Source organism: Blastococcus sp. SYSU D00813, assembly GCF_054050735.1.
On record NZ_JBJGZX010000023.1, the window covers coordinates 1 to 55,459 of the forward strand.

A 55,459-nucleotide genomic window follows, 5' to 3' on the forward strand; every position below is an offset into this window, starting at 1 on the left:
CTGGAGTCGAAGGCTGCTGGTCCGTCACGTGATCCCCCCGAGTTGGTTGTGGCGGCAGTGGATCACAAGAACTCCTCGGTGGTGGTCAGCAGCGGGCGAGTGCTAGTCCTTTCGGTACGGCGTCGAAGAGAACGGTCACCGGCAGCACGAGGAACACGACCGGGACCATCATCGCGATCTCCTTGCGGCCGCCGGCCTCGAGCAGCCGGCGCTTGCCCGCCTCGCGGACGTCGGCCGCCTGCGCGCGGAGCACCTCGGCCAGCGGCGTGCCGCGCTCGATCGCCACGAGGAGGCCGTCGACGAACCGGGCGAGCGGGTCCAGGGACGTGCGGTCGGCCAGCTGCTGCAGGGCCTCGGTGAGCGGCACCCCGGCGCGGGCCCGGGCGAGCGCGCCACCGAGCTCGCGGGCCAGCTCGCCGCCCGACAGCCGCGAGACGCGGTCGATCGCCGCGGCCGGCCCCTCTCCCGCCGTCACTGCGAGCGCCAGGAGCTCGGCGACGACCGGGAACTCGGCCAGCAGCAGCTCCTCGCGCCGGTGGACCTGCCGGGTCAGCCACCAATCGCGGCCGAGCAGCCCGCCGACCAGGCCGGCCACGCACAGCAGCACCACCGAGAGCACGTTGAGCTCGCCGGAGGCCAGCGTGCCCAGCACCGCGACCGCCGCCGCCCCGAGGAGGCCGAGGCCGCCCCACACGACCTGCTCGACGCGGAAGTCCTCGACCGTGGTGTCGGACCCGAGCGCGTCCAGCCGGCGCCGGACGGCGGCGCGCCCGCCGAGCACCCGGTCGAGCACTCGGGCGCCGTCGGTGACCACGGGCCCGAACACCCGGCGGGCGGCGGAGAGGAGGCCGGGCTCGGTGACCGTGCCCAGCAGCCGGGACGGCGGCGGGCTGTCGTGGAGGTAGGGCGCGAGCCGGTCGACCAGCCGGACCGAGCGGAACGGGGGCGCGTACGTGACCACGAGCAGCAGGCCGGTCGCCGTGAGCAGCCCGAGGACCATCCCGAGGACGGGCCCGCTCACTGCAGCACCCGGACGTCCTGGGGCAGCCGCCCGATCCGCAGCATCAGCCGGTAGGCCAGCAGGCACACCGCGCCGCCGCCGACCAGCAGGACGGTGCCGGCCGCCGAGTCGTAGGCCGCCAGCGTCGTCGACTGGGTGGCCAGCAGGAGGAGCACCACCCACGGCGCCGCGACCGCCAGACGGGCGGCCTGCACCACCCAGCCCTGCCGGGTCTCCAGCTCCGCCCGGGCCCGGGCGTCCTCGCGCAGGAACGTGGCCAGGGTCCGCAGCACCCGCCCGAGGTCGCTGCCACCCACCTCGCGCGCGACGCGCAGGGTCTCGACGATGCGGTCGCCGACCGGGTCGGCGAGGTCGGTCTTGAGCCGGTCCAGGCAGTCGCCGAACCGCCCGCTGCTGCGGTACTCGGCGGCGAACCGCGCGAACGGCGGGCGCACCACCTCCGGGCCGCGGACCGCCAGGGCGCCCAGCGCCTCGGGCAGGGAGAGCCCGGCGCGGACGGCGGAGGCGAGGTTGTCGACCACCTCCGGCCACACCTCGCGCAGGTCGGCGCGCCGGCGCACCGCCAACCGGCGGACCTGCACCGCCGGCAGCGCGAACCCGAAGACGGCGAACGCCAGGCTGACCGTGACCGTGCCGGTGGTCAGCAGGACGACGACCAGCACCAGGAGCCCGAGGCCGATCTGCAGCGCCAGCAGCTGAGCGGCGTTGATGCCCGTGAGCCCGGCGGCGGCGAGCTGCTGCTGCCGGCGCCCGGGACGCCGCGGCGTGGACCGGCGCTGCGGCGCGCGCGGGCCGCTGCGCCAGACCAGCAGCAGGCCGACGCCGAGCAGGAGCCCCAGCAGCGCCCCCGTCACCGGTCCCACCGCCGGGTGTCGTCGAGCAGGGCGGCGAGGTCGATGCCGGCGGCGGCGAAGCGGTCGGCGTGCGGCGGGTGGCCCCCGGCCCGCACGAGCCGCCCGTCCCGGGAGGTGAAGACGTCGGCCAGCTCCACGACCCCGTCCTCGGTCCGGCCCGGAACCGCGACGACCTCGCGCACCCGCCGCTGCCCCGACGGGTCGGTGCCCACGTGCACGACCAGGTCCACGCTGGCGGCGACGGTGGGGACGACGAAGCCGCTGCCGATGTTCTGGCCCGCCAGCAGCGGCAGGGTGCACATCTTCACGATCGCCTCGCGGGCGCCGTTGGCGTGCAGCGTGCACATGCCCGGCAACCCGGAGTTCAGCGCGATCAGCAGGTCCAGGCACTCCTCCTGCCGCACCTCGCCGACCACGATCCGCGAGGGCCGCATGCGCAGCGCCTCCTTGACCAGCCGGCGCAGCGGGATCTCCCCCGCGCCCTCGAGGTTCGGCTGGCGGGTCTGCATCGCGACGACGTCGGGCAGCGGGACGCGCAGCTCGGAGACCTCCTCGCAGGTCACCACGCGCTCGCGCGCGGGGATGGCCGCCGTGAGGCAGTTCAGGAGGGTGGTCTTCCCGGCCTGGGTCCCGCCGCTGACCAGCACGTTGAGCCCGACGGCGACCGCGGCCTCGAGGAACCGGGCGGCGTGGGCGGTCAGCGTGCCGAGGGCGACCAGCTCGTCGAGCGAGTGCGCCTGCAGGACGAACTTGCGGATGTTCACGGCCATGTGCCGGCGCGTGATGTCCGGGATGACGACGTGCAGCCGGGAACCGTCGGGGAGCATCGCGTCGACGAACGGCGTGGACATGTCCAGCCGCCGGCCCGACGTGCGCAGCATCCGCTCGACCAGGTCGCCGAGCTCGCCGGCGCCCAGGATCGTCGTGGTCAGCTCGCTGCGGCCGCGCCGAGCGACGAACACCCGGCCCGGCTCGTTGACCCAGATCTCCTCCACCTCGGGGTCGTCGAGGTAGCGCTGCAGCGGACCGAAGCCGGCCACACGGTCCAGGACGTCGCGGACGACGGACTCGGGGTCGCCGATCGGGGGCAGCGCCGAGGTGAGCGACCGCTCGGAGTAGTCGGCGACGACGTCGCGCACGAGCGACCGCACCGGCACCGGGTCGACCAGCGGGTCCAACCCGCGGCGGCGGATGAGCTCACGCACCTCGCCGTCGACGACCTCCAGCGCGCTGGTCGCAGTCGGCACACGGACCCCCGTCGAGCACTCCCCGTTCCGGAACGCCGGGACTGTAGGCAGGCGAGCCGGTCCCGCGGGGGTGAGCTGGGCGGAGCTGTGGACAGCTCACGCTCACGCGCAGCGACGACCACCGGACCGGGTGACACCCGCACGGGGGCCGAGCGTGTGCGCGCAGGCCGCAGGACCGACCCCGGAACGCCGCGCCGGCGCACACGCTCTCCTCCCGACGAGGGAGGACATGCGGAACGGATCCGTCTACCGTCCTGCGCGTGACCTCGCTGCCCGGCCCCGCCGCCACCGCCCCCACGCAGGCGGACGCCACCCCGTCGCTCAGCACGTACGGCGGCCCGCCGGTGGACGTCGCCCTGCGTCCCCTCGACGGCGACGTGCTCGACGAGACCGCCTTCCGGCGCTTCATGGCCCGGCACGCCGCCGCCCAGGCGCTGAGCGCCCAGCGCACCGAGTTCTACCTGCGGTCGATGCGCCTGTACGTCGTGTGGTGGTTCTGGCTGACGGTCATCGGGGCGGTCATCGGCGGGATCTGGCTCGGCATCGCCCTGTCCGAGGCCGAGAGCTCCGGCTACCCGTACTGACCGCAGCAGGTCGCGGGCCGGTCAGCTGACCGCGGCCGGCTCGCGGGCCGGCGGCCCGGCGGGCACCGGGCCCTCCACGGTCAGGTGCGGCAGCGCCCGGTCCAGGCGCCGGGGCAGCCACCAGTTGGCCCGGCCGAGCAGCTCCATCGTCGCGGGCACCAGCACGAGCCGGACCACCGTCGCGTCGATCAGCACGGCCGCCGCCAGCCCGAAGCCGAACAGCTGCAGCTCCCGCTCCGAGCCGAGCACGAAGCTGCCGAAGACGCACACCATGATCGCCGCCGCGGCCGTGATCACCCGCGCCGTCCGGGCCAGGCCGGTCGCCACCGCCGAGGCGTTGTCGCCGGTCCGGTCGTACTCCTCCCGGATCCGCGAGAGCAGGAACACCTCGTAGTCCATCGACAGGCCGAACACGATCGCGATCAGCATCATCGGCACCCACGCCTCGACCGGCCCGACGCCCTCGATGCCCAGCAGGTCGGTCGCCCAGCCCCACTGGAACACCGCGACGAGCGCGCCGAACGCCGCCCCGATCGACAGCACGTTCACCACCACCGCCTTGAGCGCGACCAGCAGGCCGCGGAACACCACGGTCAGCAGCAGGAACGACAGCAGCAGCACCACGCCGAGGAACAGCGGCAGTCGCGAGGCCGTGTAGTCGGCGAAGTCGACCGCCGCCGGCTGCGCGCCGCCGATCGCCACCTCGGCGTCCGCCCCGGACACCGCAGCCGGCACGACGTCGTCGCGCAACCGGTGCACCAGGTCGGTGGTCGCCTCGTCGCGCGGCGCCGAGGCCGGCACGACCTGGAGGACGGCGGTGCGGCCGTCGTCCGCCACCGTCGGCGGGCTCACGGAGGCGACGCCCGGGTCGGCCGCGACCGCGTCGGCCACACCGGCAGCCACGGCCCCGGCGTCGTCCGCGCGGACCGCCACCACGAACGGGCCGTTCACCCCGGGGCCGAACCCCTCGGCCACCAGATCGTACGCCTCGCGCGCCGAGCTCCCCTCCGGCGCCGTGCCGGCGTCGCTGAAGCCCAGCCGCAGGTCCAGCACCGGGACGGCGAGCACGAGCAGCACGCCGAGCGCGGCGGTCACCCAGACGACGGGACGGCGCTGCACCGTCCGCGCCCACCGCTGCGCCCCCACCCCCGAGCCGTCGCTCCCCCGGCGCGCCCGCGAGCGCTGCAGCCGCGGACCCACGATCCCCAGGAGCGCCGGCAGCAGGGTGACCGCGCCGAGCATCGTCACCAGCACCGAGGCGGCGATGCCGACGGCCACCCCGGTGATCAGCTCCATGCCCATGAGCACCAGGCCCAGCGAGGCGATGACCACCGTGGTGCCGGCGAACAGCACCGACCGGCCCGCGGTGTGCTGGGCGAGCGCGACGGCCTCGACCACCGGCGTCCCGGCGCGCAGCGACTCCCGGAACCGGGTCACCACCAGCAGCGCGTAGTCGATGCCGACGCCGATCGCGATCATCCCGGCCGCGGCGCCGGCGAAGCTCGGCACGTCGATCACGTGCGCGGCCAGCTCGATCGCCGCGACGCCGCACAGCGCGCCCAGCACGCCGATGACCAGCGGCAGCAGCACCGCCACCAGCGAGCCGAACGCGACCAGCAGGACCACCGCGGCGGCGAGGACGCCGATCACCTCGGCCGGCGGCCCGCCCCCGCCCTCGGCCTCGCCTCCGCCGACCGCACCGACCACGACCTCCAGGCCGGGCACGTCGACGTCGCCACCCAGCGCGTGCAGCACCTCGGCGGCGTCGGCGACCTCGGCCTGGTCCACCTGCGGCAGGTCGACCTGCAGGTAGGCGACGTCGCCTCCCGGCGCGACCTGCCGCTCGCCGCCCGGGTCGAACGGGCTGGTCACCTGCGCCTCGGGCAGGTCGGCCGCGATCGCCCCGGCGAGGTCGCCGACGGCGGCGCGCACCTCGGGACGGTCCACGCCCTCGGCGGAGGAGAGGACCACCTGCACCTGCGTGCCCGAGCGCGCGCCGAACCCGGCCTCGGCCAGCAGGTCGGAGGCACGCCGGCTCTCGGAGTCCGGCAGCGAGAAGTCGTCGCTGGTGGGTCCGGCGAAGGCGCCGGCGAGGACCGACAGCAGGACCACGGCGGCCAGCCAGGCGCCGACGACGAGCCGGCGGGCACGGGCACAGGACCGGGCGAGGGACGCGAGCACGGCGCACTCCAGACAGGGGGGACGGCGACCGTGCCCACGCTGCCGAGGGCCTGCAGCCGGGGGATCCGCTGTGCCGATCGATCCCACTACGCACCTCGACGTACGCACCGACCGGTGCAGTACGTCGCCGCGCGGACGCCGGGGAGCGCGCCGACGCCCTAGCCTCCCCGCATGAGCTGGCGCCCCGGACGCGTCGACGTCGTGCTGGTGCTCGCATCCGTGCTGCCGGCGTGGGCCGCGCTCGCCGGTCACCTGGAGCCCGAGGCCCGGCCCACCGACGCCCTGGGTTTCGTCCTCGTCGCCGTGGTGGGCCTGCCCATGCTGGTCGCCCGGCGCGCGCCGGTGCCCGCGCTGTTCCTCAGCATCGCCCTGCTCTACGGCTTCTACTCGACCGGCTACTCCGCGGTCGGCCTGGCGCTGCCACTGGCGCCGGCGCTGTTCGTCGTCGCCCTCTCCGGGCGGCTCCGGCTGGGCGCGGTGACCGCCGGCACCGGCCTGGCGCTGTCGAGCACGTTCCGGCTGCTCAGCGACGGGCAAAACGAGACGGCCGGCCTGATCGCCTACGACGGCGCCCTGTCGCTCGCGCTCATGGCCGCCGTCCTTGCCCTCGGCGACGCGGTCCGGTCGCGGCGCGGCTGGCAGGCGGAGATGGCCGACCGGCTGCGCAGGGCGGACGAGGAGCGGGAGGCCGAGGCCCGCCGCCGCGTCGAGGAGGAGCGCCTGCGCATCGCCCGCGACGTCCACGACTCCCTCGGCCACGCCGTCGCGGTGGTGACCCTGCACGCGGCGGTCGCCGCGGAGGCGCTGGACGACGACGACCCGGCCGCCGCCCGCCGCGCCGTCGAGACCATCCGCGCGGTCAGCCGCGACGTCCTCGCCGACCTGCGCGACACCGTCGGGCTCCTGCGCACGGGCACCCCCGAGGGAGCCGCCCACACCCGCGGCCTGGCCGACGTCCCCGACCTGCTGGCCGCCACGGCGGCGGCCGGGGTGGACGTCCGGCTGGTCGAGGACGGCGACCCCCGCCCCCTGCCGGCCGCCGTCGAGGCCACCGCCCACCGCGTGGTGCAGGAGGCGCTGACCAACGTGCTGCGGCACGCGCAGGCCACCACGGTGACCGTCACCGTGACCCACGACCCCGAGGTCCTGACCGTCACGGTGACCGACGACGGGCGCGGCTCCGGGGCCCCCGGCGGCGAGGACGGCGACGGCGGCGGGCACGGCCTCGCGGGCATGCGGGAGCGGGTCGCGCTCCTCGGCGGCCGGCTGCTCGCCGGGGACCGGCCCGGTGGCGGGTTCGCCGTGAGCGTCCTGCTGCCCGTGCCCACCGGCCGGGTGCGGGCACCGGCGTGATCGGCGTCCTCGTCGTCGACGACCAGCCGCTCGTGCGGGCCGGCATCCGCGCGGTCCTCGAGCGCGCCGACGACCTGCGGGTCACCGGTGAGGCCGGCGACGGCCGGGCGGCCCTGGACCGGCTGCGCGCGGCCCCGGCCGACGTCGTCCTCATGGACCTGCGGATGCCGGTGCTCGACGGCATCGAGGCGACCCGCCGGATCGTCGCCGACCCGGCGCTGGGCGCCACCGCCGTCCTCGCCCTCACCACCTTCGACGACGACGAGCTGGTGTTCGGGGCGCTGCGTGCCGGCGCCAGCGGCTTCCTCCTCAAGGACGCCGAGCCCGACGCGCTGCGCCGCGCGGTGCGGGCTGCGGCGGCCGGCGAGGCCGTGCTCGACCCCGGGGTGACCCGCAGCGTGCTCGCCGCGGCGCTGCACGCCCCGCCGGCCCCCGACCGGATGTCGCTGCGGCACCTCACCGATCGGGAGCGGGAGGTGCTGGCGGCCGTCGGCCGGGGCCTGTCGAACGAGGAGATCGGGCGGGAGCTGCACATGAGCCCGGCGACCGCGCGCACCCACGTGGGCCGCGTGCTGACCAAGCTCGCGGCCCGCGACCGCGCACAGCTGGTGGCGATGGCCTGGCACCACGGACTCGTGTCCTCCGCGCCGCGAACGGGACCGCCGGGGAGCGACCGCGGCTAGCGTGAGCGCTCCGCACAGCCCGACGGGAGACCCGGTGACCGGCAAGAGCCTGACCAAGCTGATCGGCTTCCTCGCGTTCCTGGCGGTGGTCGCCGGCGCCACGGTCGCCGCCTGGGACTACGACACGACCTCCTCCAGCAGCAGGGGCCGGGGGCTGGAGACGATCTGGCACGGCCTGCTCGCCCTCGTCGGCCAGGAGGAGAACGCCACCGGGGACATGATCTGGATCGGCCGCGGCCTCGCGCTCGTCGGCGTCGCCCTGCTGGTGCTCTACGTGGTCCGCCGGGTGCGTGCGAGCCGCCCCGCGGGCGCCGACCGGCCGGCCGGGCAGCAGCCCGGCGAGCAGCACGCACCGGAGCACGCGACCCAGCAGTACGCGTCGGCACAGCACGCGCCCCAGCAGTACGTGCCCGAGCAGTACGCGCCCCAGCAGTACGCGCCCCAGCAGGCACCGCAGCAGCCTGGTGCCGAGCCGTACGCCGCTCCGCAGCCGCAGCCGCAGCCGCAGCCCCAGCAGGTCCAGTGGTCGACCGGTGGCCCGCAGCCCGCACCCCCGCCGGCGGCCTCGCTGTCCTGGGGTGCGGTGACCAGCGGGCCGACGCCCTTGCCGCCCGTCCCGCAGGAGCGCCCTCAGCAGGAGCAGGCCGGTGAGGAGCAGCCGACGCAGCAGGCGCCGCAGACGCGGCAGCCCGACCCGGCCGACATGACCCGCGAGGTGATCATCCCGCCGCTGCCGCCGGGCTGGGGCCGGGGATGAGCCCGGCCGGCGGTCAGGCCTCGGCGCGCGCGGAGGAGCTGCTGAGCAACAGCAGCGACGCGTCGGCGGGCTCCAGCGGCCGGGCGAACAGGTAGCCCTGCGCCAGGTCGCAGCGGCCGTCGACGAGCAGCCGGTGCTGCACCTCGGTCTCCACGCCCTCGGCCACGATCTCCAGGCCCAGCGTGCGGCCGAGCTCGATCATCGCCCGGACGATCGGCGGCAGGACGCCGTCCTCCCCGATCGTCGCCACGAACGACTGGTCGATCTTGAGCACGTCCACGGTGAACTGCCGCAGGTGCGCCAGCGACGAGTAGCCGGTGCCGAAGTCGTCCAGCGCCAGCCGGACGCCGAGCCCGCGCAGCGCCGCCAGGCACTCGCTGGCCCGCTGCGGGTCGCTGACCAGCGCCGTCTCGGTCACCTCGAGCACGAGGGCCGACGGCGACAAGCCGCTGACCGCCAGCGCCTCGGCGATGTGGCCGACCAGGTGCGGCGAGGTCAGCTGCACCGCCGACACGTTGACCGCCATCGTCAGGTCGCGGTCGTGCTCGGCCCGCCACGCCGCCGCGGCGGTGCACGCCTCGCGCAGCGCCCAGGCGCCGATCTCCTCGATCAGCCCGGAGGCCTCGGCGACCGGCACGAACCGGGATGGCGGGACGGGGCCCAGCGTCGGCGAGTCCCACCGCAGCAGCGCCTCGAACCCGCTCACGGAGCCGTCGGCCAGGTCGAGGACCGGCTGGTAGACCATCCGGAACTCGCCCGCGGCCAGCGCGCCGTGCAGCTCCTGTTCCAGCTCGCGGGCCGCCACTGCCGACTCCCGCATGGCGGGGTCGAAGACCACCGAGCGGCCGCGGCCGGCGAGCTTGGCCGCGTACATCGCGATGTCGGCGTCGCCCAGCAGGGAGTCGCCCGTGGCCCCGGGGCCGCCGACGGCGATGCCGACGCTCCCGGAGACCGTCACGCTCTGCCCGTCCAGGACCACGGGGGCGGCGAGCGCGGCGAGCACCCGCTCCGCCGTCGCCGCGGCCTCGTCGTGACCGCTGCCGCACTGCTCCACGAGGACGGCGAACTCGTCGCCGCCGAGCCGCGCCACGGTGTCGTCCACGCGGACGACCGAGCGCAGCCGCGCGGCGACCTCGCGCAGCAGCGCGTCGCCGGCCGGGTGGCCGAGGGTGTCGTTGACGCCCTTGAACCCGTCGAGGTCGATGAAGACCAGGCCGGGCTGCCCGTGCCCGCGGGCGCCGCGGCGCAGCGCCTGCTCCACGCGGTCGGTGAACAGGGCGCGGTTGGCCAGCCCGGTCAGCGCGTCGTGGAACGCCTGGTGGGCCAGGGCCTCCTCGGCCCGCTTGCGGTCGGTGATGTCGGTGACGTGCACGACGACGCCGCCGACGTCCGGGTCGTCGGTCAGGTCGACCAGACGGACGCCGATCCAGTACGCCCGGCCGGCGCGCTCGCAGGCCAGCTCCGCGTCGACGACGTCACCGGCGGCGTGCAGCGCGCGGCGGAAGACCACGTGCGCCTCGTTCGGGTCGGCCCCGAGGAGGCGGACCATGTCGCCCGCCTCGACCGCCTGCCCCGCGTCGAGGCTGAAGCCCGCCGGCAGGGTGGAGGGGTCGCTGAGGAGCTGACCGTCCCGGCTGACGACCACGACGGCGTCCGAGCTGTGGGCGGCCAGCGCGGCGCTGTACCGCTGCTGCGACTGCACCCGCGCCCGGGCGGCGGCCTCCCCGCGCACCAGCAGCGAGGCGCGCACGAAGACCAGCGTGGTCAGGGTGAGCGTGGTGGCCAGGAGCAGACCGGGGGTCTCCTGGGCGTCGCTGACGTCGAGCACGAACTCCATGACGGCGGGCACCAGGAGGGCGCCGAGGGAGACCGCGAGCCGGCTGAGCCCGCTGCGCACGTCGACGAGGGACTCCTCGGGGAGGGGCCGCCGGTGCTCCCGCGGCAGCGTCGCGAGGCCGAGCAGGACCGAGCCGAGCATCCACCCGGTGTCCAGCCACGAGTTCGCGAGTGCCGCGTCGGCGCCGAGCAGGTAGCCGACGTCGCACACCAGCCACGCCCCGACGCCCGCGGCGACCAGCAGACCCGCCAGCTCGCCCCGGGCCCGCCGGACCAGCAGCCGCATGACCAGCCCCAGCAGCGCCGCGTCGAGGGCGGGGTAGAGCGACCACACCAGCCGCGTCCCCACCGGCAGCTCGGCGTCGGAGACGATCGAGGCCAGGGACAGCTGCCACACCAGCGCCAGGCCGGCGACGAACACCACGAGCGTGTCGATCCAGCCCGCGACCGCCCCGTCCCGCGCGCGGTCCCGGCCGCCCGCCAGCCGCCACAGGCCGACGCCGAGCGCGACGTAGCTGCCGAGGTACCAGGCGTCGGACGGCGCGACGTCGGCACCGGTGCCGAGCTCGGTCTGCACCTGCCAGCTGACGTCGCCCAGGAAGTACAGGGTCAGGCCCAGCGCGACCAGGCGCACGGCCGGGCGCGCGGACTCCGGCTGACGCCCACTGCCCCACCAGGCCAGGACGACGGCGGCGAGCTCCACCGCGTAGTACAGGAGCATCCCTCCGACGCTGCCGTGCACGGCCAGGTGGACGGCGAGGAGCGCGACCCCAGCCACGCAGATCCCCGCTGTGCAGGCCCGCAGATCCCGGCGCACCCCAGCCTCCAGCCGTCGACGACACTGTCAGCTGGGGGATCGGCCGGCGGCATCCGGAACTGGATGAGCCGAAACCAGCTCTCCCCCGGAGGGGTGAGGCGCCCGGTCAGCGCAGGACGGCGTCCACCAGGTGCGGCCCCGGCTCGGCCAGCGCGGAGCGCAGCTGGTCGGCCAGCTCCTCCGCGGTCGTCGCCCGCGTGCCCGGCACGCCCATGCCCTGCGCCAGCGCGACGAAGTCCAGGCCGGGCCCGCCGAGGTCGAGCAGCTTGCCGGCGCGCTCCCCGCCGCCGGAGGCGCCGACCCGGGAGAGCTCGTGCTCGAGGATCGCGTAGGAGCCGTTGTCGCAGACCAGCACGGTGACGTCGAGCTGCTCGCGGGCCATCGTCCACAGCGCCGAGATCGTGTACATCGCGCTGCCGTCGGCCTGGATCGCGAGCACCGGCCGGTCCGGGGCGGCCACCGCCGCCCCGACGGCCATCGGCAGCCCGTCGCCGATCGCGCCGCCGGTGAGCGCCAGCCAGTCGTGCCGGGGCGCGCCGGAGGTCAGCTCGGCCAGGCCCACGCCGGAGGTCAGCGCCTCGTCCACCACGATCGCCCGCTCGGGCAGCAGCGCCCCGACGACCGCGGCCATGGTCCGCGGGGTCAGCTCCCCGGTCGGCAGCTCCGGGCGCGAGGCCTCCAGCAGCTCCGGCTGCACCTCCTCGGCCACCAGGTCGGCCAGCTCCCGCAGCGCCGCGACGCCGTCCTCCCCCGGCTCCGACAGCACGTGCACCGTGCAGTCCTCCGGCACCGGGGTGCCCGGGGTGTCGGGGTAGGCGAAGAAGTGCACCGGCGGCCGGGCACCGGCGACCACGAGGTGGGCGGTGCCGGCGAGCGAGGCCATGGCCATCTCCGGCGGGTAGGGCAGCCGCGGCAGGTCGGGCAGCCCGGCGCCGCGGACCGCCCGGGCGGGGAAGGTCTCGCTCATCAGCCGCGCGCCGGTGCCGGCCGCGACCTGCGCGGCGGCCCGCAGCCCGGCCTCCGACGCGACGACGTCCCCGCCGACGAAGAGCACCACGGGCGCGCCGGAGCGCAGCGCGGCGGCGACGGTCCCCAGCCGGTACGTCGTCGGCACGGGTGCGTACCGCGGCGCGGGCGGGTCGACGGGCTCGGCGCCCTCGGACCACGAGACGTCGGCCGGCAGCACCAGCGTGGCCACCTGCCCGCGCGCGGCCGCGGCCACCGCCTCGACGGCGTCGGCGGCCACGTCGGCCGGTGACAGCGACCGGCGCACCCAGCCGGAGACGCTGCCGGCGATCGCGTCGACGTCGGACTCCAGCGGCGCGTCGAGCCGCTTGTGCGAGCGCGCGTGGTCGCCGACGACGTTGACCAGCGGCGCTCCCCCGCGGCGGGCGTTGTGCAGGTTCGCCAGCCCGTTGCCCAGCCCGGGGCCCAGGTGCAGCAGGGTGGCGGCGGGCCGGCCGGCCATCCGCGCGTACCCGTCGGCGGCGCCGGTGGCGACCCCCTCGAACAGGGTCAGGACGCCGCGCATCTCCGGCACGTCGTCCAGCGCGGCGACGAAGTGCATCTCCGAGGTGCCGGGGTTGGCGAAGCAGACGTCCACCCCCGCGGCGACCAGGGTCCGGACCAGTGCCTGTGCTCCGTTCACGTCCGCGACCCTCGCACGCGGGCGTGGGGCCCGCTGGGCCAGACTGGCGGCGCCCGACCCCGACCGGACGAGGAGCCATGAGCACCCCGCAGCCCGCCGCCCCGCGCACCCGCCCGCACCCCGCCTTCAGCGCGCTGGTGGGGCTGACCTCGCTGGGTGTCCTGCTCCAGGGGCTGTGGGCCGGGCTGTTCCTGCGCCGGGACGGCGACCGGGAGACGTGGGTCTCGGTGCACCAGCACGCCGCCGAGGCCACGATCGTCCTGGCCCTGCTGGCCGTGGTCGCCGCGCTGGTGTGGCTGCGGCACAACCGGCCCGCCGTCGTCGGCAGCGTCGCGCTGCTCGTCCTCCTCGGAGTCGAGTACCTGCTCGGCCTCGCCGGCAACGAGTCGGTCGCCGTCGTCCTCCACGTTCCGCTGGCCATGGTGCTCATGGCGCTGGCGGTGTACCTGCCGGTGGTGGCGCGCCGCGGCTGACGGCGGCCGCTCTCCCCGCGGCCACCAGCACGTGACACCACTCCGACGCCACCGACGGTTGACGTGACACCAGTGTGGTGTCACAGTGACGTCATGGACCTCGCCCCCTTCGTCGAGCAGCTGCGCCGCGACCTGCTCCACGCGGCCGGCGCGGGTGGCGAGGAGGCCCGCGCCCTGGCGGAGCGGCTCACCGCCCCGCTGGAGTCCTCGGTCCGCCTGGCGCTGCTCAGCGCGCTGTCCCAGGCCGCCGAGGAGATCACCGCCCAGCTCGCGCCCGGCACCGTCGACGTCCGGCTCCGCGGCAGCGACCTCGGCTTCGCCGTCACCCCACCCCCGGTCGCGCCGTCCGGCCCGGCCGCCGACGCCCCCGCACCGGAGGCCCCGCCGGCCGCGGGCCCCGCCGTCGACCTCGACGAGGGCGAGACCCTCCGCATCACGCTGCGGCTGCCCGAGCAGCTCAAGGCCCGGGTCGACGAGGCGGCCGGCCGCCTCGGCATCTCGGTGAACACCTGGCTGGTCCGGGCGGCCGCGAACGCGGTCGAGCCCGGCTCCCCGCCGTCGACCCCGCGGCGCGGCCGCCGGGCCTCCGGCACGAACTACACCGGCTGGGCGCGCTAGCGCCGAGCCGCACCGCCGCACCGCCGCACCGCCGACCCCGGCCGACCGGTCCGGGGGCGATCCCCCCTGCCCCGAGGAAGGCGCAGCCATGCCCACCTTCGACACCCCCGGCCCCGTCGCGGCCCGCATCGAGGTCGTCCACGGAGCCGTGCAGGTCCACGCGGACGACCGGCACGACACCACCGTCGTCGTGCGGCCGCGCGACCCGGCGAGCGCCGCCGACGTCGCCGCCGCCGAGCAGGCGGAGGTCTCCTTCGCCGACGGCCGGCTGCTCGTCCGGTCGACCAGCCGCCCCCGGCTGCTCTTCTTCGGGTTGGGCCCGGAGGTCGAGGTCGACGTCGTCCTCCCCGCAGGGTCCTCCCTCGACGTGCGCACCACCGCGGGCGACATCAGCTGCACCGGCCGGCTGGGCGCCGCGGACCTGGAGTGCAAGCACGGCGGCGTCCGGCTGGAGCGGGCCACCCGCCTGCGCGCCCGGAGCTCCAGCGGGAACATCTCGGTCACCGCGGTCGAGGGCGAGACCGAGGCGGTCACCTCCTACGGCGACGTCCGCGTGGGCGAGACCGCCGGGCCCGCACGGCTGGAGACCGGCTACGGCAACGTCACCGTCGACCGGGCGCTGGGGTCCCTGACGGGCACGACCAAGTACGGCCAGGTGCGGGTCGGCGAGGCCGTCCGCGGCTCGCTGGTGCTCGAGACCGCCTACGGCGAGGTCGAGGCCGGCGTGCCCGAGGGCACGGCCGCCTGGCTCGACGTCTCGACGGGCACCGGCCGGCTCCGCAACCTGCTGACCGAGGCGGAGGGCCCCGAGGACGCCGCGGAGACGGTCGAGATCCACGCCCGCACGTCCTACGGCGACATCCTCGTCCGCCGGGCCTGAGCGGACCTGCCGTGCACACGCCTCCCGCCATCTCCGTGACCGGCCTGCGCAAGTCCTTCGGCGCGACCGTCGTCCTCGACGGCCTGGACCTGACCGTCCCCGAGGGGACGATCTACGCCCTGCTCGGCCCCAACGGGGCCGGCAAGACCACCACCGTGGACGTCCTGTCCACCCTCACCCCCGCCGACGGCGGCGAGGTGCGCGTCGCGGGGCACGACCTGCTCCGCGAGCCCGACGCCGTGCGCGCCTCGATCGCCCTGACCGGCCAGTTCTCCGCGGTCGACACGCTGCTCACCGGGGCGGAGAACCTGCGCCTGATGGCCGACCTGCTGCACCTCGGCAGACGGGAGGGACGCCGGCGGGCCGCCGAGCTGCTCGATCGGTTCGGCCTCGTCGAGGCCGCCGACCGGACGCCGGCCACCTACTCCGGCGGCATGCGCCGGCGGCTGGACCTCGCCATGGGTCTCATGGCCGACCCCCGCGTCGTGTTCCTCGACGAGCCCACCACCGGGCTGGACCCGCGCAGCCGCCGGGCCATGTGGGACGCCGTCCGCGGACTGGTGGCCGAGGGCGCGACCATCCTGCTCACGACCCAGTACCTCGAGGAGGCCGACCAGCTGGCCGACCGGATCGGCGTGCTCGACCGCGGCCGGCTCGTCGCCGAGGGCACGGCCGAGGAGCTGAAGCGGCTGGTTCCCGGGGCGCACGTGCGCCTGCAGTTCGGTGACGTGGCCGCCCTGCACGAGGCGGCCCGGGCGCTCGGCGTCCCGACACCGGACGCGGCCGCCCTGACGCTCGAGGTGCCCGGCGACGGCAGCGCCGCCGAGCTGCGTTCCCTGCTCACCCGGCTGGACGACGCGCACGTCGACGTCGCCGCGCTGACCGTGCACACCCCCGACCTGGACGACGTCTTCCTGGCCCTGACCGGCCGTCCGACCACCGAGGAGGTGCCCGCGTGACCACCGTGGGCCTCGCGCTGACCGACTCCGCGACCATGCTGCGGCGCAACCTCAGGCGCGCCGTCCGCTACCCCGGCCTCACGGTGGTCGTCGCGGCGATGCCGATCGTCTTCCTGCTGCTGTTCGTCCACGTCTTCGGCGGGACCCTCGGCGCCGGGCTCGGCGGCCCCTCCGGTGGCCGGGCGGAGTACATCGCCTACGTGGTCCCCGGGATCCTGGTCCTCGCCATCACCGGCGGGGCCCAGGGGACGGCGATCGGGATGGCCATGGACATGACCGAGGGCATCATCGCCCGGTTCCGCACCATGTCGATCGCCCGCGGCTCGGTGCTCACCGGCCACGTCGTGGGCGCGGTGGTGCAGACGACGGCCGGGCTGCTGCTGGTCGTGGCCGTGGCCCTGCTCGTCGGGTTCCGGCCCGACGCGAACGCCGCGGAGTGGCTCGCCGTGGTGGGGGTGCTCGCGATGGTGAGCTTCGCGCTGTCGTGGCTCGCGGTGGCGATGGGCCTGGCGACCAAGACGGTCGAGGCGGCCAGCAACCTGCCGATGCCGCTCATGCTGCTGCCCTTCTTCGGCAGCGGCTTCGTACCGGTGGAGTCGATGCCGGCGGGACTGCGCTGGTTCGCCGACCACCAGCCGTTCACACCGATGATCGAGACGGTGCGCGGGTTGCTCACCGGCACGGAGATCGGCTCGAGCGCGGTGCTGTCGGTCGCCTGGTGCGCGGCCATCGCCCTCGTCGGCCACCTGTGGGCCCGGCGGAACTACGAGCGACGCCCCGCCCGCTGACCACCCGGCACACCGGACGAGATCTGCACACCCGTCGCCATCAGCCGCTGATGGTGACGAGTGTGCAGATCTCGCCGAGGGTGCTCAGCGCTTGAGCGCGTACTCCTTGAGCAGGTTGCGGCTGATGATCGTCTTCTGGATCTCGCTGGTGCCCTCGCCGATGAGCAGGAACGGCGCCTCGCGCATGAGCCGCTCGATCTCGTACTCCTTGGAGTAGCCGTAGCCGCCGTGGATGCGGAAGGACTCCTGGGTCACCTCGGCCGCGTACTCACTCGCGATGACCTTGGCCATGCCGGCCTCGACGTCGGAGCGCACGCCGGCGTCCTTGAGTCGGGCGGCGCGGACCATCATCGTGTGCGCGGCCTCGACCTTGGTGGCCATCTCGGCGAGCTTGAACGCGATCGCCTGGTGCTGGGCGATCGGCTTGCCGAAGGTCTCCCGCTGCTGGGCGTACTGGATCCCGAGCTCGAACGCGCGGATCGCGATGCCGCAGCCGCGGGCGGCGACGTTGACCCGGCCGACCTCGACGCCGTCCATCATCTGGGCGAAGCCGCGGCCGGGCTCGCCGCCCAGGATGGCGTCGGCGCCGATCCGGTAGCCGTCGAACACCAGCTCGGTGGTGTCCACGCCCTTGTAGCCCATCTTGTCGATCTTGCCGGGGATGGTGAGCCCGGGGGCGACCTCGCCGAAGCCGCGGGGCTTCTCCACCAGGAACGTGGTCAGGTTCTGGTGCGGCTTGGGGTGGCCGAGGTCGGTCTTGACCAGCGCGCCCACCAGCGAGGAGGAGCCGCCGTTGGTCAGCCACATCTTCTGGCCGTCGATGACATAGGTGTCGCTGTCGCCGTCACGTACCGCCTTGGTGCGGATCGCGGCCACGTCGGAGCCCAGGCCCGGCTCGGACATGGAGAACGCGCCGGTCACCTCGCCGGTGGCCATGAGCGGCAGCAGCCGCTCCTTCTGCTCGGCGGTGCCGTGCTGGCGGAGCATGTAGGCCACGATGAAGTGGGTGTTGATCACCCCGGAGACGCTCATCCAGCCGCGGGCGATCTCCTCGACCGCCAGCGCGTAGGTCAGCAGCGACTCCCCCAGCCCGCCGTACTCCTCGGGGATCATCAGCCCGAAGATCCCCAGCTCCTTGAGCCCGTCGACGATCTCCTGGGGGTACTCGTCGGCGTGCTCGAGCTCCTGGGCGGCCGGGATGATCTCCTTGTCCACGAAGGTCCGGACCGTCGACAGGATCTCCTGCTGCACGTCGGTCAGGTCGGCGGTCTGGGCGAGACGGGCCATCGGTTGCGCTCCTCCGGGACTCCGGTGTCCGTTGTTACCGGCGAGTATGCGGGACGGCGGGGCTCCCTCCACCGTGGCGCCTGTCACCTCGGCCGCCCCCTCCGCCGCCCGCGAGGCTAGCGTCGGTGCGGATGACCGCCCGCCTGCGCCTGGCCGCCGCGACCGCCGCCCTCGTGCTGCTGGCCGGCTGCGGAGGGGACGACGACGCCGGCGCCGGCAGCGGCACCCCGACCAGCGCGCCGGCGCCCGCGCAGGCCGCCGAGTCGGCCGCGGCCGCGCTCGACCCCGCCACCGTGGCGAACGCCGGGGAGGCCGCTCTCGCGGTCGCGCTCCGCGGCACGGACCTGCCCGCCGGCTGGTCGGTGCAGGCGAACCCGGTGCCCGAGCGCAGCGACCTGGCCGCCAACCCGAGCCTCGAGGGCATCTGCGGGGTGTCCTTCGCCTCCGAGGAGCGCCGGGTGCTCAAGTTCCCCGTCGTCGGGCTGGACCCGGCAGGTGCGCCGACGGTCGTGTCGGAGGCCATCGCGTACGACACCGCCGCTTCCGGCGCCCTCGCGCTCACCGAGCTGCGCGACGCCCTGTCGGCGTGCCCGGCCGGCGACCGGACCTTCAGCGAGCCGCCGGTCGTCGAGGGGCTGGCGGAGGACGTCGTGGTGGCCCGCTACAGCCTGGCCGACGGCACCACGCAGGACGTGGTCGCCCAGGGGCGTGGCGCGGTGGTGTCGGTGCTCATCGCGGAGGATCCTGCGGCGGGCGCGGCAGCCGCCCAGGGCATCGCCACGCGGCTGCGGGCCCTGCCGCCGGCCGCCGTCGGCCAGTGACCGGGAGGACTCCATGAGCAGCGACGACTTCCACCGCGGCGACCCGCCGCCGTCCGGTCCCGGGCAGCCGCAGCCGTACGGGTCCCCGCAGCCCTACGGGTCGCCGCCCGCGTACGGGCAGCAGCCGTACGGCGCCCCGCCCGGCTACGGACCGCCGGCGTACGGGCAGCCGGCGTACGGCCCTCCCCCGGGCTACCCGCCCTACGCCTACCGGCGCCCGACCAACACCATGGCGATCCTGGCGCTGGTCTTCATCTTCGTGTTCTCGCCGGTCAGCCTGGTGCTCGGCCTCATCGCCCGGCGGCAGATCCGCGAGACCGGCGAGGAGGGCGACGGCATGGCCCTGGCCGGCGTCATCGTCGGCGGCATCTCGGTCGGCCTGATCGTGCTGGCGATCCTGTTCGTCGTCGTCGCCTCGGTCTCGCTCAGCCCCTGATGGGGGACCCCGTCCCCCTCACCCCTCGCAGGCCCGGGGCGAGCCCCTGGACGGGGCCGCCGGCTGGTCACGCCGAGCGGCCCCGTCTCGTCAGGCGTCCGGGGGCGTGAAGGACGAGGTGCGGGACATGCCCGCGGCGCGGCCCTTGCCCGCGATGACCAGCGCCATCTTGCGGCTGGCCTCGTCGATCATCTCGTCGCCCAGCATCGCCGAGCCCTTCTTGCCCCCGGCCTCCGACGTGTACCAGTCGTAGGCGTCGAGGATCAGCTCGGCGTGGTCGTAGTCCTCCTGCGACGGGGCGTAGATCTCGTTCGCCGCGTCGATCTGACCCGGGTGCAGCACCCACTTGCCGTCGAAGCCCAGCACGGCCGAGCGCTTGGCCACCTCGCGGAACGCGTCCACGTCGCGCACCTGCAGGAACGGGCCGTCGATGGCCTGCACGCCGCGGGCGCGGGCGGCCATCAGGATCTGCATGAGGATGTAGTGGAACGGGTCGCCCGGGTAGTCCGGGTGCAGCGCCCCGACCACCAGCGACTTCATGTTGATGCTCGCCATGAAGTCGGCCGGGCCGAAGATGATCGTCTCGATGCGGTCGCTGGCGAAGGCGATGTCGTTGACGTTGATCAGCCCCTGCGCCGTCTCGATCTGCGCCTCGATGCCGATCCGGCCGACCTCCAGGCCGTTGGCCTTCTCGATCTGGGACAGCAGGAAGTCCAGCGCCCGCACCTGCGCGGCGTCGGCGACCTTGGGCAGCATGATGCAGTCCAGGTTCGCCCCGGCGCCCTCGACGACCTCGATGACGTCGCGGTAGGTCCACTCCGTCGTCCAGTCGTTGACCCGGACGGTGCGGATCTTGTCGCCCCAGCCGCCCTCGTTCAGCGCCGCCACGATGTTCTTGCGGGCACCGGGCTTGGCCAGCGGCGCGCACGCGTCCTCGAGGTCCAGGAACACCTGGTCGGCGTCCAGCCCCTTCGCCTTCTCCAGGAACCGCGGGTTGCTACCCGGGACGGCCAGGTTGGAACGGCGGGAACGGAGCTCGGCCACGGTGCCTCCTGCTGCGAACGGGGTAGCGGCGACCTCGCCGCTCGTCGGTTACCGGACAGTAGTGACGGCGCGGTGCCCCTGCCGCGCCAGGGGCGGCTATGTGGCCGGTTCCACGATCGTGGCGGGCCGGCTGGCGCGGACGACGAGCGCCACCCCGGCGACGACGAGGACGACGCCCGGCAGCGCGAGCAGCGGCGGCAGCTGACCGAGCAGGACCAGCGCGAACAGCAGGGCGCCGGGCACCTCCAGCAGCACCACCAGGCTCACCATCGTCGGTCCGACCGAGGCCAGCACGAGGTTCAGCAGCGTGTGCCCGAGCAGCTGCGCGCAGAAGGTGATGCCCGCGATCAGCCACCAGTCCCGTGCCGGGAACCCGCCGAGCGGGGTCGAGGTGGCCAGCGCGGCGACGGCGATCGCGACGGCGCACACCCCGTAGCAGACGACGGCGTAGGCCGAGGTCGACAGCCGCTCCCGGGCCCGCGCGCCGGCGAGCACGTAGCCACCGGCGCAGACGGCGCCGAGCAGCGCCAGCGCGTCGCCGGCCAGCGCCCGCGCGCTCACCGTGACGTCGACGCCGGCGATCAGCGCGACGCCGGCGACGGCCAGCACCAGCCCGCCCCACACCGCGCCCGGCAGCCGCACCCCGGCCACCCGCGCCGCCAGCGCCGTCCAGATCGGGGTCGTGGTCACCAGCGCCGTCGACGCGGCGACCGTCGTCATCGACAGGCTCGGCAGCCACGCGGCGAAGTGCGCCGCCAGGAAGAGCCCGGCGACGACGGAGCTGCCCAGGTCGCGCACCCGCAGGCCGCGCAGCGTCGCGCGCTCGCGCAGCAGCAGCACCGGCAGGAGCACGGCGGCGCCCGCGGCGTTGCGCCAGAAGGCCAGCGCCAGCGCCGGCGCGCCCAGCAGCGTGGTCAGCGGCGCGGACAGGCTGATGCCGACCACGGCCATGGTCATCAGGCCGACGTCGCGGGTGCCGGGCCGGTGCACCGCCCACGCGGCGGCCGCCCCGTTCGGCGGCTCCCGTCGAGCGGGGCGGGGCGTGAGGGGGACGGGGTCCTTCACCACGAGGGGACGCGGATCCTCCCCGCGGCGATCGGCACGACCGCCCCGGCGACCGTGGCCGACATCGCCGCCCCCGCGGTGGCCGTCACCGTGCAGGTGAGGACCGAGGGCCGGCCCACCTGGTCCCCCTGCCGGACGACGTACTCGCTGGTCCCCTCGCCCCTGAGCAGACCGTTCGCCGTGAGCCACACGCCGGCGCCCAGCGCGGCCGACCCGGTGGCCGGGTCCTCCCCCCAGCCGAGGCCCTGGACGAAGACGCGCGCGTGGGCGGTGCCGGTCAGCCGGTCCCAGGAGAAGACCGACACCCCGTGCCCGGCGACCCGGTCCAGCAGCACGGGGTCCGGGGCCGCCCGGTACACCGCCTCGTGGTGCACGTGCAGGTAGGTGAAGGGCAGGCCGCAGCCGGCGACGTCCGCGGGGTGGCCCACGAGGTCGGCGGGCGCGAGGCCCAGGGCCTCGCCCAGCTCGGCCGGGTCGGGCCCCTCCTCGAGCGTGGGCCGGCCGCCGGAGAGCCGCGCGCCGTCCCCGTCGACGACGACGTCGAGGACACCGGCGCCGCACTCCTGGCGCAGCGTGCCGGCCGGCAGCCGGCCGGTGCGCACCAGCGTGTGCGCGGCGCCGACGCTGGGGTGGCCGGCGAAGGGCAGCTCCACGTGCGGGGTGAAGATGCGGATCCGGTAGTCGGCCGCCGGACCGCCCGCCGGGGCGAGGTGGTCGCCGCCCTCGCCGGGGGCCGACAGGAACGCGGTCTCGGAGAGGTTGAACTCGTTGGCCAGCGCCTGGCACTGCGCCGTGGTCAGCCCGTCGGCGTCGAACACCACGGCCAGGGCGTTGCCGGCGAAGGCCCGCGGGGCGAAGACGTCGACGATCTCGTAGTCCAGCGCTGCCGGGGCGTCCACGGGCGCCGACGGTAGCCTCAGCGGCCATGACGACGGTGACGCGGGCCTACGTCTCCCGCCTCGCCGGGCTGGCCGTCTTCGACCCGAACGGCGACCGGGTCGGCAAGCTCCGCGACGTCGTCGTCGCCCTGCGGGTGGGCAGCGCCCCGCCGCGGGTGCTCGGCCTGGTGGTCGAGGTGGTCGCGCGCCGCCGGATCTTCGTGCCGGTGGGTCGGGTGACCGCGATCGACCCCGGCGCGGTGATGCTCGCCTCGGGCACGCTCAACCTCAAGCGCTTCGAGCAGCGCCGCGGCGAGACGCTGGTGCTCGGCGAGCTGCTCGACCGCACGGTCACCATCGACGAGTCGGGCCGGCCGGCGACCGTCGTCGACGCGGGCATGGAGCAGCAGCGCACCGGCGAGTGGCTGATCACCCGGCTCGCCGTCCAGGAGCCGGGCCGGCTCGGCCGCCGCGGGCAGCTCCACCAGCTGGCCTGGGACGAGGTCACCGGGCTGGGGCTGCCGGAGAGCGGTCAGGGCGCCGAGACGCTCATCGCCACCTACCGCGAGCTGAACGCCGCCGACCTCGCGCACGCGCTGCAGGACCTGCCGATCAAGCGCCGGCACGAGGTCGCCGAGGCGCTGGACGACGAGCGGCTGGCCGACGTCCTCGGGGAGCTGCCCGAGGCGGAGCAGATCACCATCCTCGGCACCCTGGCCGAGGCCCGCGCCGCCGACGTCCTCGAGGAGATGGACCCCGACGACGCCGCCGACCTGCTGGCCGAGCTGTCCAACGTCGACCGCAACCGGCTGCTCGAGCTCATGGAGCCCGACGAGGCCGAGCCGGTCCGCCAGCTGCTGCAGTACACCGAGGACACCGCCGGCGGGATGATGACCAGCGAGCCGGTCATCCTCACCCCCGACGCCACCATCGCCGAGGCGCTGGCCCGGGTCCGGGCGCCGGAGCTCACGCCGGCGCTGGCCAGCCAGGTGTACGTCTGCCGGCCGCCGTCGGCCACCCCGACCGGCCGCTACCTGGGGCTGGCGCACATCCAGCGGCTGCTGCGCGAGCCGCCGTCCAGCCTGGTCAGCGGGGTCCTCGACGACCTGGAGCCGCTGCACCCGGCCACGCCGCTGGCCGAGGTGACCCACTACTTCGCCACCTACAACCTGGTGGCCGCGCCGGTCGTCGACGAGCAGGGCCGGCTGGTGGGCGCGGTCAGCGTCGACGACGTCCTGGACCACCTGCTGCCCGAGGACTGGCGCGAGCGGGCCCGGCGTGGCTGACCCGGGCCGGCGGCTCGACGTCCCGCGGGGCCGGGCCGGTGGGTTCGGCAACTTCCTGCGGCTCGACCCCGACGCGGTCGGCCGGTTCGCCGAGAACATCGCCCGCTTCCTGGGCACCGGGCGCTTCCTCGCCGTCCAGACGATCATCGTCATCGCCTGGATCACCCTCAACGTGGCCGCCGTGCGGCTCCGCTGGGACCCCTACCCGTTCATCCTGCTCAACCTGGCCTTCTCCACCCAGGCCGCCTACGCCGCGCCGCTGATCCTGCTCGCGCAAAACCGGCAGGCCGACCGCGACCGGGTCCAGGCCGAGGAGGACCGGGCGCGGGCCGCGACCACCCGCGCCGACACCGAGTACCTGGCCCGCGAGCTCGCCGCGCTGCGGGTGGCGGTCGGCGAGCTGGCCACCCGCGACTTCATCCGCAGCGAGCTGAACCGGCTCTCCGGCGACGAGGCCGACAAGCGGGAGGAGAAGGCCCGCAGGAAGAAGGACAAGCGCGAGGCCCCCGCCGAGGGCGGCACCCCGGGACGGTGAGCGGCCGGCGCCCCCGTGGCGCCGCCGGGGAGCGGGCCGGCGGCGCGCCGTCGGCGACCGGGCTGTCGGTCCCCGGCGGCAGACTGCGGCCATGCGCGCGCACGCCGTGGTGCCCTCGCCGGTCGGGCCGCTCACCGTCGTCGCCGAGGACGGCGTGCTGCTGCGGCTGTACCTCGAGCCGCCCGGGCCGGCCGCCGAGCTCGGTCCCCGCGACGACGCCGCCCTCGCCGGCGTGGCCGGGCAGCTCGGCGAGTACTTTGGCGGCGAGCGGGAGACCTTCGAGATCCCCCTGCGGCCGGTGGGGAGCACGTTCGAGCTCGCGGTGTGGGAGCAGCTGACCCTCATCCCCTACGGCGAGACCCGCTCCTACGGCCAGGTCGCGCGGGCGGTCGGTGAACCGGGCGGCGCGCAGGCGGTCGGGCTGGCCTGCGGGCGCAACCCGCTGGCCGTCGTCGTCCCCTGCCACCGGGTGGTGGGGGCGGACGGCGCCCTGGTCGGCTTCGGTGGCGGGCTGCCCCGGAAGCGGTTCCTGCTGGACCTCGAGCAGCGAGACACCCGGCTCTTCTGAGCCCGCGTCATCAACTCCTGTTGACGCCGTCACCGCATCAACATAGGTTGATGGGCGTGGTCGACCTCCCGTCCGTGCCCGCCCCGGAGGACCCCGAGGCGGCGCTCGCCGCCGTCGTGGCGCTCCGCCGGCTCGCGGCCCGGCTGGAGGTGGAGGCGGTGACCGAGGCCGTCGAGCGGGGCTGGACGTGGGCCCAGGTCGGCGAGGCCCTCGGGATCAGCGCCCAGGCCGCGCACAAGAAGCTGGCCGCCGAGGTCCGCGCACGGCGCGGACGCTGACGAGGAGACGTCGATGGGTCTGGTCCGGGCGATCCGGGACATCCGCACGATGAAGCGCCTGCTGCCGGGAGCGGAGGCGGAGGCGCGGCGGGCCGGGGACAACGTCCCCGGCCCCGAGCACCTGCTGCTGTCGGCGACCGCGCTCCCCGACGGGACGGCGGCCTGCGCGCTGGCCCGCGTGGGCACCGACGCCGCGTCGCTGCGGGCCGCCGTGGCCGCCGCCCACGACGAGGCCCTGACCCACCTCGGGCTGGACGCCGCGGCAGCGCCGGCCACCGCCCTGGCCGCCCCGCCGGCCGGGCCGCTGCGCACCGGTCCGCAGGCCCAGCAGGTGTTCCGGCGTGCGGTCGAGCTCTCCCGGTCCGCGTCGCCGGCCGGGCTGCGCGGCGCCCACGTGGTCGCGGCGGTGGCCGAGCTCGAGCGGGGCACCGCCGTCCGGGCGCTGCGCCGGCTGGGCGTGACGCCGGAGCAGCTGCGCGCGGCCGCGCGGGCCGAGGCCGGCCTGCCGGACTGACTCAGGCGAGCACGTGCACCAGCGCCCCCGCGGCGCCGGCGAGCACGAGCACCACGATGAACGGCGCCCGCAGCGCCAGGGCCAGCGCGGCGACGGCCAGCCCCACCAGCCGGCCGTCGACCACGAGTTCCTGGCCGGAGGTGAGCGCCTGCACCGCGACGAGCGCGGCCAGCAGCGCCGCCGGCACAAAGTCCACGACCCGGGCGACCCACGGCTGCTCCACCCAGCGCGCGGGCACCGAGAGCCCGGCGAGCTTGAGCAGGTAGCAACCCAGCGAGGCGCCCAGCACCAGCGTCCACAGCGTCCCGTCGCTCACGCCGCGGCCTCCCCGGACCGCGCTCGGGGCCGGCCGGCCAGCGCGACGGCGACGACCGCGGCGATCACCTGCACGCCCGCGGGCACGAACGGCGTGAGCGCCAGCGCGACCACCGCCCCGGCCAGCGCCACCCGGCGCTGCACGGCGGGCTCGGCGGAGCCCGTGCGCAGCCGCGGCCACAGCAGCGCGAGGAACGCGGCGGGGACGACGGCGTCGAGCGCCGCCTGCGCGGTGTCCCCCAGGGCCGCCGAGCCCAGCGCACCCACGACCGTGGTGGCGTTCCACAGCAGGTAGACGCTCGCGCCGGTGGCGAGGAACCCGACGCGGGCCAGCCGCCGCTCGGGGGCCGAGACCGCCATCGCCGTCGTCTCGTCGATGACCCAGTGCGCGGTGCCCACCCGGCTCAGCACGCCCCGCGGCCGCAGCAGCGGCACCAGCCGCACGCCGTACACGGTGTTGCGGGTGCCCAGCAGCAGGGCGCTGCCCGCGGCGGCCAGCGCGCTGCCGCCGGCGCCGAGGACGCCGACCAGCGCGAACTGCGAGGCGCCGGTGAACATCAGCAGCGACAGCGCCGCCGCCTGCCACGCGTCCAGCCCGGCCGCCGCGGCCGCCGCGCCGAAGGCGACGCCGTACAGGCCGACCGCCACCCCCAGCCCGATGGCGTCGCGGAGGACGGCGGAGCGGGCGGCGTCGGGCACGTCTGCCGAGGCTAGGCGGCGCCCGTCCCTCCCCCACCGCGGGCCCGCCGGCGGCGCACCGTGCGGTCGAGGATGCCCAGCGTCCCCTTGAGCGCGGACTCCGGGACGATCGGGAAGGTCAGGAACGCCCGGTAGTCCTCGCGCAGGTTCGACCAGTCGTAGTACGAGGTGACCCGGGTGCCGCCGTCGACCGGCTCGAGCCGGTAGCCGTACACGTGCCGCAGCGGGGGCCGCACCGTGCCCTCGATGGTCCAGGCGATCTCGCGGTCGGCCTCGTAGGCGGTGATCACCACCTCGACGTCGTACTGCCCCATCGGGAGGTCGCCCAGCGCCTCGCGGTCCATGTGCACGAGGAACCGGTCGCCGACGGCCGAGACCGGCTCCCCCTCGGCGTCCATGAGCATCCCGGAGGCGTCGATGTCGACGTGCCCCTGCGGGTCGCGGAGCACGGCGAACACCTCCGCGGGCGGAGCCGGGACGAACCGGGTCACCTCGATCCGCTCGGCGTCCTGCGGTGCCTCGTCGACGCTGCTCATGCCCCGAGCATGGCAGCCGGCTGAGCAGCAGATCACCCCGGCGATGGACGGCCCGCCCGGCGCGCCGCCGTACAGTGGCTGCAGACCCGTGTGCGCAGGTCGCGCCCAGGCCCGGAGTGCCGGAACGGGTCCCCCCTCGAAGGAGACACACATCCCGATGTCCGACACCCTGACCGGCTCACCGGCGCTCGACGCGGTCAACGCCGCTCTGGCCACCGTCCAGGACCCGGAGATCAACCGGCCCCTCACCGAGCTCGGCATGGTCAAGGACGTGCAGATCGGCGCCGACGGCGCCGTCCGCGTCGACGTCTACCTGACCGTCGCCGGCTGCCCCATGCGCCAGACCATCACCGACCGGGTGACCCAGGCCGTGTCCGCCGTGGCCGGCGTGACCTCGGTGCAGGTGGAGCTCGACGTGATGAGCGACGAGCAGCGCGCCGAGCTGCGCCGCACCGTCCGCGGCGACTCCGCCGACCCGGTCATCCCCTTCGCCCAGCCGGGCTCGCTGACCCGCGTCTACGCGGTGGCGTCCGGCAAGGGCGGCGTCGGCAAGTCCAGCGTGACCGTCAACCTGGCCGCGGCGCTGGCCAAGCGCGGCCTGTCGGTCGGCGTGGTGGACGCCGACATCTACGGCCACTCGGTGCCGCGCATGCTCGGCGTCGACGACAAGCCCACGCAGGTCGACAACATGATCATGCCGCCGCAGTCCTACGGCGTGAAGGTCATCTCGATCGGCATGTTCACCCCGGGCAACACCCCGGTCGTGTGGCGCGGGCCGATGCTGCACCGCGCGCTGCAGCAGTTCCTGGCCGACGTGTGGTGGGGCGACCTCGACGTCCTGCTCATGGACCTGCCGCCCGGCACCGGCGACGTCGCCATCTCGGTGGCCCAGCTCGTGCCCAACGCCGAGATCCTCGTGGTCACGACGCCGCAGCTGGCCGCCGCCGAGGTGGCCGAGCGCGCCGGCGCCATCGCCACGCAGACCCACCAGCAGGTGGTCGGCGTCGTGGAGAACATGTCCTGGCTGGACCTCCCCGACGGCTCCCGCATGGAGGTCTTCGGCTCCGGCGGCGGCGAGGCGGTCTCCGACGCGCTGACCCGGACGCTGGGCGCGCGGGTGCCGCTGCTGGGCCAGATCCCGCTCGACACCCGGCTGCGCGAGGCCGGCGACAGCGGCGCGCCGATCGTGCTCGCCGAGCCGGAGTCGGCCGCGGCGCAGGCGCTGAGCAAGGTCGCCGACGCGCTCGCCGTCCGCCAGCGCGGCCTGTCGGGCATGTCCCTGGGGCTCACCCCGGTCAAGCACTGAGCTGACACCCGAGAGGCCGTGATCCCGCCCGGGATCACGGCCTCTCGGCGTCTTCGCGGGCATCCTCCCGACCTCGCGGGCGCTACAGCACCCGCAACGTGCGGAGAACGCCCGCGTCGTGGAGCCGGGGACGGCCTGGTGGGTGAGAAGACCGAGCCGGGGACGCGCACCTGCGGTTGCCGGGTCCGGGGACGGGCCCGGAGGGTCCTCACCGGACGCGACGGCGGAGCTCAGCTCAGCAGGGGGACGGCACCTGGCCGCGGTGTCGGCCGGTGGGCCGGCAGGTCACGTCGCGTCGATGTCGAACGGGGGCGGGGTGCCGGCGTCCCGAGGGCGGGCGGCGGCCCGGCGGGCGGCCAAGGCGCCGGCGGCGGGCGCCGCACCGGCGGCGGTGGCCCCGGCGGTCTCCCGGGCCAGGCCGCCCGAGCCGTTGCCGTTGGCGGTGCCGCGGCGCACCGGCGGGCCGTCGTCGTCACCGAGCAGCTGCTCGCGGATGAACGTCTTGGGGTGGTACTTGCGCAGGTCGAGGTCGCGCAGCCCGGCCAGGTCCTCCCCGAGGGACTCGTCCACCTGGGCGCGCACGCCGGTGATCGCCCCGCGCAGCCGCTTGAGCCCCGCGGCCGCGTCCTTGGCCAGGTGCGGCAGCCGCTCGGGCCCGAAGATGAACAACGCGGCCAACGCGAGGACGACGATCTCGCCCCAGCCGATCGAGTCGAACACCGCTGCTCCCGTCCTGCCGCGCCCCGCGGACCGTCTCCCAGCGTAGGTCAGCCGGCCACGGCTGTGGCCCCCTCGATCAGGGGTCCTCGGTCACGCCTGACCGAGGGTGGCCTGGACCGTCGTCGAGGCGTCCCCGCCACGCACGTACTCGATGGAGACCGTCTCGCCGGGGGCGTGCGCGTCGATCGCGACGACGAGCTCCTCCGAGCTGCCGACCCGCTGACCGTCGACGGCGATGATCACGTCCTGCTCCCGCAGGCCCGCGTTCGCGCCGGGGCCGTCGGGCTCGACGTTGACCACGAGCGCGCCGTCGCGGGTGCCGTCGGTGACCGACCGGGCGGCCACGCCCAGCGAGGCGTGCACCGCCTCCCCGCTGGAGATCAGCTGCTCGGCGATGTCCCGGGCCCGGTCGATCGGGATGGCGAAGCCCAGGCCCACGCTGCCGCCGCCGAGCGAGGCGATGGCGGTGTTGATGCCGATCACGGCACCGGTGGCGTCCACCAGGGCGCCGCCGGAGTTGCCCGGGTTGATCGGCGCGTCGGTCTGCACCGCGCTGATGACGGCGTTGGTGTCGCTGCCCTCGCCGGACAGCCGCACCGGCCGGTCCAGCGCGCTGACGATGCCGGAGGTGACCGTGCCGGCCAGGCCGAGCGGCGAGCCGATGGCCACCACCGGGTCGCCGACCACGAGGTCGTCGACGGTGCCCAGCGAGGCCTCGAGCAGCCCCGGCTTCTCGACCTTGATGACGGCGATGTCGCTGGCCGGGTCGCGGCCGACGATCCGGGCCTCGGACCCGCTGCCGTCGGAGAACACCGCCCGGATCTCGGCGTCGTCGTTGCCGTCGGCGCCGGAGATCACGTGGTTGTTGGTGACGATGTAGCCGTTCTCGCCGTCGACGACGACACCCGACCCGGTCGCGCCGGCGTCCCCGAGCCGCACCTCGATGGAGACCACCGCGGGCGTGACCGCCTCGGCGATCTCGGCGATCGAGCCGGGCTCCCGGACGACGCCCTCGTTGGTCTCCGACAGCTGCGTGTCGGGGGTCAGCAGCGGCGACTCGTCGGCCGTGCGGGTCAGCCAGTAGCCCAGGCTGCCGCCGACGGCGCCCACGAGCAGCACCGCGAGCAGGGCGAGCACCGACAGCCGCACCGACAGGTCGCGGACGCGGAGCCGCTTGCGGCCCTTCGCGTCGACGACGACCGGGCCCTCCTGCTCGTCCTCCTCCTCGAAGACGGCCGGGCCGGCCAGGCCGGCGGGCGAGTGCGGATCCCGCCAGGGGTCGCTGCGGGCGTCGGGCTTCCACCACGGGCCGGCCGAGGTGCGCTTGCGACCCGGGCGTCCGCCGGGCGGCTCCTGCAGGCCCCGCCGGTCGGTGCCGGGAGGGGCGAACGCCCGCAGCACCGCCTCGGGCGGCGGGGGCGTGACCGGCCGCGGCGGCGGGGTGGGGCGGTCACCGGCGAAGGTGCCGCTGACCGTGGCCGGGCGCCCGAACGCCGAGCTCAGCGCCGGGCTCGGCGGGGCGGCCGGCGAACCGGCCGGCCGCGGACGCGCGGGCGGCGGGTCGAAGCCGCCCTCGCGGCCGGCGGGCCGGGCGAACAGCTCGTCGGAGGACCCGTCGGCGGCGGGACGGTCGTCCCCGCCGGCGGACGGCGGTGTCTCGGGCAGCGGGTCCTCCCCCGGGCGCAGGGCGGTCAGGCGCGGTCGGTGGTCACGGGTGACGCGGCGATCACGGGGAGGTGCGCGTGCCGGCCGGGACGGCGACGACGGCCTGGGCCCCGCCGTTCACGGCCCGCACGACCGGGGGCACGACCTCGCTGTCCTCGCCGCCGGCCCGCGAGTCGGCCACCGAGGAGGCGGGCGCCGGCGGGTCACCGGGCGCGGGCAGGCTGAGCGCGAGCGCGGTGACGCCGATGCCGAGGCCGGCGAGGGTCCCCGCCACGCCGCGGCGCAGCCAGCGCGCGTGACCGGGCCGCGCGGCCGCGGCCGGCTCCGGGTCCAGCGGCACCGACCAGCTGCCCCGCCCGTCGCGGACGGTGAGCTGGCCGGGACCGGCGCTCAGCACGCCGGGCCCGCCGGAGCCGGGCACGTCGGCGGTGAAGGGGATCGCGCACAGCCGGCTGAGCAGGTCCCCGGGGACGGCGACGTCGGTGGCGCGGTGCAGCGCCTCCTTGGCCTCCCGCTGCGCCTGCACGGCCATCCGGCAGGAACCGCAGCCGGCGAGGTGGCGGGCGGCGCGGGCGGCCGGCCCGCTGGCGAGCTCGCCGTCGACCAGCGCCGCGATCGCCTCCTGGGCGAGGTGGCTCTCCGGGAGGCTCATCCCTCCCCCTCCCCGGCGGAGACGGCCTCGGCACGCCGCGGGGCGAGGTGCGCCAGCGCCTGGCGCAGCTGCACGCGGCCGCGGTGGATGCGGCTGCGGACGGTGCCGAGCTTGATGCCCAGGGTCGCCGCGATCTCCTCGTAGGTGAGGCCCTCGATGTCGCACAGGACGACGGCCACGCGGAACTCCGGCGCCAGGGCGTCGAGCGCCGCCTGCACCTGCGGGTCCAGGTGGGTGTCGGCGTAGACCTGCTCGGGGCTGGGCGCCGTGCCCGGCAGCCGCTCGGTGTCCTCGGGGAGGGCGTCGAAGCGGATCCGCTGCCGACGCCGGACCATGTCGAGGAACAGGTTGGTCGTGATGCGGTGCAGCCAGCCCTCGAAGGTGCCGGGCGAGAAGTCGGCCAGCGACCGGAAGACCCGGACGAACGTCTCCTGGGTCAGGTCCTCGGCGTCCTGCGCGTTGCCCGACAGGCGGTAGGCCAGGCGGTAGACCCGCGCCGAGTGCTCGCGGACGACCTGCTCCCACGTTGGGGCGACCCAGGCCGCGGGCGCAGCCGGCTGGTCCTCGGTCGCGGCGGCGGGGTCGGTCACGGAGCCAGGATCGCAGACACCGGGCCCGCCCACCGGCTCGGGACCGGCGGGTCTGCCCACGACGGGGGTACTGGCGGCTCTGCTGGGGCGCACGGAACGTCCAACGGGCGGCCGGCGAACGGGTGTTCCCGTTCACAGGCAGTTCACAGCCTGCGCCGCCCGCCCGCCGTGGCGGTCCCGCCACTACCCTCGCCCGGTGATGAGCGACCGGGGACGGCCGTCGGTCGGCGGCGAGGGGGACCCGGGCAACGGGGACCCCGGCCGGGCGTACGCCGACCGGTTCGCGGCCGAGCCGCCGGCCCTCGCGGCGGCCCGCACCCGCGCCGCGCACCTCGCCGGGCCGCCGCCGGTCACCCCCGCGGTGGGTGCCACGCTCGCCGTCCTGGCCGCCGGGGCCGGTGCCCGGGCGGTGGTCGCCGTCGGCAGCGGCGGCGGGGTCAGCGGGCTGTGGCTGCTGCAGGGCATGCGCCGCGACGGCGTCCTCACCTGCCTGGACGTCGACGCCGAGCACCAGCGGGCCGCGCGGCGGGCCTTCGCCGACGCCGGACACCCGCAGGGCCGCACGCGGATGATCTTCGGCACGCCGGCCGAGGTGCTGCCCCGCCTCTCCCCCGGCGCGTACGACGTCGTCGCCTGCTCGACCGCGCCGACCGACTACGCCGCCGACCTCGCCGGGCTGGTCGGGCTGCTGCGCCCGGGCGGGCTGCTGGTCTGCTCCGGCCTCCTCGAGGGCGGCCGCATCGCCGACCGCTCCGCCCGCGACCCCGAGACGGTGGCCTGGCGGGACGTCGCCCGCCGCGTGCGCGAGGACGAGCGGCTGACCTCCGCCGTGCTGCCGGTCGGCACCGGCCTGCTGGTGGCCAGCACCGCCCGCTGAGGACACGCGCCGCGGGCCGTGCCGCGGTCGTGGACCTCGGGCGGTCCAGCCGCCACACTCCAGCGGCCGCCGAGCCCGAGGAGAGTCCCGTGCGCCGCACCGTCCCCGCCCGCTGCGCCGCGACCGTCCTCGTGGCCGCGACGACGGTCCTCGGCGGCTGCACCTCCGTGGTCGACGGGCGGGCCACGCCGTCCGCCGCGGCGCCGGGCACGCTGAACGTCCTGCTCGCCAACGACGACGGCATCGCCAACCCGGCGATCGACGTGCTGCTGGCCCTGCTGCTCGAGCAGCCCGGGATCGAGGTCACCGTGGTGGCCCCCGACCGCCAGCGCAGCGGCAGCTCCGACGCCCTCACCGACGGCGAGCTCACCTACCAGCGCGCCCGCACCCCGGCCGGGGTCCTGGGGTGGTCCCAGGACGGCTATCCCGGCGACGCCGTGGTGGTCGCCCTCGACGGGCTGCACCTCGACCCGGACCTCGTCGTCTCCGGCATCAACCCCGGGCCGAACGTCGGGCCGTTCGCCGCCGAGTCGGGCACGGTCGGCATCGGGCGGACGGCGATCCGGCGTGGGGTCCCGGCGCTGGCCGTGAGCGCGGGCGCCGAGCTCGACCCGGAGCAGTTCGCGTTCGCCGCCGGCCTGGCGCTGGACTGGATCACCGCCCACCGCGACGCCCTGCTGGCCGGGACGGAGCAGACCGACACGGTCACGAGCATCAACGTCCCCGCCTGCCCGGTGGCGGCCATGGGCGAGCTGCTGGTGACCGAGCTGGCCGACCGCTTCCCGGCCGGTGCCGACCCGTTCACCTCCGACTGCGACCTCGCCGATCCCGCTCCGGACGACGACTACGAGGCGCTGGTCGCCGGCTACCCCTCGGTCGCGCAGGTGCCGGCCGACCTCTGACCCGGCTCAGCGGAACGGGTGCTCGGCGACCGGCTCCCACGGGCCGCCGAGGTAGCGCCACAGCCCGAGCCCCCGCGCGGGCACGGTCTCCGGCACGAAGGCGGCGGCGAGGTCGGCGTGCAGCGCCCGGGCGACCGCCGGGTCGACCTTGTTCTGCACCGTCACGTGCGGGGCGTGCCGCTGCCGGTCCTGCGGCGTCAGCCACGGCTCCCAGCCGGCGGCCAGGCCCTCCCGCAGCCGCGCCAGCTCCGCCGAGGCCAGGGTGTAGGCGACGCCGCGGCCCAGCGAGCGCACCCCGGTGACCTCGACGTCGAACGGCGGCCGGGCCGCGGCCGCGGCGAGGTCGGCGTCCACCCGGCTCAGGTGCTCGCCGGGCAGGGCGTGGAACAGCGTCACGTGCGCGGCCAGTCGGAACACCCCTTCCCCCCCACCACTCGCGAGCTCGCGGCGGGCCCCTGGAAGGGGCCGGGCTGGGAAGTGCGCCGCCCGCAGCCGGTCGAACCGCCGCTGCGCCTCCTCGGCCAGCAGCAGCGTGACGACCAGCGGCTGGGACATCGCGCCCCTCGAGTCGGTCGGCCCCGCCCGGAGGCTCGCCCCGAGCTGGCGAGGGGTGTGGGGGGCGGGGTCCTCCGACTTCACGTGATGGCGCGGGCGCCCTTGCCGAGCACGGTCACCCCGCCGACGCTGACGTGGTAGCGCTGCCGGTCGGCCTCGAGGTCGACGCCGATCCGCGTCCACGGCGGCACGACGACGTTCTTGTCCAGGATCGCCCGGCGCACATAGGCGCCCTCCCCGATCTGGACGCCGTCCATCAGCACGCTGTCCTCGACCCGGGCCCCGCGGTCGATCCGCACGCCGGGCGAGACCACCGAGTGGTGCACCGAGCCGCCGCCGATGATCGCGCCGGCGCTGACCATCGACTCCTCCGCGCGCCCGCCGAGCACGAACTTCGCCGGCGGCAGCTGCGGCGGCAGGGTGAGGATCGGCCACCGGTCGTTGTAGAGGTTGAACACCGGCGTCACCGACACCAGGTCCATGTGCGCGTCGAAGTAGCTGTCGATGGTCCCGACGTCGCGCCAGTAGCCGTGGTCGCGCTCGGTGGCCCCGGGGACGACGTTGGTCGAGAAGTCGTAGACCCACGCCTCCCCGGCGTCGGCGAGCATCGGCATGATCGAGCCGCCCATGTCGTGCACCGAGTGCGGGTCCTCCGCGTCGGCCCGCAGCGCCTCGAGCAGCGCGTCGGTGCTGAAGACGTAGTTCCCCATCGAGGCGAAGCTCTCCTCGGGGGAGTCGGGCAGCCCGGGCGGGTCCTGCGGCTTCTCCAGGAACCCGCGCACCCGGCCGTCGGCGTCGGCGTCGATGACCCCGAACTCGGTGGCCTCGCTGCGCGGCACGCGCAGCCCGGCGATCGTCACCCCGGCACCGGTCTGCAGGTGCTGGTCGATCATCTGCCCCGGGTCCATCCGGTACACGTGGTCGGCGCCGAAGACGACGACGACGTCGGGCCGGGCGTCGTAGATCAGGTTCAGGCTCTGGAAGATCGCGTCGGCGCTGCCCATGTACCAGCGCGGGCCGAGCCGCTGCTGCGCCGGCACCGGGGTGACGTAGTTCCCGAGCAGCTGGGACATCCGCCAGGTCGTGGTGATGTGCCGGTCCAGGCTGTGGCTCTTGTACTGGGTGAGGACGGCGATCTGCCGGATCTCGCCGTTCACCAGGTTGGACAGCACGAAGTCGATGAGGCGGTAGTTGCCGCCGAAGGGCACCGCCGGCTTCGCCCGGTCCTGGGTGAGCGGGGCCAGGCGCTTGCCCTCACCACCGGCCAGGACGATGCCGAGGACTCGAGGACCGCCACGCATGCGAGGACCGTAGCCCGTGGGCGGGGTGCTGAACCCCCGATCCCCGGAGGGACCGCCCCCTAGGGTGACGGCGTGCGCATCGGCATCGTGACCAGGGAGTGGCCGCCGGACGTCTACGGCGGCGCCGGAGTGCACGTCGAGCACCTCGTGGCGGCCCTGCGCTCGTTGCCGGCCGGACCGGAGATCGACGTGCACTGCTTCGGCGCGGCCCGCGCCGACGCGGTGGCCCACGCCGTCCCCGCGGGGCTCGTCGCCGCGAACGGCGCCCTGCAGGCGCTGGGCACGGACGTGGAGATCGCCGCGGCGCTCGCGGGCGCCGACCTGGTGCACAGCCACACCTGGTACGCCAACGGCGCCGGGATGCTCGCGGCGCTGGTGCACGGGACGCCGCACGTGGTGACCGCGCACTCCCTGGAGCCGCGCCGGCCGTGGAAGGCCGAGCAGCTCGGCGGTGGCTACCGGCTGTCGTCCTGGGTGGAGCGCAGCGCCTACCTGTCGGCCGACGCGGTCGTCGCGGTCAGCGCCGGCATGCGCGACGACGTCCTCGCCGTCTACCCCGAGCTGGACCCGGCGCGGGTGCACGTGGTGCACAACGGCGTCGACGCCGAGGCCTACCGGCCGGTGCCGGCCCCCGACGTCGTCCGCTCCCTCGGCGTGGACCCCGACCGGCCCTACGCGCTGTTCGTCGGCCGGATCACCCGGCAGAAGGGGCTGGCCCACCTGCTGGCCGCGGCCGAGCTGCTGCCCGCCGAGGCGGGGCTGGTGCTGTGCGCCGGCGCCGCCGACACCCCGGCGGAGCGGCAGCAGGTGGCCGACGCGGTCGCCGCGCTCCAGGCCCGCCGCAGCGGCGTGGTCTGGATCGAGGCCATGCTCCCCCGCGAGCAGCTGGTCCCGCTGATCACCGGCGCGACCGTCTTCGTGTGCCCGTCGGTGTACGAGCCGCTGGGCATCGTCAACCTCGAGGCCGCCGCGTGCGGCACCGCCGTGGTGGCCAGCGCGGTGGGCGGCATCCCGGAGGTGGTGGCCGACGGCCGCACCGGGCTGCTGGTCCCGTACGACCCGGCCGACCCCGCCGCGTTCGAGGCCGGGCTGGCCGCGCGGGTCGCCGAGCTGCTCGCCGACCCGGCCCGCGCCGCCGCGATGGGCGCCGCCGGGCGGGAGCGCGTGCTGTCGGAGTTCGGGTGGCCGGCGGTGGCGCAGCAGACGGTCGGCGTCTACTCCGCGGTGCTCGACGCCCGGGGGTGACCGCCTCGCCGGGCCGGCCGCGGCGCTCGATGCGATCATGGCCCGTCGTGAGCACCCCGACGTCCGCACCCGGGAACGACCCGGTGCGGTCGCTGCTGCTGGCGTCGCACCACCTGCCCGCCGCCCGCCTGGGCACCGCGGTGGCCGAGCACGCCAGAGCGCTGGGTGCCCGGGAGGCGGTCGTCTACCTCGCCGACTACGCCCAGCACCTGCTGGTGCCGCTGTCCGGGGAGGGGGTCCCCGAGCGGCCCGAGGTGACGATCGACGGCTCGACCGCCGGCCGCGCCTTCCGCCGGGTCGAGGTCGTGCGCTCCCCCGGCACCGAGGGGCCGGCCCGGCTGTGGGTCCCGCTGCTCGACGGCGCGGAGCGGATCGGCGTCCTGGAGCTCGTGGTGGACGGCCCCGCGGTGGAGGACCTCGACCACGAGGCCCGGGTGTTCGCCTCGCTGGTCGCCGAGCTCACCGTCACCCGCGACGCGTACAGCGACGCCTTCTCCCGGCTGCGCCGCCGGCGACCGCTGGGCCTGGCCGCGGAGATCCAGTGGGACCTGCTGCCCCCGCTCACCTACGCCAGCGACCGGGTGGTGATCACCGGGGCGCTCGAGCCGGCCTACGACATCGGCGGCGACACCTTCGACTACGCGGCCAACGACCCCCTCGTCGACTTCATGGTCCTCGACGCGGTGGGCCACGGGCTGCCCGCGGCCCTGCTGTCCACCGCCGCGGTCGGCGCCTACCGGCACGGCCGGCGCAACGGCCTGCCGCTGCCCGAGCTGGCCGCCGCGATGGACGCCGTGATCGCCGGCCAGTTCACCGCCAGCCAGTTCGCCACCGCCGCGCTGGCCCGCCTCGACAAGCGCAGCGGCCTCCTGGAGTGGGTCAACTGCGGTCACCCGGACCCGCTGGTGGTCCGCGACGGCTCGCTCGTCCACCCGCCGTCCTGCCCGCCGGCGCGGCCGCTGGGACTGCAGGACGGGCCCCCGGACCTGTGCTCCACGCAGCTGCGCCCCGGGGACCGGGTGGTCCTCTACACCGACGGCGTCGTCGAGGCGCGGTCGCCGTCGGGCGAGTTCTTCGGCGAGGAGCGGCTGGCCGACCTGGTCATCCGGGCCGCGCGGGCCGGAGAGGCGCCGCCGGAGACCATGCGCCGGCTGATGGGCAGCGTGATGCAGCACCAGGACGGGCAGCTCCAGGACGACGCCAGCATCGTCCTGGTCGAGTGGCGCACCGGCGCCGAGGACACGCTGGTCCTGTGAGCGCCCTCGAGGAGGACGCCGGCCGGGCGTCCGGTCCGTCCGCGCTGCCCGACGTCGTCGTCGGGCTGGTCGCCGCGCCCGGCGCCGCGGCGGAGCTGGCGACCCGGCTGGCGCCCGAGCTGACCGCCGAGCTGGCGGCGCAGCACCCGGAGGTCCGCTGGGACGTCCGCGCCGTCGAGGACGGGCTGGTCCAGCCGCCCGCCGACGACGACGAGATCGTCGCCGCGACCCGGGCCCGGCTGCTCGCCGAGGACTGGGACCTCGCCGTCGCGCTGACCGACGTGCCGCTGGAGGTCTCGCGGCGGCCGGTGGTCGGCTCGGCCAGCCCGCTGCACGGGGTCGCCCTGATCTCGCTGCCCGCGCTCGGCGCCGTCGGGCGGCACCGCCGGGCGCTGCAGACCGCCGTCGGCCTGGTCCGCTCCCTGCTCGGCACCGGCGACGGCAGCGCGACCGGTGAGGTCGACGCCGACGACCGGGCCGCGCTGGGCCGGCGGCTGCGGCAGCTGGCCGACGACGCCGACGGGGACGAGGGGATGCGGTTCACCGCCCGGGTGCTCAGCGGGAACCTGCGGCTGCTCGTCGGGATGGTGCGGGCCAACCGGCCCTGGCGGCTGGCGATCCGGCTCTCCCGGGCGCTGACCGCCGCCGTCGCCGCCGGGGTGTTCGCGCTGATCACCAGCGACATCTGGCGGCTGGCCGACTCCTTCGGCTGGGTCCGGCTGACCGTGGTCGCGCTCGGCTCGGTCGCGGCCGTCGTCGTCACGCTCGTGGTGGGTGCGCAGCTGTGGGAGCGGCCGCGCGGGCGGCGGGTGCGCAAGCAGGTCCTGCTGTTCAACGTGGCGACCTCCGCGACGGTCGTCATCGGCGTCCTGTCCCTGTACGCCGTCCTGTTCCTGCTGGCGCTCGCCGGCGGGCTGCTGCTGGTGGTCGAACCGCTGTTCTCCGAGGGCCTGGGGCACGACGCGCATCTGTCGGACTACCTGGAGCTCGCGTGGCTCACCTGCTCGCTGGCCACGGTCGGCGGGGCGCTCGGGGCGGGGCTGGAGTCCGACGACGCGGTCCGCGAGGCCGCCTACACGTACCGGTCCGGCCACACCCAGGAGTGACCCGGGCCGCGATCGGGCACCCCACCGGGATGCCATCCATCGCGGAGCGCTTCGGCGCGGCGCTCGAGCGGGCCGAGCAGCCGGGCCTGGCCGGCCCGGAGCTGCTGCCCGTGCGCCTCATGCGGGCCTGCGCGCAGACCCTGCCGGTGGACGGCGCCGGGCTCAGCGTCGAGGACGGCTCCGGGCGCCGGCTGCCCCTCGGCGCGAGCTCGGACGACGCCGCCACGGCCGAGCGCCTGCAGTTCACCGTCGGCACCGGCCCCTGCCTGGCCGCCCACCTCGGCGGCGAGCCGGTGTTCGCCATGGCCGACGACCTGCGCCGGCGCTGGCTGCCCTTCGCCGAGCTCCTGTTCAGCCGCACGCCCTACTGCGGGGTGGTGGCCCTGCCCCTGCCGCTGTCGCTGGCCGGCAACATCGCCATCGACCTCTACTTCACCGACGAGTCCGCCGTCCCGCGGCTGCCGGTCTTCGAGGCGATGGCGGTCGGCGCCCTGGTCACCTCCGCGCTCAGCGAGGCCGCCGTCTGGTCGGACTGGGAGCCGGCGCACGGCCCCGAGTGGCTGCGCACCCCGGCCGCCCGGCGCCGGTCGCTGGTGTGGGAGGCGCTGGGCCAGCTCAGCGTCGCCCACGCCACCGACACCCGCGGCGCCCTCGACCTGCTGCGGGCCGCGGCCTACGCCAGCGGCCGGCCGGTCGACGACATCGCCGCCGACCTGCTCTCCGGCTCCCTGCGACCGACCGCGCTGGGGCGTCCCGACGACGCGGACGACTGACCGTCCATTCCCGTGCGCGGTGTGCCGATCCGCGCAGCCCCGTGCGGAACAGCCGCCGTCCCGGCACCGCTGTACCGCTCGTGGAGACCGCCACCCCGTCGTCGCCCGCCCACCTTCCCCGCCCGACCTCCCCGACCCGCCTGCTCGACGTCCGCCAGATCTACGCCGAGCCCGCCGCCCTCGACTCCGCCCGCGGCCGCGAGGTCCTCGAGCGCTTCCCCGGCGCCGAGGTGGTCGAGGTGCCCTCGCACTGGCAGATCCCCGAGCTGCACGGCAACGCCGGCAACGTCGACCGCTGGGTGCGGGTGAAGACCGAGACGCTGGTCCTCGGCGTCAAGAAGTCGCTGTCGGCCCGCCCGAACAGCCGGTCGTCGAACTGGATCGCCCCGTCGACGGCGAACGGCTGCGCGATGGCCTGCGCCTACTGCTACGTGCCCCGGCGCAAGGGCTACGCCAACCCGATCACCGTCTTCACCAACATCGAGCAGATCACCGGATACCTGCGCCGGCACGTCGCCCGGCAGGGCCCCAAGACCGAGCCGGACCAGTGCGACCCGGAGTCGTGGGTCTACGACATCGGGGAGAACAGCGACTGCTCGGTCGACGCGCTGGTCAGCGACAACGTCGCCGACCTCGTCGCCACCTTCCGCGAGCTGCCCACGGCCAAGGCCTCCTTCGCCACCAAGCACGTCAACCGGCAGCTGCTCGACCTCGACCCGCAGGGCCGCACCCGCGTCCGGTTCTCCCTCATGCCCGACGCCGACTCCAAGGTGGTCGACGTCCGCACCAGCCGGATCGCCGAGCGCATCGCCGCCGTCGACGACTTCGTGGCCGCCGGCTACGAGGTGCACCTCAACCTCTCCCCCGTCGTGCTGCGCGAGGGCTGGGAGGCCGACTGGGCCGAGCTGCTGCGGCGGCTCGACGACGAGCTCGGGCCCGCCGCCAAGGCGCAGGCCGCGGCCGAGGTGATCATGCTGACCCACAACCGCGACCTGCACGAGGTCAACCTCGGCTGGCACCCCAGGGCCGAGGACCTGCTGTGGCGCCCGGACCTGCAGCAGCCCAAGCGCAGCCAGAACGGGCAGTGGAACGTGCGCTACCGCAACGGCGTGAAGCGGGAGGGCGTCGAGCGCCTGCAGGAGCTCATCGCCCACCACGCGCCCTGGCTGCGCGTGCGGTACGCGTTCTGAGCGCCGACCCGGTCGACGCGGCGGCCGGCGGGGCGGGACCGTCCGGTGCCGGTACGGGCATGTGCGACCCTGGGGCGACAGCACAGGGCCGTCAGCGGGGAGGCACGGTGCTCGAGACCTCCGCCGGCGTGCCCGCCGCGGCGCTGCTGGCCTCCCTCCCGGACACCGTGGTCGTCGCCGACGGCGCGGGCCGGATCGCCTACGTCAACGCAGCGGTCTCCGGTCTGCTGGGCCACCGGCCGGAGAGCCTCGTCGGCCGGTCGCTGACGGTCCTCATGCCCGAGCGCTACCGGAACGGGCACGGTGAGGGCTTCGCGCGCTTCCGCCGGACCGGCGAGGGCAAGCTGGTCGGCTCGACCACGCGGGTGCCCGCGCTGCACGCCGGCGGCCGGGAGATCCCGATCGACCTGACCCTGTCGAGGTTGACGCCCGGCGCGACCGACGACCCCGACGGCGCCGTCGTCGTCGCCGTGTTGCGCGACGCGAGCGCCACGATCCTGCTCGAGCGCCAGCTGCAGGTGAGCCGGTACCTGGCGGCGACGCTCCGGGTCACCGCGGCGCTGACCGAGGCCCCCGACGCCGACGTCGCCTTCCAGCGGCTGCTGCCCAGCCTCTGCGCCGAGCTGGACTGGGACTGCGCGACCTTCTGGGCGCCCGACCCGACCGGCCAGCGGCTGACCTACGGCGGCATCTGGGCGATCCCGGGCGTGGACGTGGCCGCCCTCCACGCGGCCAAGCTGCCGCTGACCTTCCTCCGCGGGCAGGGGCTGCCCGGCCTGACCTGGCGCCGGCAGGCGCCCGTCGCGATCGAGGACCTGCAGGCGGCGCCCCCGACCCACGGCGCCACCGCCGCGCGTGCGGCCGGCTTCCGCACCGGCGTCGCGTTCCCGGTGCTGCGCGGCGGCACGCTGCTGGGCGTCTGCGAGCTGTTCACCCGCGAGCCCCGCCCGGTGCCCCCGGAGCTGCTGGACGTCCTCGCCCACGCCGGCCGGCAGATCGGCCAGTTCCTCGGCCGGCTGCGCGCCGAGTCGGAGGTCCGCGACCTCGCCGACACCCTCCAGCGCAGCCTGCTCCCCTCCACGCTGCCGACCGTGCCCGGCCTCGAGCTGGCCGCCGAGTACCGGCCCGGCGGCGGGTCCGCGCTCGTCGGCGGGGACACCTACGACGTCGTCCCGCTGCCCGACGGGCGCTGGATGGTGCTGATCGCCGACGTCTGCGGCACCGGCGCGGAGGCCGCGGCCGTGACCGCGCTGACCCGGCACACCGCCCGCGCGGCCGCGGCGAGCTCCGGCGACCCGGCCGAGGTGCTCGCCGCCGTCTCGGCCGCGCTGGTGCACGAGCAGGGCGCGGGCCCGCTCCGGTTCGTCACCGCGGTCTGCCTGGTGCTGGAGACCGGCGACGGCCCAGTGCACGGCCGGATCGCCGTCGCCGGGCACCCGCGGCCGCTGCTGCGCCGTGCCGGGGGGTGGGAGGAGGTCGGCGTGGTCGGCCGGCCCCTGGGCGTGGGCGACGGCGCCGGCTTCACGTCGGTGCCGTTGGAGCTGGGACCCGGCTCCTCGCTGGTGCTCTACACCGACGGAGTCACCGAGTCGCGTGACGCCGACGGCGTGCAGTTCGGCGAGGACGGGCTGGTCCGCCTGCTGACCCGGCCCGGCCCGCACTCGGCCGCCTGCATCGCCGGGACGATCGCCACCGCGGTGGCCGACCGGGCCGCCGGCTCGCGGTTCGAGGCCGACGACCTCGCGGTCCTGGCGATCACCGTCCCCGCCTGACTCACCCGGTCGCGCCCGTGTCGGCGTGCGCGGCCCCGACCGGCTTGGACTCCGGGGACCCGCGCTGACGCAGGTAGACGGAGAACACCACCATCGAGCCCACGGCGAGCATCTCCGACTGCCAGTTCTGGAAGGACCGGTTCCAGAAGTCCGCCTCCCCGAGGTAGCCCAGCCAGCTCTCGGGGTCCTGCTCCTCGGCCAGCTGCTCGCTGTTGTACGCGGCCCAGCCGGCCACCGAGGACGCCGCCCAGGTGAGCAGGAAGAGCGCGCCCATCACCAGCCCGAGCGACCGGGAGAACAGCGTCGTCCGCCAGCCGCCGGCACGCACCCACGCCGGGGACCAGCGGTGGGCGTGCTCGCCCACCAGCTGCTCGCGATCGGACTCCATGCCCTCGTCCCCGGGCTCCTTCGACTCCGGGGACCCGCGCTGGACCAGCCACACCGTGGCGAAGATGTAGAGGAAGAACTGCAGGTACTCCGACTGCCAGTTCTCCATGACGTCGACCCCGAAGGACGACGAGGTGACGTAGTCCAGGAGGGAGACCGGCTCGCGGCCGTTGGTCACCTGCTGGTCGTTGTACTGCGCGGTCCCGGCGATCGCCTGGCCCACCAGCGTCACGACGAAGAGCCCGCCGAAGGCCAGGCCGAGGGCGTTGTCCCTCACGAAGCCGCGCTCCTCGGTCATCGCCCCATCAGCCCCAGCAGGGTGACGTAGGCGATCCCGAGCAGGATCACCGTCAGGTAGGCGACGTACAGCCGGTGCACACCCCTCACGGCCCCTCCACCTCGCAGTCGTACGGCGCCTCCCCGCGCGGTTCGCAGGCGGCGGCGGAGACGCGCCAGCCGTCGGGGGTCTCGGTGAGGAACAGCGTGTCCTCGCTCGTGCGCACCTGGGCGTCGCCGCCCCAGACCTCCACCGACTCGACGGTGCCGGCGGCCAGGGGCAGGTCGCCGATGACCTCCGGGCACGGCGCGGACCCGCCGGACTCCAGCGCCGCCCGGGTGGCCTCGGCGAGCAGGTCGCACCGCTCCACCGGGTCCCCGCCGGGATCGGCGAAGGCCGTGGCGACGTCCTCCACCTCGGGCTCCTGCATGCCGGCGCACCCGCTCAGCGCGGCGGCCGCGACGACGGCCGCGGCGCCGGTCCTCGTCCGGATCACCACGTCAGTCCCTCCCCCCGGGCACTGCGCCGTCGGGCTGGGCTCACCCGGTGTCCCGCCGCTACCCGGACCACTTCACAGGTGAAACGACCCGTCCCCCGAACGGGTCCGTCCCGGCGCCTACCGTGGCGGCCGTGGCGCGGGTTGCGGTGGTGGGCGCCGGACTGGGTGGCCTGGCGGCCGCGGCCCGGCTGGCGGCCCTGGGGCACGAGGTCACCGTGCTCGAGCGGGGGTCCGCGGTGGGCGGCAAGCTGGGCTGGTACGCCCGGGACGGGTACGCCTTCGACACCGGACCCAGCCTGGTCACGCTGCCGCAGGTGTACCGCGACCTCTTCTCCGCCACCGGCGCGCCGCTGGACGAGTCGGTCGACCTCGTCCGGCTCGACCCCGCGGTGGCCTACCGCTTCGCCGACGGCACCCGCCTGGCGCTGCCCGGCACCGCCGGCGAGGTCCCCGGGGCGCTGGACGCGGCACTCGGGACGGGCGCCGGCGCGCAGTGGGCCGGGCTCCTGACCCGCGCCGCCCGGATGTGGGAGGTCACCGAGCAGCCGTTCCTGCGCTCGCCCCTGGCCGGCGCCGCCACGCTGGCGCGGCTGGCTCGCAGCGGCCGCGACGTCGTGACCGTGGCGCCGTGGCGCACCCTGCGCGGGCTGGGCCGGTCGCACCTGCGCGACCCCCGGCTGCGCGTGCTGCTCGACCGCTACGCCACCTACTCCGGCTCCGACCCGCGCCGGGCGCCCGCGGTGCTGGCCACCGTGCCGTACGCCGAGCAGGCCTTCGGCTCCTGGTACGTCCGCGGCGGCCTGCACCGGCTGGCCGTGGCCGTGGCCGACCGCGCGGCGCAGCGCGGGGCCCGCCTTCGCACCGGGGCCGCGGTCGAGCGGGTGCTGGTCGAGGGCGGCCGGACGGCGGGGGTGCGGCTGGCCGGTGGCGAGGTGGTGCGCGCCGACGTCGTCGTCTCCGGGGCCGACGCCGCCGCGCTGTACCGGGACCTGCTCCCCCCGTCCCCGCCCACCCGGCCGGTGCGCCGTGCCCTGGCCCGCAGCACGCCGTCCCTGTCCGGGTTCGTGCTGCTGCTGGCGCTGCGCGGCCGCACGCCGGGGCTCGCCCACCACACGGTGCTGTTCCCCGGCGACTACGACGCCGAGTTCGACGCGGTGTTCGGGGTCGGCCGGCACCGGGGCGCCCCCCGGCCGGTCGAGGACCCGACGGTGTACGTCAGCGCGCCCGACGACCCCGCGACCCGCCCGGACGACGACTCCGAGTCGTGGTTCGTGCTGGTCAACGCCCCGCGGCACGACCCGGCCGCGGGCGTCGACTGGGACTCCCCCGGGCTGGCCGACCGCTACGCCGACGAGGTGCTGCAGGTGATGGCCCGGCGGGGGCTGGACGTGCGCGACCGCGTCCGGTGGCGCGTCGTCCGCACGCCTGCCGACCTCGAGCGGGAGACCGGCAGCGTCGGCGGCTCGATCTACGGCACGTCGAGCAACGGCGCCCGCGCGGCGTTCCTGCGGCCGGGCAACCGCGGGCCGGTGCCGGGCCTGTTCCTCGTGGGCGGCTCGGCCCACCCCGGCGGCGGGCTGCCGCTGGTGACGCTGTCGGCCGAGATCGTGGCCGGCCTCGTCGGCCCGGCCTGAGAGCGCTTCGCGCGCGAAATGCTCCCCGCACTCGGCACACACGGCGCCGGCACGGCCGGGGTGCGCGGTGTCAGCGGCGGGTGCGAGGGTCGCCGTCGTGCGCACCGACCCGCCGGAGAACGCGTCCGAGACCGCCCAGCTGACCGGCTTCCTCGCCTACCAGCGGGAGACGCTGCTGCTGAAGACCGAGGGGCTCTCGCGCGAGCAGCTGGGCCGGACGCTGCCCCCGTCGTCGCTGACGCTGGCCGGGCTGCTGTACCACCTGGCGCTGGTCGAGGAGTCGTGGTCGGTGGAGGACTTCAGCGGCCGGCCGGTGCCCGAGCCGTGGGCCGGGGTCGACTGGGGCGCGACCCCGGACTGGGAGTTCGCGGCCGCGCGGGAGCTCGAGCCCGAGGAGCTGCGCGAGCGCTACCGCCTGGCCTGCCGGCGCACCGACGAGGTGGTCGCCGCGACCGGTGACCTGGAGGCGCTGTCGGCGACCCCGCTGCGCGACGGCGGGCGGTTCAGCCTGCGCTGGATGCTGCTGCACCTGGTCGAGGAGACCGCGCGGCACAACGGCCACGCCGACCTGCTCCGGGAGGCGGTCGACGGCACCACCGGCGAGTGAGCCGGCTCAGCCCCGGGCCGCACCCAGACCGAGGACGGCGGCGAGCCCGAGCGCGCTGCGCGGCGCGTACGCCGTCCGCCACAGCCCGCCGTGCACGGCGGCGTGCGCCTCGTCCTGCCACGGGTGCTCGTGCCGCGGCCCGCCGCCGGTGTGCAGGTCGTGCACCAGCAGCGCGGCCATGAGGACGTTCGACGTGGCCGGCTCGAACACCTCGACGCCGAATCGGTGGGCACCGGCGTAGGCCGCGGCCAGCGCCCGGTTCTTCACCACCGACCGGGTGCGGGTCGGCGGCGCGACGTTCATCGAGACCGTGGTGCCGGCCGCCCGGGCGGTCGTCGCCCGCCAGCGTTGCAGCCGCTTGGCCAGCGCGTAGTTGGGGCCCTGCTGCGGGACCAGGCTGTCGTTGACGCCCGGGTCCGCGCCGGGCACGTAGCCGCGCTGCAGCAGCCGGCCCGCGGTGACCGTGCGCAGCGGGCGGACCAGCAGCTTCGCCGTCCGGGACCGGCCGGTGTAGGCGCGCACGGAGTGCTCCACGGCCTCGGGCGGGACGGCGAAGACGTCGGTCGGCGTGGCGAGGAAGGCCAGCGCCAGGCCCGGGTGCTCCTGCTGGAGGCGCAGGGTCAGCGCGTCGACGGCGGTGGAGACCCGGACGTTGTCGGCACCGTCGGCGTAGACGTAGTTGCCCAGCACCAGGTCACCGGGCAGGCCGGCCGCCCACTCGGCGACGGCGGGCACGTCGCCGACCAGGTCGACGCCGGCGGCCGGAGCGAGGTCGGCGTCGTCCGCGCCGTCGCCGACCGGGACGAGCAGGCTCCCGGCGCCGCGGCCGGCGGTCTCCAGCACCCGGCGCCACAGCGGGGCACGCGGCAGGTCGACCCCGGCCACCCGGGCGCCCCAGCGCAGCAGCGCGGTCAGCGGCCCCATCTCCGCGCCGGCCCCCAGCACGACGACGGTCCGGCCGGGGAGCGCCAGCCACTCGGGGTGGGCGGCGACGGTGCGGACCGCCTCGGCGGCCGAGGGCTCCATCGCGCCGCAGGCCACCCAGGCGTCGAGCCGGCGGGCCAGGTCGTCGCCCCGGAGGCGGCCGCCGCGGAACGGCAGGGACAGCTCGCGCTCGGGCTCCGCGCCGCCGGACACCGCGACGGTCCGCAGCGCCCGCTGCGCCGGCGCGGTGCGCAGGGTGGCCAGTGGCCGTTCCTCGCCGTCGGCCAGGACGCGCATGCGGTCGTGCAGCGAGGTCAGGCCCGCCGCGGCGACGGTGCGGGCCGCCGGCGCGTCCCCGAGGCCGGCCTCGACGAGGCGGCGGAAGTGCACGAGGTAGCCGGCGCGCCAGTTGGTCTCCTGCTCGGCGGCGCGGGCGCCGGGCGGGTCGACGGGGCGCAGCGCGTCGGCGACGACCGCCCGGCCCACGGCGGCGGTGCTGCGCCGGCCGTCGGGTCCGGCGGGGAAGACGACGCCGCTGTCGTCGGCCATTCAGTCCACTCCCGTCGGGATCGGGTCGACCGGGGCGCCGGCCTCGAGCCAGCGGAGCAGCAGGCGGGCGCCGTAGCCGGTGCCGCCCTTGACCACCTCGGCGTCGTCGGAGCCGGCGCGGGCGGGCCCGGCGATGTCCAGGTGCGCCCACGGCAGGTCGCCGGCGAAGGGCCGGAGGAACAGCGCCGCGGTGGTGCCGCCGGGGTTGCCGGGCGCGTTGTTGGCGTCGGCGACGGGGCTCTCCAGCGCCTCGGCGTACTCCTCGCCCAGCGGCATCCGCCAGACGCGCTCGCCGGCGTGACCGGCCGCGGTCGCGAGCGCACCGGCGAGGCCGTCGGTGGTGGCGTACAGCCCCGCCGTCCGGGCGCCGAGGGCGGTCTTCATCGCGCCGGTGAGGGTGGCGACGTCGACGAGCACCGTGGCCCCCAGCTCCAGCCGGGCGTGGGCGAGCGCGTCGGCGAGCACCATGCGGCCCTCGGCGTCGGTGTTGCGCACCTCGGTGGTCCGGCCGCCGACGTGCCGGACGACGTCGCCGGGCCGGTAGGAGGACCCGGAGACGGCGTTCTCCGCCGCCGGGACGACGGCGGTCACGGCCCCCGGGAGCTCCAGCCGGGCCGCGGCGTCGAGCGCGGCCAGGACGGCGGCGCCGCCGGCCATGTCGGTCTTCATCTCGCGCATGCCCGCGTTCGTCTTGATCGACAGGCCCCCGGTGTCGAAGGTGATGCCCTTGCCGACCAGGACCGGGTGCGCGCCGGGGGCGCCCGGCGGGCGGTACGTGGCGACCACGACGCGGGGCGGGGCGGCCGAGCCGCCGCCGACCGCGAGGACGCCGCCGAAGCCACCGGCGCGCAGCTCGTCGGGGCCCAGCACGGTGACGGTGACGTGCGGGAGCCCGGCGAGGCGCTGCCGGGCCTGGGCGGCGAGCCACGCCGGGCTCTTGGTGTTGCCGGGGGTGTTGACCAGGTCGCGGGCCCACGCCACCGCCTCCGCGGTGACCCGCCCGGCGCGGGCGGCGGCGGCCACGGCCGGGTCCCCGGCGGCGGCGGCGACCACGGTCACCTCGGCCAGCCGGGGCGGGTGCGGCCTGCTGGTGTCGCGGAAGCGGTAGCCGGCCAGGACGACGGCCTCGACCGCGGCCCGCACCTCGTCGGCGCCGGCCGGGGCCGGCCCGTCCAGCGGCAGGACGAGCCGCCGGGCACCGTGCTCGGCGAGCATCTGCGCGCGGCGCACGGCGGTGGCCACGTAGGAGCGCAGGTCGGGCAGCGTCCCGGCGCCGAGACCGACGGCGACGACGCTGCGCGGGTGCCGCCCGGGCACCGGCAGGTTGGTGGTCTTCCCGGTCGAGCCGTTGTTGCCGGTGTCGCGCAGGGCGCCGGCCAGCAGCTCGGCGGGCACGGGCGCGGCCCGGCCCGGCTCCGGCGCGGTCAGCCAGGCCGGGAGGGCACCGCGGGCCCCGACCGGCACGGCGAGGACGTCGTCCTCCCCGAGGGCGGGGACGGCGCGGAGGAGGTCGACCCGTGGGAACGGCGCGGCCCCGGTCGCCGGCGTGCTGCCGTCGGCCGGGGCCACGTCGTCCGGTGCGGGGCTGCCCGTGGGCAGGCTCGCCGCGGCGATCAGCTGGTCGCGCCCTTCAGGGCCTCCGAGAGCGCCGTCGCCTCGTCGGGCGACAGCTCGACGACGAGACGCCCGCCGCCCTCGAGCGGTACGCGCATGACCAGGCCGCGCCCCTCCTTGGTGACCTCCAGGGGACCTTCACCCGTGCGCGGCTTCATGGCCGCCATGCGTGCCTCCTTCGCCGGCCACCCGTCCCCTCTGTGGCGACGGTGTGGCTCCTCCCAGTGCAGTGAGCTGTGCCCATGATCCCGTATCCCGCCCACGAGACCAACACGGGGACGCCGTTCAGGTGACCGCCCGGAAACAGGTGGCCACGTGGTCGTCCACCATCCCGGTCGCCTGCATCAGCGCGTAGGCCGTCGTCGGGCCGACGAAGGCGAAGCCGCGCCGCTTGAGCTCCTTGGCCATGGCGACCGACTCGGGGCTCGTGGCGGGCACGTCGGCCAGGGTCGCCGGCCGCGCCCGGGGGCCGGTCGGCGCGAAGGACCACAGCAGCTCGGACAGGCCCCCGGGGAGCTGCTGGGCGGCGCGGGCGTTGGCGATCGCGGCGTCCACCTTCGCGCGGTTACGCACGATGCTGGCGTCGGCCAGCAGCCGGGCCCGGTCCTCCTCGGTGAACCCGGCCACCGCGTCGATCGAGAAGCCCGCGAAGGCGGCGCGGAACGCCGGCCGCTTGCGCAGGATCGTCAGCCACGACAGGCCCGACTGGAACGCCTCGAGGGTGAGCCGCTCGAACAGGGCGTCGTCCCCGCGCAGCGGCACCCCCCACTCCTCGTCGTGGTAGGTCACGTACTCGGGCGCGCTGTCGCCCCATGCACATCGGGTGAGCTCGGCGCCTCGGCTGCGGTCCACCCGCGCAAGCTAGCCCGGGGCGCCGACGGTCCCGCGCCGTCGTCCACAGCCCGGCCGCGCCCCCCGGCGCGCCGGTCAGGGGACGGGTGTCTCCACGGCCGGCTCGTCCGCCGGACGGGGCTCGTTGCGGCGCGTCGCCAGCACGCAGCCGGCCACCACCAGCGGCAGCCCGAGCGCCAGCCCCAGGGTGAACGGCTCGTCGAGCAGCAGCACGCCGAGCAGCACGGCGACGGCGGGGTTGAGGAAGGTGATCACCAGCGCGCGCTGCGGCCCCACCTCGCGGATGAGCGCGAAGAACAGCGACAGGGCCAGCGCGGTGCAGACCAGCCCGAGCACCGCCACCGACAGCAGCGCCGTGCCCGGCGCTGCGGACACCTCGTCGAGGCGGGTCAGCGCGAACGGCGCGTACACGACCGCAGTGACCAGCAGGGCGATCGAGCTGGCCGCCACCCCCGGCACGTCGGCGAGCCGGTGGGTGACGATCAGCGGCGCGGTCCCGTAGCCGACGACGGTCAGGGCGACGGCGAGCAGCGGCACCCACGCCGCGCCGCCGACGTCCAGGCCCAGCAGCACCGCGATGCCGACGACGCCCAGCGCCATGCCGGCCAGGCGCACCGGGGTCAGCCGCTCGTCACCGACCAGCCGCCCGGCGACGGCGGCGACGAACGGCACCGCCGCCACGAGCAGCCCGGTCAGGGAGCTGGACAGCGTCTGCTCGGCGTAACCCAGCAGCAGCCACGGGCCGGTCATCTCCAGCAGGGTGAACGCCAGCAGCCACTTCCAGTGCCGCAGCGCCGGGCGCAGGTGACCGCGGGCGATCGTCCACGGCAGCAGCAGCGCGGCGCCGATCACGCAGCGGCCGAACACCACGACCACCGGCGACAGGTCCTCCACCGCCACCTTGATCAGCAGGTAGGGGACGCCCCAGATCACCGACATGGCGAGGAAGAGGGCCCAACCCCGCCGGCTCACCGGCCGGCTCCGCAGACGTCGCGCACCGCGCCATCATGACGACCGTGACCGACGACGCCGAGCGCCGCCTCACCGCCCTCGCCGACGCCCTCGCCGGCGAGCCCGGCGTCGAGCTCCCCGGTGCCGGCGGCGGTCCGCGGCGGTTCGGCTCGACCGCCCTGAAGGTGGACGGGTCGATCGTCGCGATGGCCGTCGGCGGCGCGCTCGTGCTGAAGCTGCCCAGGGCGCGGGTCGAGGCGCTGCTCGCCGACGGCGCCGGGACGCCGTTCCGCAACGGCCGCGGCGCCGCCATGCGCGAGTGGGTCGCCCTCGGCCCGGACGACGCGGCGGACCTGGCGCTGGCCCGGGAGGCCCTCGCGTTCGTGCGGCAGCATTGAGGGCGTGTCCGGCTACGCGTCCTTCGTCGTCTTCGCCACGGTCCTGGTCCTCGTGCCAGGACCGGACACCGCCGTCGTCGTCCGCAACACGCTCGCCGGCGGACGGCGCCGCGGCACCTGGAGCGCCGTGGGGATCACCGCCTCCAACGCCGTGCAGGGAGCGGCGGCCGCGGCCGGCCTCGCGGCGGTGGTCGTGCGGGTCGAGCCGCTGTTCCAGACGATCCGCTGGCTGGGCATCGCCTACCTGACCTGGCTGGGCGTGCAGTCCCTGCGCTCCGCCGTCCGCGGCCGGTACCCCGACCTGGCCGGGCCGGCCGAGGCCGGCGCGGCCCTGCGCGGCCTGCGCCAGGGCTTCCTGAGCAACATCACCAACCCGAAGGTGCTCGCCTTCTACCTGGCCGTGCTGCCGCAGTTCCTCGGCCCCGGCGCCGCCGTGCCGGTGCTCGTCGCGTTCGCCCTCACCCACGCGGTGATCGGGCTGGTGTGGTCGCTGGTCCTCGTCGCCGGGTTGCACCGTGCGCGGGCGGTGCTCACCCGGCGCCCGGTGCGCCGCGCGCTGGACGCGCTCACCGGCTGCGCGCTGCTCGGCTTCGGCGCCCGGCTGGCCCTCAGCCGGGCGTAGACCCGCTCAGCGCACCGGCCAGGCCACCTCGACGTGGGTGCGGCCGTCGTCGGGCGCCGACCGGTCGGTCAGGTAGACCTCCGCGGGGCTCCCCGCGCGCTGCAGCCCCGCCGCGTCGGCCCACCGGGCCACGGCGTCGTAGGCGCCGAGGATCCCGGGGAACTCCGCCCGGTCGCGGGTCAGCCCGGTCACCGCCTCCCGCCGCGCGGCCTGCAGCCGCACCCGCAGCTCCGCCACCGGCTCCACCGACCCGGTGAAGGGGACGGCGACCTCGACCGGTCCGTCGCTGTCCTCGGTCACCATGCCGTGGTAGACGACCCGCACCGGCCCGGCCACGGCTCCCCCGGCGGCCTCCACCGCCGCGGTGATCTCCCGCCGGGCGGCGCCGATGAAGTCGGACAGCTCGCCCACGGTCAGCCGCCGCTCCGCGGTCAGCAGCTTCAGCTCCGGCACGTCCCTGAGCTCCACGTCGTGCACGGTCGTCTCCTCCTCGTCGGTCCCCCTGGTCACGTGGGCGACCACCGCGGCACGGCGGGCGTGCACCCCGGCCTCCCCGGCCCACCAGAGCCGGACCGCCGCCGCGCGTGCCGCCGGGTCGAGGTCGACGACGGCGCGCACCCGGGCCAGCGGCATGCCGGCCTGCCGCAGCAGGACGACGACGCGGGCGCGCTCGACCTGGTCGGCCGACCACGAGCGGTAGCCGCTGACCGGGTCCACGTGGGCGGGCGGCAGCAGGCCCTGCGCGACGTACAGGCGCAGCGCCTTCGGCGAGAGGCGGGTGCGGCGGAGGAACTCCCCGGCCCGCAGCAGTGGTGCGTCCATGTCCCCGGGCATGCCCCCGACCCTCCGGCCGGCCCCTGGGGCCGGGTCAAGTCAGGCGGTCAGGCCCTGCCGGCGAGGTAGTCGCGGCGCCGCTCGGCCGGGAACCGCTCGACGGCGTACCGGAGCATCGTGCGCGGCATCCGCCGGTACCGCGGCGCGAGGAACGTCTCGGCGCAGGCGAGGTCGCGGTTGCCGACCTCGCGCAGCATCCAGCCCACGGCCTTGTGGACGAGGTCCTCGGGGTCGCCGAGCAGCCGGTCGGCCAGCCGCAGCGTGGCCTCGAAGCGCCCGGCCCGGATGCCGGCGAAGGTCGCCATCACCGCGATCCGGCGGTCCCACAGCGAGAAGGAGCCGGCCAGCTCGTCGAGCAGCGAGTCGTCGCGGTCGAGCAGCCAGGGCCCGAGCAGGTACGGCGCCGAGGCGTCGACCAGGTCCCAGTTGTCCACCCGGTCGCGGCGGGCCAGGTACAGCTCGACGACCCGCGCCCGCTCGTCGTCGTCCGCCCGTTCGAAGCGGCGCACCAGGAGGAACAGCGCGGTCAGCCGCTCCTCGTGCCAGGGGCTGCCCAGCAGCTCGTGGCAGTCGGCCAGGGACGTCGTCGCGGCGTGCCGCTCCGCGACCGCCCGCTGCGGCGGGACGGCGATCCCGAGGAACCGGTCGCCCTCGCCGTAGCCGCCCGGCCGGGCCTGGAAGTACCGCGCCATGCCCTCGGCCCGGTCGGGGTCGGCGAGCGCGGCCAGCTCGGCGCGGACCGCGTCGGCGCCCTGTCCAGAGGCTCGCCGCGAGCTCGGGAGCGGTGAGGGCGACAAGGTGTCTCAGCAGCCGGGGTACGTGCGGGCGAAGGCTGCGAACCGGCGCAGCGACAGCCGCACGCCGAGGACGACGAACGGCTTCACGAGCGGCCAGCCGGCCACCCCGAGCGGCCCGAAGGGCAGCCACAGCTGCTCGGTCCACACGAACGTCGAGTGCTCGCCGCGCGGCTCGACCTCGAAGATGCCCGGCCCGCGCACGATCCGGCCGGTGTGCTGCACGACGACCCGGCGCGGCGGGTCCCACTCGGTGACGACCATCGTGTCCAGGACACCGAGGTGCCGGCGCCGGCCCGGCAGCTTGAGCCCGGTGCGGGCGGCCAGCCGGGTCCGTACGCCCTCGGCCTGCTCCCCCACCACCTCGACGTCCGTGGCGAGCATCCACTCGCCCTGGCGCGTCCAGTCCACCAGCGCCGCCCACACCCGCTCCGGGGGCGCGTCGACGTCGATCCGCTCGGTCAGCTCACGCACCGGGGCCTGCTCCGTTCCCGCTCGGGGCGGTGTCGTGCACCGGGTCGTCGGCCGGGTCGTCGGCCGGGTCGTCGGCGGGGTCGGGGGCGGGCGCCGGCCGGTCGCCGCCGCCCGCCCCGCCGTCGGCCCGGGCCCGCAGCGCGGCGATCTCCGCGTCACGCTCCTCGAGCGCGACGGCCAGCTGGTCCAGCAGCCAGTCGACCTCGGTCATCCGGTAGCCGCGCACCGTGACCGAGACGCGCAGGGCGCGCACGTCGTCGCCGGTGACCGGCCGGTCGGCGGGCAGCTCGACCGGCGAGCGGTCCAGCTCCGCGGGCGGCTGGGTCTCGCCGCGGCCCAGCAGCAGCGACCCGAGCAGGAACAGCAGCCCGCCGACCAGCAGGACGCTGACGACGAAGACCAGGACCGACAGCACGTCAGTCGTCGACCGGGCCCGCCGGCAGTGGCGCGCGCATCCCGCCGCCGCCGTCGCCGGACTCGCGCATCGCCTCCGCCTCACGGATGACGGCCAGCACCTCCTCGACGTCGTCGGTGAGCGTGATCAGGTCCAGGTCGGCAGGGCTGATCGTGCCGGCGGGCACCATCGTCGCCCGGATCCACTCGAGCAGCCCCGACCAGTACGCGGTGCCGTAGAGCACCACCGGGAAGCGGGTGACCTTGCGGGTCTGCACCAGGGTCAGCGCCTCGAACAGCTCGTCGAGCGTGCCGAACCCGCCGGGGAGGATGACGAAGGCCTGCGCGTACTTCACGAACATCGTCTTGCGGACGAAGAAGTAGCGGAACGCGATGCCGACGTCGACCCACTCGTTGAGCTCCTGCTCGAACGGCAGCTCGATGCCCAGGCCGACCGACAGCCCCCCGGCCTCCGACGCCCCGCGGTTGGCCGCCTCCATCGCGCCCGGCCCACCGCCGGTGATGACGGCGTAGCCGGCGCGGGCCAGCGCGGCGCCGATCTCCACGCCGGCCGCGTAGTACGGGTCCTCGGGCCGGGTGCGGGCGCTGCCGAAGACGCTGACCGCCTTGGGCAGCTCGGCGAGCAGCCCGAAGCCCTCGACGAACTCGCTCTGGATGCGCAGCACGCGCCACGGGTCGGTGTGCACCCAGTCCGTCTGACCGCGGCGGTCGAGCAGCCGCTGGTCGGTCGTCGTCCCGATCGTCTTGGGGTCCGGTTC

The 55,459-nt window shown here is 76.1% G+C and carries 60 protein-coding genes (1 of these 60 cut by a window edge); 29 read left to right on the plus strand and 31 right to left on the minus strand.

Features of this window, described 5'->3' with window-relative positions; translation table 11 throughout:
- Positions 1-85 precede the first annotated feature (85 nt).
- The 3 genes from ACI8AX_RS15650 to ACI8AX_RS15660 are packed head-to-tail and all read right to left on the minus strand — an operon-like array spanning position 86 to position 3,122.
- Positions 86-1,021, minus strand: coding sequence for a type II secretion system F family protein (locus ACI8AX_RS15650; RefSeq protein ID WP_456550760.1), 936 nt, complete (start codon positions 1,019-1,021; stop codon positions 86-88).
- Positions 1,018-1,875, minus strand: a complete 858-nt coding sequence (locus ACI8AX_RS15655; protein ID WP_456550761.1) for a type II secretion system F family protein — start codon at positions 1,873-1,875, stop codon at positions 1,018-1,020. The genes ACI8AX_RS15650 and ACI8AX_RS15655 overlap by 4 nt, the downstream gene beginning before the upstream one ends.
- Entirely contained in the window at positions 1,872-3,122 is a 1,251-nt protein-coding gene (locus ACI8AX_RS15660) for a CpaF family protein (protein WP_456550762.1), read from the minus strand. Before ACI8AX_RS15660 ends, ACI8AX_RS15655 begins: the two co-directional genes overlap by 4 nt.
- 260 nt (positions 3,123-3,382) lie before the next feature.
- Between ACI8AX_RS15660 and ACI8AX_RS15665 the strand changes: the two genes are divergently transcribed.
- On the plus strand, positions 3,383-3,706 hold the full coding sequence (locus tag ACI8AX_RS15665; protein WP_456550763.1) for a hypothetical protein: 324 nt from the start codon (positions 3,383-3,385) through the stop codon (positions 3,704-3,706).
- Between the two features lie 21 nt (positions 3,707-3,727).
- Here ACI8AX_RS15665 and ACI8AX_RS15670 read toward each other — a convergent pair whose 3' ends face one another.
- Positions 3,728-5,887 (minus strand): MMPL family transporter, encoded by a 2,160-nt coding sequence (locus ACI8AX_RS15670; protein ID WP_456550764.1) that lies wholly within the window; start codon positions 5,885-5,887, stop codon positions 3,728-3,730.
- A gap of 171 nt (positions 5,888-6,058) precedes the next feature.
- On the opposite strand from ACI8AX_RS15670, the gene ACI8AX_RS15675 reads away from it, so the two are divergent.
- The 3 genes from ACI8AX_RS15675 to ACI8AX_RS15685 are packed head-to-tail and all read left to right on the plus strand — an operon-like array spanning position 6,059 to position 8,680.
- Positions 6,059-7,240, plus strand: a complete 1,182-nt coding sequence (locus tag ACI8AX_RS15675) for a sensor histidine kinase (RefSeq protein ID WP_456550765.1) — start codon at positions 6,059-6,061, stop codon at positions 7,238-7,240.
- Entirely contained in the window at positions 7,237-7,923 is a 687-nt protein-coding gene (locus tag ACI8AX_RS15680) for a response regulator transcription factor (RefSeq protein ID WP_456550766.1), read from the plus strand. The genes ACI8AX_RS15675 and ACI8AX_RS15680 overlap by 4 nt, the downstream gene beginning before the upstream one ends.
- 34 nt (positions 7,924-7,957) lie before the next feature.
- On the plus strand, positions 7,958-8,680 hold the full coding sequence (locus ACI8AX_RS15685; protein WP_456550767.1) for a hypothetical protein: 723 nt from the start codon (positions 7,958-7,960) through the stop codon (positions 8,678-8,680).
- A 13-nt stretch (positions 8,681-8,693) separates the two neighbouring features.
- On the opposite strand, the gene ACI8AX_RS15690 is transcribed toward ACI8AX_RS15685, so the two are convergent.
- Together ACI8AX_RS15690 and ACI8AX_RS15695 are read right to left on the minus strand one after the other, a co-directional pair.
- On the minus strand, positions 8,694-11,294 hold the full coding sequence (locus ACI8AX_RS15690; RefSeq protein WP_456550768.1) for an EAL domain-containing protein: 2,601 nt from the start codon (positions 11,292-11,294) through the stop codon (positions 8,694-8,696).
- A gap of 145 nt (positions 11,295-11,439) precedes the next feature.
- Positions 11,440-12,981, minus strand: a complete 1,542-nt coding sequence (locus tag ACI8AX_RS15695; protein ID WP_456550769.1) for an acetolactate synthase large subunit — start codon at positions 12,979-12,981, stop codon at positions 11,440-11,442.
- Positions 12,982-13,058: 77 nt separating this feature from the next.
- On the opposite strand from ACI8AX_RS15695, the gene ACI8AX_RS15700 reads away from it, so the two are divergent.
- The 5 genes from ACI8AX_RS15700 to ACI8AX_RS15720 all read left to right on the plus strand — a co-directional run bounded on the left by ACI8AX_RS15700 (position 13,059) and on the right by ACI8AX_RS15720 (position 16,699).
- Positions 13,059-13,454: a hypothetical protein gene (locus ACI8AX_RS15700; RefSeq protein WP_456550770.1), complete on the plus strand. Its 396-nt coding sequence runs from the start codon at positions 13,059-13,061 to the stop codon at positions 13,452-13,454.
- A gap of 93 nt (positions 13,455-13,547) precedes the next feature.
- Positions 13,548-14,072: a ribbon-helix-helix protein, CopG family gene (locus ACI8AX_RS15705; RefSeq protein ID WP_456550771.1), complete on the plus strand. Its 525-nt coding sequence runs from the start codon at positions 13,548-13,550 to the stop codon at positions 14,070-14,072.
- Between the two features lie 88 nt (positions 14,073-14,160).
- Positions 14,161-14,952: a DUF4097 family beta strand repeat-containing protein gene (locus ACI8AX_RS15710; protein ID WP_456550772.1), complete on the plus strand. Its 792-nt coding sequence runs from the start codon at positions 14,161-14,163 to the stop codon at positions 14,950-14,952.
- An 11-nt stretch (positions 14,953-14,963) separates the two neighbouring features.
- Entirely contained in the window at positions 14,964-15,911 is a 948-nt protein-coding gene (locus ACI8AX_RS15715) for an ATP-binding cassette domain-containing protein (RefSeq protein ID WP_456550773.1), read from the plus strand.
- On the plus strand, positions 15,908-16,699 hold the full coding sequence (locus ACI8AX_RS15720; protein WP_456550774.1) for an ABC transporter permease: 792 nt from the start codon (positions 15,908-15,910) through the stop codon (positions 16,697-16,699). Before ACI8AX_RS15715 ends, ACI8AX_RS15720 begins: the two co-directional genes overlap by 4 nt.
- Before the next feature lie 84 nt (positions 16,700-16,783).
- Here ACI8AX_RS15720 and ACI8AX_RS15725 read toward each other — a convergent pair whose 3' ends face one another.
- On the minus strand, positions 16,784-17,986 hold the full coding sequence (locus ACI8AX_RS15725; protein WP_456550775.1) for an acyl-CoA dehydrogenase family protein: 1,203 nt from the start codon (positions 17,984-17,986) through the stop codon (positions 16,784-16,786).
- A 131-nt stretch (positions 17,987-18,117) separates the two neighbouring features.
- Between ACI8AX_RS15725 and ACI8AX_RS15730 the strand changes: the two genes are divergently transcribed.
- Positions 18,118-18,807 (plus strand): hypothetical protein, encoded by a 690-nt coding sequence (locus ACI8AX_RS15730; protein WP_456550776.1) that lies wholly within the window; start codon positions 18,118-18,120, stop codon positions 18,805-18,807.
- Between the two features lie 13 nt (positions 18,808-18,820).
- Positions 18,821-19,243 carry a DUF4190 domain-containing protein gene (locus ACI8AX_RS15735; RefSeq protein ID WP_456550777.1) on the plus strand — a complete coding sequence of 141 codons (423 nt, stop codon included), beginning with the start codon at positions 18,821-18,823 and terminating at the stop codon, positions 19,241-19,243.
- Between the two features lie 90 nt (positions 19,244-19,333).
- On the opposite strand, the gene ACI8AX_RS15740 is transcribed toward ACI8AX_RS15735, so the two are convergent.
- The 3 genes from ACI8AX_RS15740 to ACI8AX_RS15750 form a co-directional block, all read right to left on the minus strand.
- Complete coding sequence (locus tag ACI8AX_RS15740; RefSeq protein ID WP_456550778.1) at positions 19,334-20,287, minus strand: HpcH/HpaI aldolase/citrate lyase family protein; 954 nt, start codon at positions 20,285-20,287, stop codon at positions 19,334-19,336.
- 96 nt (positions 20,288-20,383) lie between these two features.
- The gene (locus tag ACI8AX_RS15745; RefSeq protein ID WP_456550779.1) at positions 20,384-21,355 is read right to left on the minus strand and encodes a DMT family transporter; all 972 of its coding nucleotides are present in this window, start codon (positions 21,353-21,355) and stop codon (positions 20,384-20,386) included.
- Positions 21,349-22,251: a PhzF family phenazine biosynthesis protein gene (locus ACI8AX_RS15750; protein ID WP_456550780.1), complete on the minus strand. Its 903-nt coding sequence runs from the start codon at positions 22,249-22,251 to the stop codon at positions 21,349-21,351. Before ACI8AX_RS15750 ends, ACI8AX_RS15745 begins: the two co-directional genes overlap by 7 nt.
- A 26-nt stretch (positions 22,252-22,277) precedes the next feature.
- Here ACI8AX_RS15750 and ACI8AX_RS15755 point away from each other — a divergent pair, with 26 nt between their 5' ends.
- The 5 genes from ACI8AX_RS15755 to ACI8AX_RS15775 all read left to right on the plus strand — a co-directional run bounded on the left by ACI8AX_RS15755 (position 22,278) and on the right by ACI8AX_RS15775 (position 25,411).
- A complete protein-coding gene (locus ACI8AX_RS15755; protein ID WP_456550781.1) occupies positions 22,278-23,516 on the plus strand; it encodes a magnesium transporter MgtE N-terminal domain-containing protein in 1,239 nt (412 codons plus the stop codon).
- On the plus strand, positions 23,509-24,051 hold the full coding sequence (locus tag ACI8AX_RS15760) for a DUF1003 domain-containing protein (RefSeq protein WP_456550782.1): 543 nt from the start codon (positions 23,509-23,511) through the stop codon (positions 24,049-24,051). The genes ACI8AX_RS15755 and ACI8AX_RS15760 overlap by 8 nt, the downstream gene beginning before the upstream one ends.
- A 91-nt stretch (positions 24,052-24,142) precedes the next feature.
- Positions 24,143-24,619 (plus strand): methylated-DNA--[protein]-cysteine S-methyltransferase, encoded by a 477-nt coding sequence (locus ACI8AX_RS15765; protein ID WP_456550783.1) that lies wholly within the window; start codon positions 24,143-24,145, stop codon positions 24,617-24,619.
- 56 nt (positions 24,620-24,675) lie between these two features.
- Positions 24,676-24,897, plus strand: a complete 222-nt coding sequence (locus ACI8AX_RS15770; protein WP_456550784.1) for an RNA polymerase subunit sigma-70 — start codon at positions 24,676-24,678, stop codon at positions 24,895-24,897.
- Positions 24,898-24,910: 13 nt separating this feature from the next.
- Positions 24,911-25,411 carry a Clp protease N-terminal domain-containing protein gene (locus ACI8AX_RS15775; protein ID WP_456550785.1) on the plus strand — a complete coding sequence of 167 codons (501 nt, stop codon included), beginning with the start codon at positions 24,911-24,913 and terminating at the stop codon, positions 25,409-25,411.
- Position 25,412: 1 nt separating this feature from the next.
- Here the strand turns inward: ACI8AX_RS15775 and ACI8AX_RS15780 are convergent, their stop codons facing one another.
- Genes ACI8AX_RS15780 through ACI8AX_RS15790 form a run of 3 tightly spaced genes read right to left on the minus strand, consistent with a single transcriptional unit; the run spans position 25,413 to position 26,961 of the window.
- Positions 25,413-25,727, minus strand: coding sequence for an AzlD domain-containing protein (locus ACI8AX_RS15780; protein WP_456550786.1), 315 nt, complete (start codon positions 25,725-25,727; stop codon positions 25,413-25,415).
- Positions 25,724-26,425, minus strand: a complete 702-nt coding sequence (locus tag ACI8AX_RS15785) for an AzlC family ABC transporter permease (protein WP_456550787.1) — start codon at positions 26,423-26,425, stop codon at positions 25,724-25,726. Before ACI8AX_RS15785 ends, ACI8AX_RS15780 begins: the two co-directional genes overlap by 4 nt.
- 11 nt (positions 26,426-26,436) lie before the next feature.
- Complete coding sequence (locus ACI8AX_RS15790; protein WP_456550788.1) at positions 26,437-26,961, minus strand: SRPBCC family protein; 525 nt, start codon at positions 26,959-26,961, stop codon at positions 26,437-26,439.
- 157 nt (positions 26,962-27,118) lie between these two features.
- Here ACI8AX_RS15790 and ACI8AX_RS15795 point away from each other — a divergent pair, with 157 nt between their 5' ends.
- The gene (locus tag ACI8AX_RS15795) at positions 27,119-28,267 is read left to right on the plus strand and encodes an Mrp/NBP35 family ATP-binding protein (protein ID WP_456550789.1); all 1,149 of its coding nucleotides are present in this window, start codon (positions 27,119-27,121) and stop codon (positions 28,265-28,267) included.
- Positions 28,268-28,552: 285 nt separating this feature from the next.
- Here ACI8AX_RS15795 and ACI8AX_RS15800 read toward each other — a convergent pair whose 3' ends face one another.
- The 4 genes from ACI8AX_RS15800 to sigE all read right to left on the minus strand — a co-directional run bounded on the left by ACI8AX_RS15800 (position 28,553) and on the right by sigE (position 31,894).
- A complete protein-coding gene (locus tag ACI8AX_RS15800) occupies positions 28,553-28,987 on the minus strand; it encodes a twin-arginine translocase TatA/TatE family subunit (RefSeq protein ID WP_456550790.1) in 435 nt (144 codons plus the stop codon).
- A gap of 90 nt (positions 28,988-29,077) precedes the next feature.
- Complete coding sequence (locus tag ACI8AX_RS15805) at positions 29,078-30,388, minus strand: S1C family serine protease (protein ID WP_456550791.1); 1,311 nt, start codon at positions 30,386-30,388, stop codon at positions 29,078-29,080.
- Between the two features lie 325 nt (positions 30,389-30,713).
- Complete coding sequence (locus tag ACI8AX_RS15810; protein WP_456550792.1) at positions 30,714-31,304, minus strand: anti-sigma factor family protein; 591 nt, start codon at positions 31,302-31,304, stop codon at positions 30,714-30,716.
- Positions 31,301-31,894 carry an RNA polymerase sigma factor SigE gene (sigE, locus tag ACI8AX_RS15815; RefSeq protein WP_456550793.1) on the minus strand — a complete coding sequence of 198 codons (594 nt, stop codon included), beginning with the start codon at positions 31,892-31,894 and terminating at the stop codon, positions 31,301-31,303. The genes ACI8AX_RS15810 and sigE overlap by 4 nt, the downstream gene beginning before the upstream one ends.
- Positions 31,895-32,093: 199 nt before the next feature.
- On the opposite strand from sigE, the gene ACI8AX_RS15820 reads away from it, so the two are divergent.
- Both ACI8AX_RS15820 and ACI8AX_RS15825 read left to right on the plus strand, forming a co-directional pair.
- A complete protein-coding gene (locus ACI8AX_RS15820) occupies positions 32,094-32,771 on the plus strand; it encodes an O-methyltransferase (RefSeq protein WP_456550794.1) in 678 nt (225 codons plus the stop codon).
- Between the two features lie 89 nt (positions 32,772-32,860).
- Positions 32,861-33,673, plus strand: coding sequence for a 5'/3'-nucleotidase SurE (locus ACI8AX_RS15825; protein ID WP_456550795.1), 813 nt, complete (start codon positions 32,861-32,863; stop codon positions 33,671-33,673).
- Between the two features lie 6 nt (positions 33,674-33,679).
- On the opposite strand, the gene ACI8AX_RS15830 is transcribed toward ACI8AX_RS15825, so the two are convergent.
- Positions 33,680-34,228 carry a 2'-5' RNA ligase family protein gene (locus ACI8AX_RS15830; protein WP_456550796.1) on the minus strand — a complete coding sequence of 183 codons (549 nt, stop codon included), beginning with the start codon at positions 34,226-34,228 and terminating at the stop codon, positions 33,680-33,682.
- Positions 34,229-34,308: 80 nt separating this feature from the next.
- Complete coding sequence (gene glgC, locus ACI8AX_RS15835; RefSeq protein ID WP_456550797.1) at positions 34,309-35,529, minus strand: glucose-1-phosphate adenylyltransferase; 1,221 nt, start codon at positions 35,527-35,529, stop codon at positions 34,309-34,311.
- 72 nt (positions 35,530-35,601) lie between these two features.
- On the opposite strand from glgC, the gene glgA reads away from it, so the two are divergent.
- The 6 genes from glgA (at position 35,602) to ACI8AX_RS15865 (ending at position 42,871) form a co-directional block, all read left to right on the plus strand.
- Complete coding sequence (gene glgA / locus ACI8AX_RS15840; RefSeq protein WP_456550798.1) at positions 35,602-36,774, plus strand: glycogen synthase; 1,173 nt, start codon at positions 35,602-35,604, stop codon at positions 36,772-36,774.
- Positions 36,775-36,821: 47 nt separating this feature from the next.
- A complete protein-coding gene (locus ACI8AX_RS15845; protein WP_456550799.1) occupies positions 36,822-38,030 on the plus strand; it encodes a PP2C family protein-serine/threonine phosphatase in 1,209 nt (402 codons plus the stop codon).
- Positions 38,027-39,136, plus strand: coding sequence for a hypothetical protein (locus ACI8AX_RS15850; RefSeq protein ID WP_456550800.1), 1,110 nt, complete (start codon positions 38,027-38,029; stop codon positions 39,134-39,136). Before ACI8AX_RS15845 ends, ACI8AX_RS15850 begins: the two co-directional genes overlap by 4 nt.
- A gap of 29 nt (positions 39,137-39,165) precedes the next feature.
- Complete coding sequence (locus ACI8AX_RS15855) at positions 39,166-39,909, plus strand: GAF domain-containing protein (RefSeq protein WP_456550801.1); 744 nt, start codon at positions 39,166-39,168, stop codon at positions 39,907-39,909.
- Positions 39,910-39,989: 80 nt separating this feature from the next.
- The gene (locus ACI8AX_RS15860; RefSeq protein WP_456550802.1) at positions 39,990-41,099 is read left to right on the plus strand and encodes a spore photoproduct lyase family protein; all 1,110 of its coding nucleotides are present in this window, start codon (positions 39,990-39,992) and stop codon (positions 41,097-41,099) included.
- A 107-nt stretch (positions 41,100-41,206) separates the two neighbouring features.
- Entirely contained in the window at positions 41,207-42,871 is a 1,665-nt protein-coding gene (locus ACI8AX_RS15865) for a SpoIIE family protein phosphatase (RefSeq protein WP_456550803.1), read from the plus strand.
- A gap of 1 nt (position 42,872) precedes the next feature.
- Here the strand turns inward: ACI8AX_RS15865 and ACI8AX_RS15870 are convergent, their stop codons facing one another.
- A complete protein-coding gene (locus ACI8AX_RS15870; protein WP_456550804.1) occupies positions 42,873-43,556 on the minus strand; it encodes a DUF6766 family protein in 684 nt (227 codons plus the stop codon).
- A gap of 85 nt (positions 43,557-43,641) precedes the next feature.
- Positions 43,642-44,031 (minus strand): hypothetical protein, encoded by a 390-nt coding sequence (locus ACI8AX_RS15875; RefSeq protein WP_456550805.1) that lies wholly within the window; start codon positions 44,029-44,031, stop codon positions 43,642-43,644.
- 134 nt (positions 44,032-44,165) lie between these two features.
- On the opposite strand from ACI8AX_RS15875, the gene ACI8AX_RS15880 reads away from it, so the two are divergent.
- Both ACI8AX_RS15880 and ACI8AX_RS15885 read left to right on the plus strand, forming a co-directional pair.
- Positions 44,166-45,668, plus strand: a complete 1,503-nt coding sequence (locus tag ACI8AX_RS15880) for a phytoene desaturase family protein (RefSeq protein ID WP_456550806.1) — start codon at positions 44,166-44,168, stop codon at positions 45,666-45,668.
- 97 nt (positions 45,669-45,765) lie between these two features.
- Positions 45,766-46,275, plus strand: coding sequence for a DinB family protein (locus ACI8AX_RS15885; RefSeq protein WP_456550807.1), 510 nt, complete (start codon positions 45,766-45,768; stop codon positions 46,273-46,275).
- 6 nt (positions 46,276-46,281) lie between these two features.
- On the opposite strand, the gene ACI8AX_RS15890 is transcribed toward ACI8AX_RS15885, so the two are convergent.
- The 5 genes from ACI8AX_RS15890 to ACI8AX_RS15910 form a co-directional block, all read right to left on the minus strand.
- On the minus strand, positions 46,282-47,748 hold the full coding sequence (locus ACI8AX_RS15890) for a hypothetical protein (protein ID WP_456550808.1): 1,467 nt from the start codon (positions 47,746-47,748) through the stop codon (positions 46,282-46,284).
- On the minus strand, positions 47,749-49,317 hold the full coding sequence (locus ACI8AX_RS15895; protein ID WP_456550809.1) for a leucyl aminopeptidase family protein: 1,569 nt from the start codon (positions 49,315-49,317) through the stop codon (positions 47,749-47,751).
- Between the two features lie 44 nt (positions 49,318-49,361).
- On the minus strand, positions 49,362-49,529 hold the full coding sequence (locus ACI8AX_RS15900) for a DUF3117 domain-containing protein (protein ID WP_081807929.1): 168 nt from the start codon (positions 49,527-49,529) through the stop codon (positions 49,362-49,364).
- 118 nt (positions 49,530-49,647) lie between these two features.
- On the minus strand, positions 49,648-50,214 hold the full coding sequence (locus ACI8AX_RS15905; protein ID WP_456550810.1) for a DNA-3-methyladenine glycosylase I: 567 nt from the start codon (positions 50,212-50,214) through the stop codon (positions 49,648-49,650).
- A gap of 75 nt (positions 50,215-50,289) precedes the next feature.
- Positions 50,290-51,186, minus strand: coding sequence for a DMT family transporter (locus ACI8AX_RS15910; protein ID WP_456550811.1), 897 nt, complete (start codon positions 51,184-51,186; stop codon positions 50,290-50,292).
- Positions 51,187-51,221: 35 nt separating this feature from the next.
- Here ACI8AX_RS15910 and ACI8AX_RS15915 point away from each other — a divergent pair, with 35 nt between their 5' ends.
- Both ACI8AX_RS15915 and ACI8AX_RS15920 read left to right on the plus strand, forming a co-directional pair.
- Entirely contained in the window at positions 51,222-51,563 is a 342-nt protein-coding gene (locus tag ACI8AX_RS15915; protein WP_456550812.1) for a luciferase domain-containing protein, read from the plus strand.
- A gap of 4 nt (positions 51,564-51,567) precedes the next feature.
- The gene (locus ACI8AX_RS15920; RefSeq protein ID WP_456550813.1) at positions 51,568-52,185 is read left to right on the plus strand and encodes a LysE family translocator; all 618 of its coding nucleotides are present in this window, start codon (positions 51,568-51,570) and stop codon (positions 52,183-52,185) included.
- 6 nt (positions 52,186-52,191) lie between these two features.
- On the opposite strand, the gene ACI8AX_RS15925 is transcribed toward ACI8AX_RS15920, so the two are convergent.
- The 5 genes in view from ACI8AX_RS15925 to ACI8AX_RS15945 are tightly spaced (at most 59 nt apart) and all read right to left on the minus strand, a layout consistent with a single transcriptional unit that may run on beyond the window.
- Positions 52,192-53,007: a MerR family transcriptional regulator gene (locus tag ACI8AX_RS15925; protein ID WP_456550814.1), complete on the minus strand. Its 816-nt coding sequence runs from the start codon at positions 53,005-53,007 to the stop codon at positions 52,192-52,194.
- A gap of 59 nt (positions 53,008-53,066) precedes the next feature.
- The gene (locus ACI8AX_RS15930; RefSeq protein ID WP_456550815.1) at positions 53,067-53,816 is read right to left on the minus strand and encodes a DNA alkylation repair protein; all 750 of its coding nucleotides are present in this window, start codon (positions 53,814-53,816) and stop codon (positions 53,067-53,069) included.
- Positions 53,817-53,822: 6 nt separating this feature from the next.
- A complete protein-coding gene (locus ACI8AX_RS15935; RefSeq protein ID WP_456550816.1) occupies positions 53,823-54,287 on the minus strand; it encodes an SRPBCC family protein in 465 nt (154 codons plus the stop codon).
- On the minus strand, positions 54,280-54,702 hold the full coding sequence (locus ACI8AX_RS15940) for a DivIVA domain-containing protein (RefSeq protein WP_456550817.1): 423 nt from the start codon (positions 54,700-54,702) through the stop codon (positions 54,280-54,282). The genes ACI8AX_RS15935 and ACI8AX_RS15940 overlap by 8 nt, the downstream gene beginning before the upstream one ends.
- Position 54,703: 1 nt before the next feature.
- Positions 54,704-55,459, minus strand: the 3' portion of a protein-coding gene (locus ACI8AX_RS15945; protein ID WP_456550818.1) for an LOG family protein. It continues 81 nt past the right edge of the window; the window shows 756 of its 837 coding nt (coding positions 82-837); its start codon lies off the right edge, out of view — the gene reads right to left on this strand; it ends in the stop codon at positions 54,704-54,706.

Coding starts and splice junctions, on each gene's coding strand:
- ACI8AX_RS15675 (WP_456550765.1), top strand. CDS start 6,059: ATGAGCTGGCGCCCCGGACGCGTCGACGTCGTGCTGGTGCTCGCATCC.
- ACI8AX_RS15700 (WP_456550770.1), top strand. CDS start 13,059: ATGAGCACCCCGCAGCCCGCCGCCCCGCGCACCCGCCCGCACCCCGCC.
- ACI8AX_RS15705 (WP_456550771.1), top strand. CDS start 13,548: ATGGACCTCGCCCCCTTCGTCGAGCAGCTGCGCCGCGACCTGCTCCAC.
- ACI8AX_RS15710 (WP_456550772.1), top strand. CDS start 14,161: ATGCCCACCTTCGACACCCCCGGCCCCGTCGCGGCCCGCATCGAGGTC.
- ACI8AX_RS15725 (WP_456550775.1), bottom strand. CDS start 17,986: ATGGCCCGTCTCGCCCAGACCGCCGACCTGACCGACGTGCAGCAGGAG.
- ACI8AX_RS15730 (WP_456550776.1), top strand. CDS start 18,118: ATGACCGCCCGCCTGCGCCTGGCCGCCGCGACCGCCGCCCTCGTGCTG.
- ACI8AX_RS15735 (WP_456550777.1), top strand. CDS start 18,821: ATGAGCAGCGACGACTTCCACCGCGGCGACCCGCCGCCGTCCGGTCCC.
- ACI8AX_RS15755 (WP_456550781.1), top strand. CDS start 22,278: ATGACGACGGTGACGCGGGCCTACGTCTCCCGCCTCGCCGGGCTGGCC.
- ACI8AX_RS15765 (WP_456550783.1), top strand. CDS start 24,143: ATGCGCGCGCACGCCGTGGTGCCCTCGCCGGTCGGGCCGCTCACCGTC.
- ACI8AX_RS15775 (WP_456550785.1), top strand. CDS start 24,911: ATGGGTCTGGTCCGGGCGATCCGGGACATCCGCACGATGAAGCGCCTG.
- ACI8AX_RS15790 (WP_456550788.1), bottom strand. CDS start 26,961: ATGAGCAGCGTCGACGAGGCACCGCAGGACGCCGAGCGGATCGAGGTG.
- ACI8AX_RS15795 (WP_456550789.1), top strand. CDS start 27,119: ATGTCCGACACCCTGACCGGCTCACCGGCGCTCGACGCGGTCAACGCC.
- ACI8AX_RS15810 (WP_456550792.1), bottom strand. CDS start 31,304: ATGAGCCTCCCGGAGAGCCACCTCGCCCAGGAGGCGATCGCGGCGCTG.
- ACI8AX_RS15820 (WP_456550794.1), top strand. CDS start 32,094: ATGAGCGACCGGGGACGGCCGTCGGTCGGCGGCGAGGGGGACCCGGGC.
- ACI8AX_RS15830 (WP_456550796.1), bottom strand. CDS start 34,228: ATGTCCCAGCCGCTGGTCGTCACGCTGCTGCTGGCCGAGGAGGCGCAG.
- glgC (WP_456550797.1), bottom strand. CDS start 35,529: ATGCGTGGCGGTCCTCGAGTCCTCGGCATCGTCCTGGCCGGTGGTGAG.
- ACI8AX_RS15855 (WP_456550801.1), top strand. CDS start 39,166: ATGCCATCCATCGCGGAGCGCTTCGGCGCGGCGCTCGAGCGGGCCGAG.
- ACI8AX_RS15870 (WP_456550804.1), bottom strand. CDS start 43,556: ATGACCGAGGAGCGCGGCTTCGTGAGGGACAACGCCCTCGGCCTGGCC.
- ACI8AX_RS15890 (WP_456550808.1), bottom strand. CDS start 47,748: ATGGCCGACGACAGCGGCGTCGTCTTCCCCGCCGGACCCGACGGCCGG.
- ACI8AX_RS15900 (WP_081807929.1), bottom strand. CDS start 49,529: ATGGCGGCCATGAAGCCGCGCACGGGTGAAGGTCCCCTGGAGGTCACC.
- ACI8AX_RS15915 (WP_456550812.1), top strand. CDS start 51,222: ATGACGACCGTGACCGACGACGCCGAGCGCCGCCTCACCGCCCTCGCC.
- ACI8AX_RS15925 (WP_456550814.1), bottom strand. CDS start 53,007: ATGGACGCACCACTGCTGCGGGCCGGGGAGTTCCTCCGCCGCACCCGC.